The organism is Thermaurantiacus sp. (genome assembly GCF_053487655.1).
On sequence record NZ_JBRCLD010000022.1, the window covers coordinates 1 to 43,463 of the forward strand.

At 67.3% G+C, this 43,463-nt stretch carries 42 protein-coding genes and 1 tRNA gene; 23 read left to right on the top strand and 20 right to left on the bottom strand.

Going from position 1 to position 43,463, the window contains the following annotated elements; all coding sequences use genetic code 11:
• The 4 genes from ettA to ACWIQA_RS02315 all read left to right on the top strand — a co-directional run.
• Positions 1-1,627 (top strand): energy-dependent translational throttle protein EttA (gene ettA / locus ACWIQA_RS02300; protein ID WP_448581450.1); only part of this gene is annotated, 1,627 nt, incomplete at its 5' end.
• A 230-nt stretch (positions 1,628-1,857) separates the two neighbouring features.
• The gene (locus tag ACWIQA_RS02305) at positions 1,858-1,995 is read left to right on the top strand and encodes a hypothetical protein (protein ID WP_448581451.1); all 138 of its coding nucleotides are present in this window, start codon (positions 1,858-1,860) and stop codon (positions 1,993-1,995) included.
• The gene (locus ACWIQA_RS02310) at positions 1,980-2,321 is read left to right on the top strand and encodes a type II toxin-antitoxin system PemK/MazF family toxin (protein WP_448581452.1); all 342 of its coding nucleotides are present in this window, start codon (positions 1,980-1,982) and stop codon (positions 2,319-2,321) included. The genes ACWIQA_RS02305 and ACWIQA_RS02310 overlap by 16 nt, the downstream gene beginning before the upstream one ends.
• A gap of 98 nt (positions 2,322-2,419) precedes the next feature.
• Positions 2,420-3,514 carry a hypothetical protein gene (locus ACWIQA_RS02315; RefSeq protein ID WP_448581453.1) on the top strand — a complete coding sequence of 365 codons (1,095 nt, stop codon included), beginning with the start codon at positions 2,420-2,422 and terminating at the stop codon, positions 3,512-3,514.
• A gap of 6 nt (positions 3,515-3,520) precedes the next feature.
• Here the strand turns inward: ACWIQA_RS02315 and ACWIQA_RS02320 are convergent, their stop codons facing one another.
• The 3 genes from ACWIQA_RS02320 to ACWIQA_RS02330 form a co-directional block, all read right to left on the bottom strand.
• Positions 3,521-4,873: a hypothetical protein gene (locus ACWIQA_RS02320; protein WP_448581454.1), complete on the bottom strand. Its 1,353-nt coding sequence runs from the start codon at positions 4,871-4,873 to the stop codon at positions 3,521-3,523.
• Complete coding sequence (locus ACWIQA_RS02325) at positions 4,866-6,272, bottom strand: glycosyltransferase (RefSeq protein WP_448581455.1); 1,407 nt, start codon at positions 6,270-6,272, stop codon at positions 4,866-4,868. Before ACWIQA_RS02325 ends, ACWIQA_RS02320 begins: the two co-directional genes overlap by 8 nt.
• A 254-nt stretch (positions 6,273-6,526) precedes the next feature.
• A complete protein-coding gene (locus ACWIQA_RS02330) occupies positions 6,527-7,144 on the bottom strand; it encodes an acyl-homoserine-lactone synthase (RefSeq protein WP_448581456.1) in 618 nt (205 codons plus the stop codon).
• 126 nt (positions 7,145-7,270) lie between these two features.
• On the opposite strand from ACWIQA_RS02330, the gene thyA reads away from it, so the two are divergent.
• The 3 genes from thyA (at position 7,271) to ACWIQA_RS02345 (ending at position 9,826) form a co-directional block, all read left to right on the top strand.
• Positions 7,271-8,179 (top strand): thymidylate synthase, encoded by a 909-nt coding sequence (thyA, locus tag ACWIQA_RS02335; protein ID WP_448581457.1) that lies wholly within the window; start codon positions 7,271-7,273, stop codon positions 8,177-8,179.
• Positions 8,180-8,381: 202 nt separating this feature from the next.
• Positions 8,382-8,891 (top strand): dihydrofolate reductase, encoded by a 510-nt coding sequence (locus ACWIQA_RS02340; RefSeq protein WP_448581458.1) that lies wholly within the window; start codon positions 8,382-8,384, stop codon positions 8,889-8,891.
• 11 nt (positions 8,892-8,902) lie between these two features.
• Positions 8,903-9,826 carry a bifunctional riboflavin kinase/FAD synthetase gene (locus tag ACWIQA_RS02345; RefSeq protein WP_448581459.1) on the top strand — a complete coding sequence of 308 codons (924 nt, stop codon included), beginning with the start codon at positions 8,903-8,905 and terminating at the stop codon, positions 9,824-9,826.
• Between the two features lie 2 nt (positions 9,827-9,828).
• Here the strand turns inward: ACWIQA_RS02345 and ACWIQA_RS02350 are convergent, their stop codons facing one another.
• The 3 genes from ACWIQA_RS02350 to aroA form a co-directional block, all read right to left on the bottom strand.
• Complete coding sequence (locus tag ACWIQA_RS02350; protein WP_448581460.1) at positions 9,829-11,094, bottom strand: cytochrome P450; 1,266 nt, start codon at positions 11,092-11,094, stop codon at positions 9,829-9,831.
• 55 nt (positions 11,095-11,149) lie between these two features.
• On the bottom strand, positions 11,150-11,323 hold the full coding sequence (locus ACWIQA_RS02355) for a (2Fe-2S)-binding protein (RefSeq protein ID WP_448581461.1): 174 nt from the start codon (positions 11,321-11,323) through the stop codon (positions 11,150-11,152).
• A 105-nt stretch (positions 11,324-11,428) separates the two neighbouring features.
• The gene (gene aroA, locus ACWIQA_RS02360) at positions 11,429-12,784 is read right to left on the bottom strand and encodes a 3-phosphoshikimate 1-carboxyvinyltransferase (protein ID WP_448581462.1); all 1,356 of its coding nucleotides are present in this window, start codon (positions 12,782-12,784) and stop codon (positions 11,429-11,431) included.
• A 104-nt stretch (positions 12,785-12,888) separates the two neighbouring features.
• Between aroA and ACWIQA_RS02365 the strand changes: the two genes are divergently transcribed.
• Together ACWIQA_RS02365 and ACWIQA_RS02370 are read left to right on the top strand one after the other, a co-directional pair.
• Positions 12,889-13,215 (top strand): TIGR02300 family protein, encoded by a 327-nt coding sequence (locus ACWIQA_RS02365; RefSeq protein WP_448581463.1) that lies wholly within the window; start codon positions 12,889-12,891, stop codon positions 13,213-13,215.
• 209 nt (positions 13,216-13,424) lie between these two features.
• Positions 13,425-13,500: transfer RNA gene (locus ACWIQA_RS02370), tRNA-Ala, on the top strand.
• A 3-nt stretch (positions 13,501-13,503) separates the two neighbouring features.
• On the opposite strand, the gene ACWIQA_RS02375 is transcribed toward ACWIQA_RS02370, so the two are convergent.
• Positions 13,504-14,742 (bottom strand): serine hydrolase domain-containing protein, encoded by a 1,239-nt coding sequence (locus ACWIQA_RS02375; protein ID WP_448581464.1) that lies wholly within the window; start codon positions 14,740-14,742, stop codon positions 13,504-13,506.
• 117 nt (positions 14,743-14,859) lie between these two features.
• Here ACWIQA_RS02375 and ACWIQA_RS02380 point away from each other — a divergent pair, with 117 nt between their 5' ends.
• Positions 14,860-16,092 carry a cytochrome b/b6 domain-containing protein gene (locus tag ACWIQA_RS02380; RefSeq protein ID WP_448581465.1) on the top strand — a complete coding sequence of 411 codons (1,233 nt, stop codon included), beginning with the start codon at positions 14,860-14,862 and terminating at the stop codon, positions 16,090-16,092.
• 3 nt (positions 16,093-16,095) lie between these two features.
• Here the strand turns inward: ACWIQA_RS02380 and ACWIQA_RS02385 are convergent, their stop codons facing one another.
• From ACWIQA_RS02385 to ACWIQA_RS02395, 3 genes are read right to left on the bottom strand one after another with little or no spacing between them, the layout of a single operon-like run.
• Complete coding sequence (locus ACWIQA_RS02385) at positions 16,096-16,434, bottom strand: hypothetical protein (RefSeq protein ID WP_448581466.1); 339 nt, start codon at positions 16,432-16,434, stop codon at positions 16,096-16,098.
• Entirely contained in the window at positions 16,427-17,566 is a 1,140-nt protein-coding gene (locus tag ACWIQA_RS02390; RefSeq protein ID WP_448581467.1) for a methyltransferase domain-containing protein, read from the bottom strand. The genes ACWIQA_RS02385 and ACWIQA_RS02390 overlap by 8 nt, the downstream gene beginning before the upstream one ends.
• A 4-nt stretch (positions 17,567-17,570) precedes the next feature.
• Positions 17,571-18,947 carry an FAD-dependent oxidoreductase gene (locus ACWIQA_RS02395; RefSeq protein ID WP_448581468.1) on the bottom strand — a complete coding sequence of 459 codons (1,377 nt, stop codon included), beginning with the start codon at positions 18,945-18,947 and terminating at the stop codon, positions 17,571-17,573.
• A gap of 119 nt (positions 18,948-19,066) precedes the next feature.
• Here ACWIQA_RS02395 and ACWIQA_RS02400 point away from each other — a divergent pair, with 119 nt between their 5' ends.
• Together ACWIQA_RS02400 and ACWIQA_RS02405 are read left to right on the top strand one after the other, a co-directional pair.
• Entirely contained in the window at positions 19,067-20,299 is a 1,233-nt protein-coding gene (locus ACWIQA_RS02400) for an MFS transporter (RefSeq protein WP_448581469.1), read from the top strand.
• A gap of 4 nt (positions 20,300-20,303) precedes the next feature.
• Positions 20,304-21,452 (top strand): FAD-dependent monooxygenase, encoded by a 1,149-nt coding sequence (locus tag ACWIQA_RS02405; RefSeq protein WP_448581470.1) that lies wholly within the window; start codon positions 20,304-20,306, stop codon positions 21,450-21,452.
• Between the two features lie 120 nt (positions 21,453-21,572).
• Here the strand turns inward: ACWIQA_RS02405 and ACWIQA_RS02410 are convergent, their stop codons facing one another.
• The 5 genes from ACWIQA_RS02410 to ACWIQA_RS02430 all read right to left on the bottom strand — a co-directional run bounded on the left by ACWIQA_RS02410 (position 21,573) and on the right by ACWIQA_RS02430 (position 26,814).
• The gene (locus ACWIQA_RS02410) at positions 21,573-22,751 is read right to left on the bottom strand and encodes a serine hydrolase domain-containing protein (protein WP_448581471.1); all 1,179 of its coding nucleotides are present in this window, start codon (positions 22,749-22,751) and stop codon (positions 21,573-21,575) included.
• Positions 22,748-23,041, bottom strand: a complete 294-nt coding sequence (locus tag ACWIQA_RS02415) for a hypothetical protein (protein ID WP_448581472.1) — start codon at positions 23,039-23,041, stop codon at positions 22,748-22,750. Before ACWIQA_RS02415 ends, ACWIQA_RS02410 begins: the two co-directional genes overlap by 4 nt.
• Before the next feature lie 19 nt (positions 23,042-23,060).
• Complete coding sequence (locus ACWIQA_RS02420; RefSeq protein ID WP_448581473.1) at positions 23,061-24,110, bottom strand: class I SAM-dependent methyltransferase; 1,050 nt, start codon at positions 24,108-24,110, stop codon at positions 23,061-23,063.
• Positions 24,110-25,480, bottom strand: a complete 1,371-nt coding sequence (locus tag ACWIQA_RS02425; RefSeq protein WP_448581474.1) for an MFS transporter — start codon at positions 25,478-25,480, stop codon at positions 24,110-24,112. The genes ACWIQA_RS02420 and ACWIQA_RS02425 overlap by 1 nt, the downstream gene beginning before the upstream one ends.
• An 86-nt stretch (positions 25,481-25,566) precedes the next feature.
• Positions 25,567-26,814 (bottom strand): FAD-dependent oxidoreductase, encoded by a 1,248-nt coding sequence (locus tag ACWIQA_RS02430; protein WP_448581475.1) that lies wholly within the window; start codon positions 26,812-26,814, stop codon positions 25,567-25,569.
• A gap of 144 nt (positions 26,815-26,958) precedes the next feature.
• Between ACWIQA_RS02430 and ACWIQA_RS02435 the strand changes: the two genes are divergently transcribed.
• Genes ACWIQA_RS02435 through ACWIQA_RS02455 form a run of 5 tightly spaced genes read left to right on the top strand, consistent with a single transcriptional unit; the run spans position 26,959 to position 31,818 of the window.
• Positions 26,959-27,738, top strand: coding sequence for a maleate cis-trans isomerase family protein (locus ACWIQA_RS02435; RefSeq protein WP_448581476.1), 780 nt, complete (start codon positions 26,959-26,961; stop codon positions 27,736-27,738).
• Entirely contained in the window at positions 27,738-28,673 is a 936-nt protein-coding gene (locus ACWIQA_RS02440; protein WP_448581477.1) for a polysaccharide deacetylase, read from the top strand. The genes ACWIQA_RS02435 and ACWIQA_RS02440 overlap by 1 nt, the downstream gene beginning before the upstream one ends.
• Positions 28,670-29,881 (top strand): methyltransferase domain-containing protein, encoded by a 1,212-nt coding sequence (locus ACWIQA_RS02445; RefSeq protein WP_448581478.1) that lies wholly within the window; start codon positions 28,670-28,672, stop codon positions 29,879-29,881. Before ACWIQA_RS02440 ends, ACWIQA_RS02445 begins: the two co-directional genes overlap by 4 nt.
• A complete protein-coding gene (locus ACWIQA_RS02450; protein WP_448581479.1) occupies positions 29,878-30,246 on the top strand; it encodes a hypothetical protein in 369 nt (122 codons plus the stop codon). The genes ACWIQA_RS02445 and ACWIQA_RS02450 overlap by 4 nt, the downstream gene beginning before the upstream one ends.
• 3 nt (positions 30,247-30,249) lie before the next feature.
• Entirely contained in the window at positions 30,250-31,818 is a 1,569-nt protein-coding gene (locus ACWIQA_RS02455) for an FAD-binding oxidoreductase (RefSeq protein ID WP_448581480.1), read from the top strand.
• Positions 31,819-31,823: 5 nt separating this feature from the next.
• Here the strand turns inward: ACWIQA_RS02455 and ACWIQA_RS02460 are convergent, their stop codons facing one another.
• The 4 genes from ACWIQA_RS02460 to ACWIQA_RS02475 form a co-directional block, all read right to left on the bottom strand.
• On the bottom strand, positions 31,824-32,696 hold the full coding sequence (locus ACWIQA_RS02460; protein WP_448581481.1) for a serine aminopeptidase domain-containing protein: 873 nt from the start codon (positions 32,694-32,696) through the stop codon (positions 31,824-31,826).
• Complete coding sequence (locus tag ACWIQA_RS02465) at positions 32,693-33,283, bottom strand: PAP/fibrillin family protein (RefSeq protein ID WP_448581482.1); 591 nt, start codon at positions 33,281-33,283, stop codon at positions 32,693-32,695. The genes ACWIQA_RS02460 and ACWIQA_RS02465 overlap by 4 nt, the downstream gene beginning before the upstream one ends.
• Complete coding sequence (locus ACWIQA_RS02470; protein ID WP_448581483.1) at positions 33,283-35,784, bottom strand: TonB-dependent receptor; 2,502 nt, start codon at positions 35,782-35,784, stop codon at positions 33,283-33,285. The genes ACWIQA_RS02465 and ACWIQA_RS02470 overlap by 1 nt, the downstream gene beginning before the upstream one ends.
• Before the next feature lie 120 nt (positions 35,785-35,904).
• Positions 35,905-36,714 carry a helix-turn-helix domain-containing protein gene (locus ACWIQA_RS02475; RefSeq protein WP_448581484.1) on the bottom strand — a complete coding sequence of 270 codons (810 nt, stop codon included), beginning with the start codon at positions 36,712-36,714 and terminating at the stop codon, positions 35,905-35,907.
• Positions 36,715-36,788: 74 nt separating this feature from the next.
• Between ACWIQA_RS02475 and ACWIQA_RS02480 the strand changes: the two genes are divergently transcribed.
• Positions 36,789-37,826, top strand: coding sequence for a DUF1838 family protein (locus ACWIQA_RS02480; protein ID WP_448581485.1), 1,038 nt, complete (start codon positions 36,789-36,791; stop codon positions 37,824-37,826).
• A 96-nt stretch (positions 37,827-37,922) separates the two neighbouring features.
• Here ACWIQA_RS02480 and ACWIQA_RS02485 read toward each other — a convergent pair whose 3' ends face one another.
• The gene (locus tag ACWIQA_RS02485) at positions 37,923-38,699 is read right to left on the bottom strand and encodes an alpha/beta fold hydrolase (RefSeq protein ID WP_448581486.1); all 777 of its coding nucleotides are present in this window, start codon (positions 38,697-38,699) and stop codon (positions 37,923-37,925) included.
• A 118-nt stretch (positions 38,700-38,817) separates the two neighbouring features.
• Here ACWIQA_RS02485 and ACWIQA_RS02490 point away from each other — a divergent pair, with 118 nt between their 5' ends.
• The 5 genes from ACWIQA_RS02490 to ACWIQA_RS02510 all read left to right on the top strand — a co-directional run.
• On the top strand, positions 38,818-39,366 hold the full coding sequence (locus tag ACWIQA_RS02490) for a hypothetical protein (RefSeq protein ID WP_448581487.1): 549 nt from the start codon (positions 38,818-38,820) through the stop codon (positions 39,364-39,366).
• Positions 39,366-40,220, top strand: coding sequence for a phytanoyl-CoA dioxygenase family protein (locus tag ACWIQA_RS02495; protein ID WP_448581488.1), 855 nt, complete (start codon positions 39,366-39,368; stop codon positions 40,218-40,220). Before ACWIQA_RS02490 ends, ACWIQA_RS02495 begins: the two co-directional genes overlap by 1 nt.
• A 104-nt stretch (positions 40,221-40,324) precedes the next feature.
• A complete protein-coding gene (locus ACWIQA_RS02500; RefSeq protein ID WP_448581489.1) occupies positions 40,325-41,341 on the top strand; it encodes an NAD-dependent epimerase/dehydratase family protein in 1,017 nt (338 codons plus the stop codon).
• Between the two features lie 46 nt (positions 41,342-41,387).
• A complete protein-coding gene (locus ACWIQA_RS02505; RefSeq protein WP_448581490.1) occupies positions 41,388-42,893 on the top strand; it encodes a CoA-acylating methylmalonate-semialdehyde dehydrogenase in 1,506 nt (501 codons plus the stop codon).
• Between the two features lie 12 nt (positions 42,894-42,905).
• Positions 42,906-43,463, top strand: a 558-nt coding sequence (locus tag ACWIQA_RS02510) for an enoyl-CoA hydratase-related protein (RefSeq protein ID WP_448581491.1), incomplete at its 3' end; no start/stop codon positions are given.

Here is a 43,463-nt window from a genome sequence, read left to right on the forward strand (position 1 = left end):
GCCCAAGCCCATCCTCAACAACATCCACCTGCAATTCTATCCTGACGCCAAGATCGCCATCATCGGCCCCAACGGCTCGGGCAAATCGACCCTCATGAAGATCATGGCCGGGATCGACCGCGACTTCTCGGGCGAGGCCTGGGCGGCCGAAGGCGTGCGGGTCGGCTATCTCCCCCAGGAGCCCCAGCTCGACCCCGCCCGGACGGTGCGCGAGAATGTGATGGACGGAGTCCGCCCCGTCGCCGACATGCTCGAGCGCTTCAACGCCATCTCCGCCGAAATGGCGGACCCGAAGGATGATACGGACTTCGATGCGCTGATGGCGGAAATGGGTGAGCTTCAGGAGAAGATCGACGCGGTTGATGGCTGGACTCTCGACAACCAGCTCGAAATCGCCATGGATGCGCTCCGCTGCCCGCCCGCCGAAAGCCCGGTCACCAACCTCTCCGGCGGCGAGAAGCGCCGCGTCGCGCTCTGCCGGCTCTTGCTCGAGAAGCCCGACATCCTCCTCCTCGACGAGCCGACCAACCATCTCGACGCCGAGTCCGTCGCCTGGCTCGAAACCCATCTGAAGGAATATCGGGGCAACGTCATCCTCGTCACCCACGACCGCTATTTCCTCGACAATGTCGTCGGCTGGGTGCTCGAACTCTATTATGGCCAGGGCATCCCCTTCGAGGGCAACTATTCCGCCTGGCTCGAAGCCAAGGAACGGCGGATGAAACAGGAGGCGCGCGAAGAGGAGGCCCGTTCCAAAGCCATCGCCCGCGAGCTTGAGTGGATCCGCTCCAGCCCCAGGGCCCGCCAGGCCAAGTCCAAGGCCCGCATCACCGCCTTTGAGGAGCTTGTTGCCAAAGGGGAAGTGAAGCGCAGCAGCGAGCGCGAGATCCTGATCCGCGTCCCCGAACGGCTGGGAAGCGAAGTCATTGAGGCCATCAACATCTCCAAGGCCTATGACGACAGGCTCCTGTTCGAGAATCTCTCCTTCCGCCTGCCGCCGGGCGGGATCGTCGGCGTGATCGGCCCCAACGGTGCGGGGAAGACGACCCTCTTCCGCATGATCACCGGCCAGGAGAAGCCCGACTCGGGCACGATCACCATCGGCGAGACGGTCCACCTGGGCTATGTCGACCAGAGCCGGGACCATCTCGATCCCAACAAGACGGTGTGGGAGGAAATCTCCGACGGGAACGACCGCTTCACCTTCGGCAAGGTCGAAGTTGCGACGCGCGCCTATGTCGGCGCCTTCGGTTTCAGGGGGCCCGACCAGCAGAAGAAGGTCGGCCAGCTCTCAGGGGGCGAGCGCAACCGGGTCCACATGGCGAAGATGCTGAAGGAGGGCGGCAATGTCCTCCTCCTCGACGAGCCGACCAACGATCTCGATGTCGAGACGCTCCGAGCCCTTGAAGAAGCGCTTGAAAATTTCGCCGGCTGCGCGGTCGTCATCTCCCACGACCGCTTCTTCCTCGACCGGCTCGCAACCCATATCCTCGCCTTCGAGGGGAACTCCCATGTCGAATGGTTCGAAGGCAATTTCGAAATGTACGAAGCCGACAAGCGCCGGAGGCTGGGCGACGCCGCCGACCGGCCGCATCGTCTCCAGTACAAGAAGCTGACGCGCACATAGCCAAAGGCGCACGGCGCCAGCGCGCAGTCCCTGGCCGCCGAGACGGCGAAGGCTCGGCCGGCGGGGCAAGCCGCCGCCGCGGCTTTGCCGAAGCAGAGGCTTGAACCCGTCCGACGACGAGAGCCTCCGGCGGCCGGGGCCTGAGGCCCCGGACCCCCATCCCGTCATCCCGGCGCAAGCCGGGATCCCGAGCGGTCGTGTGCCCCGGCCAGTTATGCACCAGGCCCGCCGTGCCTGGTCCATCCGACCCCTGCGACCTGCACTTCCTCGCAGAAGCCCACCGCCAGGGCGAAGCAGTTGCCGCCAGCGCCACCGAGGCTGACGACCAGACCTTCGTCGACTCCATCACCGAGTGGCCGGCGCACTGAAGCGCGGCACGCTCGTCACGGTCGCCGGCGGCCGCGGCTCCGCCGGCAAACCCCGCCCCGCGGTCATCCTTCAGGATGATCGCTTCAGCGAAACCGCCTCAGTCACCATCGCCCTCCTCACTACCACCGAGGTGGACGCGCCCCTTCTGCGCCTGCCCCTCGGGCCGACGGCAGAAACCGGCCTTGCCACGCGGTCCTTCATCATGGTCGACAAGCTTGCCACAGTTGCCCACACCCGCCTCGGCCCGCCCATCGGCCAACTCCCACGGGAAACCCTCACCCGTCTTCGCCCCACCCTATTCGTATTCCTCGGCCTCACCGACTGATCGGACCGGGCCATCTCCCGCCGCCCAGCCGTCATCCTGCTGTCCAACCACTTGCCCGCTGCGGAAAAGTCCCGCAAGAAATGGCCCAGATGTCGAGAATGCACAGTCTGATCTCCCGTATCCGGACCGGGCTTCAAGCTGGCAGCTATCCCAACGAGGCTACGGTCTCGACGAGCATCGTGGTTCCGCTCCTTCGCGAACTCGGCTGGGATGACAGCGATCCCACGGCCGTGTGTCCGCAGTATACGACCGGTCGTGGCCGCGTGGACTATGCCCTGTTTCCGCGGCCGGGAAGTCCGGCCGTCTTCGTCGAGGTGAAGGCCGTCGGGCGCACCAGCGACGCCGACCTCCAGCTTTTCACCTACGCCTTCCACGAGGGCGCCCAGATCGCAGTCCTGACCGATGGCCGGATCTGGAGCTTCTACTTGCCGGGGCAGTTCGGGTCCTACGACGAGCGCAGGGTCTACCAGCTCGATCTTCTCGAGCGGGACGCAACGGAGGCCGAGCATCGCATCCATCGCTATCTCGCCAGGGACCGTGTGGTGACAGGCGTTGCGCTTGCCGACGCCCAAGCCGACTACCACGATCAGCGCAACCGTCGCGAGGCCGAACGCATCTTGCCCCGGGCCTGGTCGGAGCTCTTGGCGGAACCCGACCCGGACCTGGTCGAGATGCTGCGAAGTCGCGCGGAGGTCATGTCCGGGCACCGCCCGACGAAAGACGCCATCGAGGCATTTCTGCATGCCCAGGTTGGAAACGGTTCGCCAACGAAGCCGCCGAAACCGTTGCCCGCGTCCCTGGCACGCCCGGCGGCGGCACCGGCTGAGGCGTCCCCGCCTGACCGACCGGCAGGCGGCGCGAACCGCTGGAGATTGCGCGGCAGGTCAGGCAGCGCGCGGGACCAGGTCGAGGCCTGGGTCGGGCTCCTGACAGCGCTTTTCGAAACCTTTCCTGACCGTCAGGAGAATATGGCGGCTGCCGTCCGAACCCGGAGCCGCAACAATATCGCACGCGAGATCAAGGACATCTATCCCGCGAAACCGGAGATTGCGCTGCGTTCACACCGCCTGATCGTCCCCGGCTGGTATGTCGGGACACACGAGAGCAGCGTTACCAAGCTCCGGATCGCCAGGGCGGCAGCTGGTGCCTGCGGCCTCGCATGGGGCGATGAGGTCGATCTCGAACTCAGCTGACCTGCTTCAGAAATCGCTGATGATGGTCAACGCGAGTCCCGATCCGGGCTCGGCGTTGCCGGCGACCTTGACCCGGTAGTCGAGCTGGGCCGCGACCGGGGCGTTGCCGAAGCCCATCCGGAGGAGCGGGCCGAGATCGAACCGGTGCGAGGTGATAAAGCCCTGCTGGCCGCCAGCCCATGCGCCCGCACCCGCCTCGAGCCGGAAGCGATCGAGGGTGATGAGCGGCGTGGTCGCCTTGCCCTCGGCGCCGGCGTAGAAGTCCGTCTCCTCGAAGCCGATGAGGCCGCCCTCGCCATAGACGCTCAGGTCGACCGGCCGGCTGCGGACCTTGATCTTGACGGAAGTCCCCCCGGCAATCCGCGCCGACCAGTCGTCACGGCCGAACTGGCCAAGGCCAAAGCGCCGCTCGATGGCGGCATGCACGGGAAGCCTTGGGAACGGATCGACCCGGATGCCGATTGCGGCCTCGGTCGTCTCCGGGTCGATCTGGCCGCGCGCATCAGATCCAGTTGCAACCCTGGCAAAGGCCGTGATCCGCTGCTTCGCCAGCGGGTCGAGGGTCCAGCCGATATGGGCTCCGGTCTGGCTGCTTCCAAGGACGGGCGCGGCGGCAACCGCATCGCCTTGCGCGCCGTCGCGGGCGAGCGCGTAGAAGCCCAGCGAAAGCCGCCGCCGAAGCGCCTTCAGGTCGGCCGCCCAGGCCGAGGCCTGCGGTGCCTCCGGGTCGAGCGCGACGGCGCCGGCAAGCCGCTCGGCAGCGCCGCGGCGGTCGCCGGCCCGGAGCGCCTCATAGCCCGAGCTCGCCAGGCGGAAGGCCTCCTCGCGTTCCCTGGCCGCAGCCGGCGCCTTCGCCGGTTCGGCTGCGGCCGTTGCTGGCGGTGCGGCCGGCGCGGGCGAGGGGGGTGGCGCTCCCATGGGGGCAAGAGACCATGCCGTGTCGCTGTCCCGCGCTGCCGCCGGACGTCCGCTCTCGTGCACGATGCGGACGACCGTCTCGGGCGCTGCCGTTGCCCGGCCATGCGCCACCTGCCGCGGCTGCCCGCCCGGACCCCATCCCGCCGCGACCAGCCGCCCGACCGTTTCCGCTGCCACCTGCGAGGCCACCTCGGACGCAATGGCGGCCACGTCCTGGGGCGTGATGGCATTCGCCACGGTCCCGGCTGCGACCGGCGCGCCGCCAACTGCTGGCCCGGCTGCATCCCTCACTCCCAGAAGTGTGCGCAAGCGGGCTTCCTCGGCGTCACGGTCGGCGAGGAGGTCGGGGAGGCGCCCCGCTGCCCAGCCGAGTGCGAGGATTCCGACAATCTGGTAGAGGCGAAGCGCCTGGCCGCTGCGCGCGGGAACCTCCTCAGCCATTGGCCTGACCCAGCGAGCCCGGAAAGCGATGCGCTGTCTTGTCCCAACCGCGGCGCTGGCCCGAGAGCAGCTCCGCCCGATAGCTGTCCATGGCCTTGAGCGCCGCCAGCGCGTTTACCAGGTTGCCGACCGGCGCCCGCAGGATCGCGAGCATCGCCTGCACCGGCCCGGCAACGCGCCAGGTGAAGAGCGCGCGCAGCAACAGGCGCCAGGCAAGCACCAGCGCGAGCCCGGTCATCAGCCAGCGGAATGGGGAGCGCCACCCGCCTTCGCCTGCGAGTTCGGGGCCCAGTTCGGCTGGCGGAATTCCGGCCAGCGCCGCAAGGCCCCGCCACAGCAGCACCAGCGCAAGGACGGCATAGGTCGCGAGCGCCAGAACCGAGGTTGCCACCGTCTTGCGGTCCCGGAGCAGCATCCACCGCGCCTGGAGCCCGCCGCTCCAGCCAAGCCGGTCCCAGCCAGTGAGCGCGATTCCAAGAAGCCAGCGCGACTTCTGCCTGACTGCGGCCGGCAGGCTGTCGGGGAAATAGCTTCTGACTGCAACCAGCCTGCCCTCGACCCGGTGCCGGACCATGCAGGCGGAAAGGCCGAGGCGATGGATCCGGTAGCCGAGCTCATAATCTTCGGTGAGGCTGGTCGCGTTGAACGGCGTGCGATCGGGTCCCTCGAGAAGGGCCATGGCGGCGCGGTCGATCGCAGTACCCACGCCTGCGCTCGGCACTGGCGCCCGGAGCAGGGTGCGGACCATCATGTCGCGGGCGTGGGCGCTTGCGAATTCGTCGAGATAATGGCCACTGACAAGCGAGTCCCCGTGCCCCACGAGCGGGATGACCGGGAGCTGCACCATGGCGGCGCGCTGCAAGGCCCGCTCGAAGACGGCAAGCTCCTGCGGGTCCACCAGGTCCTCGGCATCATGGAGAACGATGGCGCGAAACCTGAGCCCAGTTGCTGCCTCAAAGTCGCAAGCCGCGCGCCAGAGATGGTTGAGACAGTCGGCCTTGGTGGTGGGGCCTGGGTGGGAGGTGGTGACAAGCGTGACCCGCGCATCCCCGGCGGCGACTGCGGCAACCGCGGCGGCCGTGTCGGGATCGTTGGGATAGACGCCGACGAAGACCCGGAAGTCTGGATGATTCAGCCTTGCAAGCGTTGCGCGGAGCATTGCTCCGATCACGCGCGATTCGTCCCACGCCGGCACCAGCAGGGCAAAGCGGCTGGGCGTTGCCGGCGCTGGTGGCAGGCCGGCAAGCTTCCCGCGGGCAAGCGCAATCGGTGTCAGCAGGTCAACGGCGATGTCATCGAGGGCGTTGAGGAGAATGAGGAGCCCGGATAGCCACAGGGACTCCCGGACCAGCACGGCAAGAAGGGCAAGGACGGGGAGCAGGAGCTCGAGGGGTGCCATCAGGCCCGGCGGCCAAGGCCTGGTGCCCGGGACAGCGCTGGCCACCGGGATCCATGCATCCGGCGCGCGCGCTGCGTCATCCGCTGCAGGCAGCGCTTTTCTCCCCTGTAGGGGTGGACGCTCCAGGACTGCCAGGGCGAAGGACACGGGGAGGGCCGTGCCCGTCCTGGGGGAACCAGCCCCGGAGCGTCCGGGGAACCGGATGGCTTCATGCAGCGCAGGGTCGGAAATCGCCGCATGAAACCAGCGGCCCCCTAGGCGTTGAGGTCGAGCCTCAAGACCTGATCGGGCAAGCCGAACTTGGCCCGGAAAAGGGTGAGTGTCTCTGGCTTCACATTGACCATGAGGGCGCCCAGCATCTGGCCGCCAATCTCCTTTGGCAGGCCAAGCGGCTCGACATCCCAACCAGTCGCAAGAAGCTGCGACAAATAGGCGGTGTGGGTCATCATGGTGTAGCGGCGGATCCCGACCGTCAGCGCATATTCGATGAGTGCAGTTGCCAAACGCTCGCGCACGGCATTGTGGGCCTCCCAGTCGGCCAGTTGCGGCGACGTGCACAGCCGGGTGATCTCGTAGACGTCGGGTCCGCGCGGCACTTCGCCCTCAACCAGCATCGGGAAGATGTCGCCGAGGATGTGCCGCCCGGTGGTCGGAAGCAGCCGGACGGAGCCGAGGTGCATACCCGTTTCCGGATCGGTGGCAGCGAGATAGATGGCCTGGTCGGTATCAAACTCGTCCATCTCATAGCGGCCGTGGACGACGGGCACTTTCCACTTCAGCCGGTCGACGAAGACCGTCTTGCGGTCGGCATGCATCGCCCATAGTGTGGCTGCATGGGCTTGCCGATTGCTGGCGTCGATAACCTGAACCATGCCGGCTTCTCCCCGCACGTGGCGAGGAAAACCTAGCGAGCAGCAGTCCGGCTGCGGAATATCCCCGATCGGGGGTGATGGCTGGCCCGGCTTGACCTGCAGCGCAGCCGAAGCCACCCGCAGGCCATGCGAGACGATCCCCCGCCCCATCCCGAAGCCGCCATCCAGGATCTCGTCCGCAAGGTATGGACCAGGGGCCGGGAGCGCCATGACCGCACTGGCACGGGCACGCGGGCGCTGTTCGGCACGATGCTGCGCTTCGACTTGTCCGACGGCACCGTCCCGCTGCTCACCACCAAGCGGGTCTTCTGGAAATCCGCGGTCCGGGAATTGCTGTGGTTCCTCTCGGGTGAGACCAGCATCCGCCCGCTCGTCGCCGAGGGCGTCCACATCTGGACCGACTGGCCGCTCGACCGCTACCGCCGCTTGACTGGCGAGGCCATCGACCGCGACACGTTCGAAGCCCGGATCCTCGCCGACCCCGACTTTGCAGCGCGCTGGGGTGACCTTGGCCCAGTCTATGGCAAGCAGTGGCGGCGCTGGCTCGGCCCCGACGGCCGCGAGCATGACCAGCTTTCCTCCCTCGTCGAGGGGCTCCGGACCAACCCGACAAGCCGGCGCCATATCTTCACGGGATGGAACGTGGCCGAGCTCGCCCAAATGGCGCTGCCGCCCTGCCACATGACCTACCAGTATTTCGTGGCCGAAGGCCAGCTCTCCGGAATCCTCTACCAGCGCAGCTGCGACCTTGGCCTTGGCTTTCCGTTCAACATCTTCGAAGCCGCGCTTCTGCTTCGCATGCTTGCCCAGCAGTGCGATCTTGCACCCCAGGAACTCGTCTGGGTGGGCGCAGACGTCCACCTCTACTTGAACCATGGCCATCTGGTGGAAGCCATCCTCGCCCGCGCGCCGCGCCCCTGGCCCAAGCTTCATCTCGCCCGGCGCCCGCCCGACCTTTTCTCCTACCGGCTCGAGGACGTCGTGGTGGAAGGCTATGCTCCGCATCCCTATGTCCCGGCTGCGGTTGCCGTCTGACTGCACCCTATCCCAAAGGCGAGCGATACTGCCCCCCACAGACATCCGAGGCCGGTGCGAACCAGGCCAGAGCGCAGCCCTGGCGCATGCGTCTTGCTCCTCAGCGCGCACCCCGGCTGCGACGGCGGCACTGGCCGTGCCGCCAGGGAGGCGTCCGGGCAGGGGCAGTTGCGCCTCTGCGCCCAAGCGCTACTCCTGCAGGATGCCTCAAGAAGAAATCATCCTCGTGGTGGCGGCGGCCGAGAATGGCGTCATCGGCCGTGCTGGCGTCATGCCCTGGCATCTTCCCCATGATCTCCGCCGGTTCAAGCGCATGACGACAGGCCACCCGGTCATCATGGGCCGGCGCACGTTCGAGGCGATCGGCCGGCCGCTCGCTGGTCGCCACAACATCGTCATGACCCGTGATCCCGCCTGGCGCGCGGAAGGCGTGACGGTCGCTGCCAACTTGGCCGAGGCGATCGCTGCTGCCGGGCGCGACCCACGGGCAGGGCGCATCTTCGTGATCGGCGGTGCGCAAGTCTATGCCGAGGCCTTGCCGCTTGCCACTGCGATCGAGCTTACGCGAGTCCATGCGCGCCCTGAAGGCGACACCTGGTTTCCAGGGCCAGACCCAGCCCACTGGGAGCGCAAGGCTGCCGAGCCTGGTGCTGGCGTCACCTTCGAGCGCTGGGAACGCCGGCCGCTTTCCCCTGCCGCCAGGCTCGGCTAACGCCACCGCGCATGCAGGTCATCCGGGACGGGGGGTCGGCGCCACCGCCCTTGCGCGGCGGTGCAGTTGCCATCGGCAATTTTGATGGCGTGCATCTTGGCCATCAGGCTGTCATTGGCGCGGCCGTGCGCTGGGCCCGCGCGCGCGGGGCACCCGCGCTTGTCGCGACTTTCGAGCCCCATCCGTCGCGCCATTTCCGCCCCGATGCGCCTCCGTTCCAGCTCACCAGCCTCGACCAGAAGCTCTGCCATTTTGCTGCCCTGGGAGTCGATGGCGCCCTTGTCATTCCCTTCAACGCGGCCTTGGCTTCGCTTTCGCCAGAGAGGTTCGTCGACGACTGGCTGGTCGGCAGGCTTGGCCCCGGTCACCTCGTCACGGGGGCGGACTTCAGCTTCGGCCACAAGCGCAGCGGCAGCACGGCAACACTTGCGGCACTGGGCGCTGCACGCGGCTTCTCAACCGAAGCCTTGGGCGCAGTCGAAGCCGAAGGCGCGCCAGTCTCCTCAACAAGGGTGCGCGCTGCACTTGCTCTTGGCGACACAGGCCTTGCCACCCGGCTCTTGACGAGGCCCTTTGCCATCGCTGGACCTGTCATCCATGGGGACAAGCGCGGACGGACCATTGGCGTGCCCACCGCCAACATGGAGGCCGGCGCCTATGTGCGCCCGCGCTATGGAGTCTATGCCGTGAGGGTCACGCTTCCCGATGGCAGCCGCGCTGCCGGTGTCGCCAATTTCGGGGTGCGGCCAATGTTCCAGCCCCCGCGCGAACTGCTCGAGACCTGGATCCTCGACTGGGAGGGGGATCTCTACGGCAAGCTGCTGGAAGTCGGCTTTGTCGCCTATCTGCGCGAGGAGCGGCATTTGGACGGGCTTGCAGCGCTCAAGGCGCAGATCGCCGAGGACGCTGCACGGGCCCGCCGTGCCCTTGCCTGAACCTATTCCGGACGCGTCAGCACGGGCAAGCGTGCAAGACCGCGGAATCCCGGCAGGCTGCGGTAGACCGGCGCGCTCTCCTCGAGCCTGAGGTCGGGAAAGACAGCGAACAGCTTCTGGAACACGATGCGGCCTTCAAGACGCGCAAGCGCTGCCCCGATGCAGCTGTGCGCCCCGCCGCCGAAGGCAACATGCGGTGCCGCACCCGCGACATGGCGGTCGAGCCGGAACTGGTCCGGGTCGGGGAAGACCTCGGGGTCGCGGTTGGCCGCGCGCAGCAGCGCGAAGATGGGCTGGCGCGCAGCGACAGGAACGCCGGCGATTGTCATTGGCGCAGGCGCGATCCGGACGGTGAAGTCAATCGGGCCTTCCATGCGGAGCGTCTCTTCGACAGCTGCGGTCGCAAGTGCCGGGTCCGCCTTCAGACGGGCGAGCTCTTCTTGATGCTCGAGCAAAAGCTTGACCCCCGAGGCGATGAGATCGGTCGTGGTCAGGTTGCCGCCGACGAGAAGCGCAGTCAGGTTGATCATGATCTCGCGGTCGGAAAGCGGTGCACCTTTGGCCTGTGCTTGGACCATGTCGGTTACGAGATCGTCGGCCGGTGCGCGCCGGCGCAATGCCATGAGTTCGGCGAGATGGGCATGGAGCGCATCCGTTGCAGCCAGGGCCTCGGCATCCTGCTCTGCCGAGCGCAGCGGATTGAGAGTCAAGATGATGCTCTCCGACCATTGGCGGAATTCCTCCTGCCGCTCGGGGGCAACACCCAGGATCCGGGCAATCGCATGGATGGGCACGGGAACGGCAAGCTCGCTCACGAGATCGAAGGCGTGGCGGTCGGCAAGCCCTGACAGCACGCGTTCCACCACGTCTTCCACCAGCGGCCGGGCCCGGAACACGCGGGCATGAAACGCCTTCTGGAGCGGAGCGCGGATCCGCAGATGGTCGGGCTGGTCAAGCATGAGGATGCTGGTACGCTCGCCCGCTGGCACTGTCGGGTCGACTGGGCGCAGCTCAGTGAAGCGGTAGAATAGGCTCTCGGGCGCGGCCCGCGAGGGATGCCGCCACAGATGGGGATCGTTCAACAGCCGGCGCGCGTCCGCGTGGCGGGCAAGGAGCACATGCCCGGTTACCGGGTCGGCATGAACGGGGCAACGCGCTCTGAGATCCGCAAGACGCGCTTCCGGGCAGGCGCTGTAGGCCGGATCGGCGGCCATGAGGTCGAGAAAGCCTGGCAGCGGCCGGCTGGAAGACGCATCCGCTTCTGTCATGGGGACAGCCAATAGCGCATGACGCGCTCTTTGCGAGAGCCGAGGCCGAAGATGTTCAGGCCGGCTGCGGCGCCGACTTGCGGACAAGGGCGCGTGCGACTGGAACGCACATCCCGCATTGCGGACGGCAGCCAAGCCGCTCATAGGCTTCCTTCTCGCAACGCACCCCCTCGCGCACCAGCGCTTCGATCTGGCTTTCCTTGAGGGCATTGCAGATGCAAAGATACAAGGTGGAAACCCTCCAAGCTGCCTTTGCGAATCCCTTGCAGCAAGCGCCTGCCAGTTGCAAGTGATTTGCACAACAAGAGCTGGTTGGTCTCTCAGGGGCTCCGGCTCAAGCGTCTACCGGTGTTCGCAGCTCCGCGCCAAGCTCTTGCATCATCTTGAGAAAGTCCGGGAAGCTGGTGGCGATCGGGCGGCGGTCGGCAATCACCAGCGGTGCCCGGCACCGGAGCGACAGCAGCGCGAAGCTCATGGCGATCCGATGGTCGAGCCGGGGGTCGATTCGTGCACCCCCCGCCGGGGCGGTGCCATCCGTCCCTTCGATGTCGAGCCCGTCGGCATGTTCCACCACCGGCACGCCAGCCGCGCGCAGCCCTTCTGCCATCACGGAAAGTCTGTCGCTTTCCTTCACGCGCAGCTCCTCAAGCCCCCGGAACCGGCTTTGCCCCCGGGCAAGGGACGCCGCCACGAACAGGGCGGGAAACTCGTCGATCATGGTTGGCGCCAGCGAAGGCGGAACTTCGATTCCTGTGAGTTCTGAGGCTTCGACGACGAGATCTGCGACGGGTTCGTTGCCCACGTTGCGGAAGTTCGCGCGCGCAATCCGCGCTCCCATTGCATCGAGCATGCGCAACAGCCCATCGCGAGTCGGATTGAGGCCGACGTTGCGGACCGTGACCCGGCTTCCTGGCACCAGCAGCGCTGCAACAATTGGAAAGGCAGCAGAAGACGGATCTCCCGGCACCACCAGGTTGTGCGGGCGCAATTCGGCAGGCCCATCGACCAACACCGCCCGGCTGCCGTCTGCCTGAGCTTCCATCCGGATGGCGGCTCCAAACAGGGCCAGCATCCGCTCGCTGTGGTCGCGCGTTGCAACCGGCTCGATGACAGTCGTGGTCCCGGCCGCATTCAGCCCGGCTAGCAGCACCGCACTTTTCACTTGCGCTGAGGCGATGGGAAGCCGGTAGGTGATGGGAAGCGCCGGGGCGAGGCCCCTGACGGTGAGCGGCAGCCGGTCGCCTGGTGCCATGCGGATCTCCGCGCCCATCATTTCAAGCGGAGTGGCCACTCGGCCCATCGGCCGGCGCGACAGCGATTTATCGCCGATGAAGGTGACAACCAGGTCATGGGCGGCAACAAGGCCCATCAGGAGGCGGGCCGAGGTGCCGCTGTTCCCCATGTCGAGTGCAGTTTCGGGCTGGAGCAGCCCGCCCACGCCCACGCCATCCACTTCCCAGCAGCCAGGACCCGTGCGGGTGATGCCTGCCCCCATATGGCGAAGTGCTGTGGCCGTTCGCAAAACATCTTCGCTCTCAAGGAGGCCCTCTGCCCGGCTGCGTCCGACGGCAAGCGCGCTCAATATGAGCGCGCGGTGCGAGATCGACTTGTCGCCTGGCACTGCGACGTCGCCAGCAAGCGGACCAGAGGCGACGAGGGCAAAGGGCTGCGGCTCGAGTTCTAGGGCCATGGCGGTCGGGCCTTGCACGGGCCGAAGCAGTGTGGCAAGGCGCGCGCCTTCGCTGGCTGGGCCAGTTGGGTCGCCGCGAGGTTTCGCCGCCCTGGAGACTGTTCGTGATCAAGCCGGAATGGGGCACCAAGCGCACTTGCCCCAAGTGTAGCACCCGCTTCTACGATCTCGGCCGCGATGAGCCCGTCGTGTGTGTCGAATGCGGCTACCAGTGGGTGCCAGAGCCGATCCTGAAGTCGAAGCAGGCGCTGCCGTTCGAAGTGGCCAAGACCGAGGCTGACGCCAAGCCTGGCGAGGCTGCCGGCAGCGAGGATGATCTCGATCTCGAAACGGTCGCTGACGAAGGCGAGGTCTCTGCTGACGATGAAATCGACATCGGTGACGATGATATCGGCGATGTCGCGGTCGACGACCAGGATGAGGAGCGCTGACCAGCTTCGCGCCCTAGGATTGAAGTCCAAGGTCGGGAACCGGTCACCGGTGACTTGACGCGTGTCTATCCTGAAGCGCGTTGGAGCACGCGCCGGCAGGCTGGCTGTTCGATGGCGCCAGGTGTGCGCTCGTCTTGGGGGTGCTTGCAGCAGGCCGGGCTTTGGATTAGGGCAGCGCCCTCCCGCGCCCCAGGCGGGAGGAAGGTGACGGGGCCGTAGCTCAGCTGGGAGAGCGCTACAATGGCATTGTAGAGGTCAGGGGTTCGATCCCCCTCGGCTCCACCATCCTTACTTCTGCGCTACGAGCTGCGCCTGGCCCGGCCCGAGCCCCCGCAAAATCCGGTTGAGAAACAGGGCATTGTCCCATTCGGGCTGCTTCGGCGGCGGTCCGCCCATGCGCAGCACCACGAGATCCGCTGAGGGCACAATATAGACGACCTGGTTGGCATTGCCGTCGAACAGGAAGGTGTCGGCGGCAAGATAGGGCTCGGAATGGAGCACCTTGGGTGCTGGCCGCTTCGGGTTGGCGAAGCCGCGCCGCTCGACATAGGGGCCGGCGACCCACACACCGAGGCCATAGTGCGGGTTCTCGCGCGTCGCCTGCCGCATCTCGGCGACATAGCCTGCCGGCAGCAGCCGGCGGCCGCCAGCCATTCCGTCGTCCTTGAGGAGCAGCGCAAGGCGCACCCAGGTTTCGGCGGGAAGCAGGATGCAGCAGCCCGAATGCGCGAGCCCGCCGGCCCGGCTCACCCAGACCTTGCCACCTGCAGCACCGATGGGTGCCAGCACCTCGCGCCCGATGAAATCAGCATAGCGCCTGCCCGAAGCCCGCTCGATGACCAGCGCCACCAGCTCGGATGTCACATTGCTGTATTCATAAATGCTTCCCGGCGGATCGGTCAGCGGATAGTCCTCGACGATGATCCGCTCATGCGCAGGGTGGAGATAGGCGCGCGACCAGGGATCGCCCGGCTCGGGCGAGAAGCCCTGCGCCAGCAGCCCCGAGCGCATGTCGAGCAGGTGGCGGACCTTGATTGCCGCCTTCGGTGTTCCCTTCCATTCGGGGATGAAGTCGGCGACGGGCTGGTCGAGCGAGGCGATGTGCCCGAGCGCGATGGCACGGCCCACGGCAATGGCGGTCAGCGGCTTGGCGAGCGAGCGCGAGACGAGCAGCGTCTCCCGCGTGGCTCCGCCGAAATAGCTCGCCTCAACCAGCGCCCCCCGGCGCCACACCAGGAAGGCCGACGAGTTCGCCGCCGCGGCCACTTCCCGCGCCTCGGCCAGCGCCCCGGCGTCGAGTCCGCGCGAGGCAGGTTGCGCAACCGGAAGCGGCTTCGCTGCCCTCGCCCCCGGCACGACCTCCATGGGCTCGTAACTCGCTGCCTCGCCGGATGGGTTCGCCATCATCGCCCGGTGCCGCGCGAGATAGATCCGCTCCGCCTCCTCGGGCGCGATCGGCGGATAGGCGGGTGCCGCGGCGATCCCGAACGCCGCCGTGGCGAGGAGGAGAAGCTGTCGGCCAGGCATCGAAGACAGGGTAGGGCGAGCGCGGGGCGCGATGACCGGGCAGGCGAATTTGTCCGCGATGCGGAGAACGGCCGCACCCCTCCGTCGCTTCGCGCTGGCGCTCCCTAGAGCCCGACCATGCTGTCGCGTCGCTGGTCCGGCTATTCCCGCACCGGAACACTCGCCGGCTGGCTGCTCGCCCTTCTCTACCTTGTCCACGCCGGCCTCACCACCGCGCTCGCCCGGACCGACCGGGCGCTCCCGCTGCGCGAGGAGCTTCGCGGCTGGCATTATGTGGTCGGCACCCTCCTCTTCGTGACCGCCCTTGTCCGCCTCCGGGCCTGGCTTTCCGAGCGGCCGGCCCCACCGCCGGGCCTTCCCGCCTCCGCCTTCGCCTGGGGCCGCGCGCTCGCCTTCGTCGCATTTCTTCTCATGCTGTTCGCGCCGCTCCTGGGGCTCCTCTATGCCTGGTCGGACGATCTTCCCGTCCATCTCGGGCCGGTCACCTTGCCCGCCCTCGTCGGCCGCGACCGGGCGCTGTGGCAGGCGACCGGCTATTTCCACTCCGGCCTCGGCTTCATGCTGGTGGTATTGAACCTCGCCACCCTGCTCACCGCCGCGCTCACCTCGCTCCGCTTCCGCCACGGCCTCCTCTCCGCCTTTCCACCCGGCCATGGCGCCTTCGCCTTCCTCGGCTTCTCCTCGACCGTCTACGCATTTGCCACCTTCCGCTCGCCCGAGCCGGGGCCGGTGGCGGTCGCCGTCTTCTGGGCACTTGCCGCCGGCTGGGCCCTGCTGGCCTGGGCGGTCCATCGCAACCGGCCCCCCGTTCCGCGCAGCCGAACTGTCTCGCCGTTCGCGCGCGGACTTGCCGCCGCGGGTGCCGTCGCGCTCCTTAGCTTCGGCGCCTGGGGGCCCTATGGCATGTTCCGCGTCACGCCCTTTGCTGCACCCGCGGATGTCGCTGCCGTCGACGGTGTCGAATGGCATACAAAGCCCGCTGTCACAGAGCTTGCGATCCGCCCTGCTGATGATTTCGAGCGCCAGGTCGAAGCCGAGACCTTCAAATGGTGCACCTTCTGCCACAACATGCAGCCCGGTGGCGGCCAGCACAAGGTCGGCCCCAATCTCTACAACATCATGGGCCAGCGCGCCGGAACCGTGCCCGGCTTCGGCTATTCGGATGCCATGCGAAGGGCGCGCGAGAGTGGCCTCGTCTGGACCGAGGAAACGCTCGCTGCCTATATCGCCGACCCGCAAGCCTGGATGCCGGGAACCTCGATGATTGTCTCCTCCGGGCCCATTCCCGACCCGAAGGTCCAGGCAGCAGTCGTCAATCTCTTGAAGCGCGCCACTGCGCCTGCCGACTAGCGCTCAGAGCTCGCCGCGCTCAATCCGGCCGATCGTTTCCCAATAGTCCCCTGGCTCCTCGCCTTCGAGCTCGACTTCAAGTGCCGCGAACACGCGTGCGATGAGGGCCTCGCGCCGCGCCTCGCGCCGCTCGCGCTCGGCAAGGTCGGGCACATGGGCATCGACCGCCCCATGCCCCACGCCCGAAAGCGTCTCGAGCGTCGCCACCCGGTCCGCCAGGACCGAGACTTCCGAGGTGAGCGCCACCAGCATCGCCAGCAGCCGGTCGATGGCGGGCTCGTCGTGGAAGCGCGGCCGCGCGCCCTTCACCCGCCGCGGGAAGGGTGGCAGGGGCTCAGTCATCGCGGAACGCCAGCAGCGCAAGGAAGCCCCGCGCGCCCGCCTTCGGGTCATCGGCGGCATTGTTCTGGCTCTGGCGGACGACGTCGGCACGCAAGGTTGCAAGCTCCACCCTGCCGAACCCGGCGGCCCGCGCTTCGGCCTCAAGGTCAAGGTGGCGATAGCGCCGCCAGAAGGGCTCGTTGTTATAGTGGGTCTCATTTTCCTGAAGGAAGGTGGCCCAGGGGTCGTCGTCGAACCGGGGCTGGTCGACATGGAGCATCACCCCGCCGGGGGCGAGCAACCGCCGGCTTTCGGCGAGAATGGCCGGCAGGCCCCGGAGCGACGTCTCGTGCAGCATGATGGACGAGGTCACGAGGTCGAAATGGCCGTCCGGAAAAGGGGTCCGCTCAGCATTGGCCTGGACGAAGTGGACGGCGACGTCGAGCGATTCGGCCCGCACATGGGCGTGGCGCAACAGCGCCGCCCCCACATCGATTCCGGTCACTTCGGCCGCGGGGAAGGCGGAAGCCCAGGGAAGCGTCGCATGGCCCACGCCACAGCCCATGTCGAGGATGCGGCGCGGCGCGAACTCCGGAAGCCGCGCCATGAGGAACCTGGCCGCGAGCTGGCCGACGGCGTCATTCAGCCCGCCCATCAGCCCCGACATGTAGAGATAGACGCCCCGGTCATAGACTGCGCCGGCGCCGGTGTCGCCCTCGCCGCGGTCAGCAAGATAGCCGCCGGGCATGCAGTGGATGTCGATCGCGCCCACATAGGCTGGCGCCTGCACTTCAGGATCGAGCCGGAGCGACCCCTTCGGCGCCCCCGGCATCGGGACGCGCCCCAGCCGCCCGGCCGGCGGAATGACCGCCTCCCAGATCATCTCCTGCGACGCGCGCCGGGCCGAGAGGTAGAAGCGATACCAGGGGTCGGCATCCATTGCTGCGCGGATGTCGGCTGGGGACTGCGGCCGCCGGCCGTGGCGCTTCTCGAAGGCCCCGGCCGCGCGGCGGTCGAAGATGGTCCGCGTTCCCGGCATCCAGGTCGAGGTCACGCGGTTTCGGAGCGTGAAGGCGAAGTCGGCCCGGGCCCGGTCGTCATGATCCCCCATCGCGAGCCCGGCGTGGGCCTCCTGCTCGGCAATGCGCTTCATCCCGTCACCTCGTCTGTTGGCCAGCCAGCCGTGCTGCTGCCACGCCGGCAAGCCGCCCCAGCCCCGTTGCTGCAAGGAGGCCGTTGCCGGCAATGTAGCCCGAAGCACCGGGCCCGGACAGCCCGCGCGCGGTGCCGCCGGCTGCGAACAGGTTGGGAAGCGGGCGGCCATCGCGGCGCAGCACCCGGGCCTCTGCGTCGACCACCATTCCGCCCTGGGTGTGGAACAGGGCGCCGGTGACCCGCGCGGCATGGAAGGGCGGCGCCAGCACCGGCCGCGAGGCGAACCGCCGGCCGAAGGGGCAGGGCGCGCCGCTCCGGGTGAGCCTTTCCACTTCGGTGAGCGTGGCCGCCAATGCCGCTTCCGGAAGCCCGGTGCGTCTGGCAAGTTCCGCGACACTCTCCGCGCTCACGATGGCACCAGCGGCAATTGCATCGCGGGTATCGTCGAACTGGTCGAGCACGGCCTGGATCCGCCCATCCCAGATGCTCCACGCCACTCGGCCCGGTTGGGCGTTCACGGCCGCTGCGGCTTCCGAATAGCCACGGGATTCGTCATGAAACCTGAGGCCGTCGCGGTTTACCTGCACACCGCCCTCGGTCATGCTCGGCCAGAGGATGGGCACCGCATGGCCTGCTGCCAGCCCGCCATGGCCCTGGTAGCTGTCCATGTCGGCGAGCGCCGCGGCGAGACGCTCGGCGAGCGGCAGCCAGTCGCCTCGGCAGCCGGGGTGGCTGTGCAAGGCTGCCCCCGCCATCTCGGGGAGATAACGCGCCACGAGGTCCGCTGCACTGGCAAAGCCGCCCATGGCCAGGACCAGCGCGCCGCAGCCGACCAGTTCATGTGCACCATCGGGCCGCTCGAGAATGGCCGCCGTCACTCGCCCGTCCGCCCCGGCCTCGACCTCGGCGAGCCGGGCCCGAGTGACGATCGCAACATTCGCTCGTTCCACCGCGCGCGCCAGCGCTGCGACCAATTCGGAACCGGTGCGGTTGGGCGTTCCCATCATCCGCATCACCGAGTGGCCGGGATAGGTGAAGCCGGTCACCAGCGACAGCGGCACATGATGGCGCTGCAGCCAGGCGACCGTCGCCGCCGATTCCCGGGCGAGCCGGCCGACGATGGTGGTATCAGTGCGGCCGCCGCTTTTGGCCAGAATGTCCCGGGCGAGAAGATCGGGCGTATCGACGATGCCGAGCGCTTCCTGCTCGGGCGTGCCGGCAGCCGGAATAAGTCCGGTCGACATGGCGGTCGTGCCAGCGAGCCGGGAGTCCCGCTCCACCAGGAGCACGCTTGCACCGGCATCGGCGGCGGCGAGCGCGGCAACCAGGCCGGCAGCGCCCCCGCCTGCGACCAGCACATCGACCTCTGCCGTTTCCACGCCCGCGCCTTGCCCGCGTGACGCGGCGAGCGGCGCGGCGGCCGTGCGCGATTGTCCGCCACGCGGAGGAATGGCCCGCGCCCTTGCCCCGGGGTCGCAAGCGATGGCCAGAAGCAGCAATGCGCGATTCTGCAGGCAGGCGCGAATTTGAGCTTGGATGGCAGGCTGTGCTCGCAGGCCTTGTCGGTGTCATGTTCGGGATCTCGGCGCTTCCCTTCTACACGCTGGGCCTGTTCGTCCGCCCCCTCTCCGAGACTTTCGGCTGGTCGCGCGAGGCGATCCAGTGGGGCTTCACCATGCAGATGCTGGGCATGCTCGCAGTCGCCTGGGGCTATGGTCTGCTTACCGATCGGTGGGGCGCGCGCAGGGTCGCGCTCCTGTCGCAGGTGGGCCTCGGCCTCGGCTTCCTCGCCGTCGCCGCCGTGCAAACCCTGCCGCAATGGTATGCGGCCTGGTTCCTTGTCGCCCTCCTCGGCGCTGGCACTTCGCCCATTACCTGGACCCGGGGGGTCACCGGCTGGTTCGATGCCGCGCGCGGCACCGCGCTTGGCCTGATGCTTGCTGGCACCGGCATCACTGCCGTCCTTGCACCACCGCTGGTGACAGCGATCATCGCCGAACATGGCTGGCGTGCCGGCTACCTTGCCATTGGCGCCAGCGTGCTCCTCGTTGCCTTGCCGCTGGTTGCCCTCTTTTTCCGCGACGCGCCCGCCGCCACCCCGACCCTCGCCAGCGGCGCCCTGCCCGGACTTTCGCGGCGGGAAGCCTTCGCCTCGCGCGGCTTCTGGGTAATGCTCCTCGTCTTCTTTCTCGTCACCTTCGCGGTCTCGGGCATCATCCCGACTCTCGTCCCCCTCCTCGTCGATCGCGGCTTCGCGCCCAGGGATGCCGCCCTTTTCGCAAGTCTCGTCGGCGCTGCCGTAATCATGGGGCGGATTGTCGCTGGCATCCTCCTCGACCGCTTTTGGGCACCCGCTGTTGCTGCCATCTTCCTGCTGCTTCCCGCCGGCTCCTGCCTTCTTTTGGCGCTCGGCAGCATCATCAGCCCGGCCGTCATTGCGCTCGCCGTCATTCTCGTGGGTCTTGCGGCCGGCGCCGAGTTCGACATCGTCGCCTATATGGTCAGCCGCTATTTTGGCATGGCCCACTATGGCCTCGTCTATTCGCAGCTGATGATGGGCATGCTGGTGGGCGGCGGCTTCGGTCCGCCGCTGTTCGGCCGGGTGTTCGACCAGACCGGAAGCTACACGCCCATCCTGCTCGCGGCCTCCCTCATCTTCTTTCTCGCCCCTTTGCTTCTGCTCACGCTGGGGCGCTATCCCCGCTTCGCTGCGGAGCGAGCCGCGGCCTGACCGGATGCAGGTCGCCATCATCGGTGCAGGGCTCGGCGGGCTCACCGCCGCTCTCGCACTTGCCCGCATGAGGCTTGCGGTCACCGTCTTCGAGCAGGCCGAAGCGCTCGGCGAAGTGGGTGCGGGGATCACCATCAGCCCCAATGCCGGCCGTGTGCTCGATCATCTCGGCCTTGGCGAGTCCATCCGGGAGCGCGGCGTTCTCCCCGGCACCCAGCATATCCGCGATCTCGCAACCGGCCTGACCCTCCGCACCCTTGCCCGCGATGCCGACCTCGAGGCCCGCCATGGCGCGCCCTACCGCCACCTCCACCGCGCCGATCTCCATGCGCTTCTTGCCGGCGCGGTCGAGGAAGCGGCACCGGGAAGCATCCGCCTCGGCCACCGCCTGGCCGATATCACGCCCGACGGCCGGATGCGCTTCACCGGCGGCGCCGAAGCGCGCGCCGATGTTGTGGTCGGTGCCGATGGAGTCCGCTCGACCGTGCGGGACTGCCTCTATCCGACCGAGCCTCCCCTCTTCACTGGCCAGGTCGCCTGGCGCGGGCTCGTGCCGACCGACGCGCTTCCCGCCGAGGTCGCAGCCGAGCCTCCGGGCATCTTCATAGGCCCCGGCCGCTTGGTGCTGCGCTACCCGGTGCGCGGTGGCGCGCTCACCAACTATGCCATCTTTGTCGAGACCGCGGAATGGCAGGAGGAGAGCTGGTCCACTCCCTCTACCCGCGCCGAGCTCCTCGCCCACCTCGGAGCCGCCTGTGCCAGTGTCCGCCTTCTCGTCGAAGCCACGCCGCCGGCCTGGCTCTTCAAATGGGCGCTGTTCGCCCGCGAGCCGCTGCCATCCTGGTCTGTCGGGCGCGTCACCCTGCTTGGCGACGCCGCCCATGCCATGCTCCCGTTCATGGGCCAGGGTGCAGCGACAGCGATCGAAGACGCCATGGTGCTCGCCCGCGCCCTTGCCGCCCATCCGCCAGATGAAGCGCTCGCCCGCTACGAGGCCGCGCGGCGCGAGCGAACAGCGATGGTCCAGCTCCAGTCCCGCCTGCTTGGCCTTCGCTTCCAGGGGAAGGACCCGGAAGTCCTCGGCCGCGGCCCGCTCATGAACGAGGAGGAACTCGGCCTGTTCGCCTATGATCCTGTGACAGTTGCCATCTGATACCAAGGTTCGTTGACGATGACTCATCGTCAACAAACGTTCGGCCTGCCGGCCGGCACGTGAGGAGCGCTTGCGCGTCCCGGTGACCGCAACCGGTCCCCGGGACGCGGTAAGAGCCGTTCAGGACGTCCCGCGCAGGATCAGGTTGACGAGGGCGCTGTCATCCCAGTCGGGCGCGGGCCGGCCGACGCGCACGATGGTCATCCTGGCTGACGGAATCACATAGACTCGCTGCCCGCCGGCGCCGTCGAGGAAGACCACATCGTCGCGCAAGAAGGGCTCCGCGGCCGGCACGGCGAGCGCAATGGTCGCCGAATAGCGCCTGATGGGGGCATGCGGGCTGCCGCGCCAGACTTGCATCCCGAAGTTGGGGTTGGTGGGGGAGGGCTTGAGCATTGCCCGCACGTGGGCGGCTGGCACCAGCTGCCGGCCGCCGACCCGGCCGTCGCGGCGGATCAGCTCGCCGAGCATCAGCCAGTCCATCGGCCGGGCCTGGAGGCAGCAGAAATAGTGCGGCGAGCCGCCAGCGCGGTCGAGGAAGAGCTCGGCGTCCGCTCCCCCCATCGGCTTCCAGATGCGCCGCGACAGATAGTCGGCAAACCGCACACCCCCGAGCACAGCTGCAAGCGCTTCGCCGGCAAGCTGGCTGTCAAAGTTGGAATAGGCAAAGCGCGTGCCCGGCGGCACTGCCTGCGGCACTTCAAGTGCGACGGCGCGAATGTTGGGCGCGAACATGATCCGCATCGTCGGCGAAGAGAGCGACGGCGGCCCCGGGGGCGGTGGCGGGAAGGCGAGGCCTGAGTGCATGTGGAGGAGCTGGCGGATGGTGACGGCGCCGCGCGGGTCGTCCCGCCATTCGGCCAAGTGGCGGCTGACCGGGTCATCGAGCCTGATCCGCCCCTCGGCAATTGCCGGACCAAAGGCGAGCGCCGTCACCGCCTTCATCATCGAAGCCGTCGAGAAGCGGCTGTCGCGGCCAAAGCCGTTCCAGTAGCGCTCGAACACCAGCCTGCCATCGCGCGCAACCAGGAGCGCGTGCGTTTCCCGCGCCTCGGCCCAGGCGGCTGCTGCTTCGAGAGCAGATGCGCGGATCCCTGCAGCCTCGGGAGCCCGGGTGGGAAGTGGCCTCCCGCGCCCGCCTGCCACGCGCTCGGCTGGCCGATAGGCATGGACGGCTTCAACGCCATGCGCAAGCGGAAGCGCCTTCGCCCGCGCAGCGATGATGGCGGCTTCGTCGGCCGATGGCTGCGCCAGCGCCGGTGCGGCGAACAGCAGGGCGGCGGCGAGCCATATGGTCATGTCGGCTGCTCTGGCGCGAGCGTTGCAATGAGGGCGCGGGCAAAGGCGTCGCGATCGGCAGCAAGCCGCTCGGCCAGCGCCCCTTCCGGCTGGAAATCGCGGATGGCCTCGAAGACGGCGATGCCGCGGCTCTCCAGCACCGCTTCCAGCACGGCGAGGCGATCGCGCGTCACCCACAGCTCGCGGGCCAAGAGCAGCAGGGCCTTGCCGAGATGGTCGAGCTGGCCCGGGTGCAGCGACGGCGACGACGTGGCCGCGCGCGAGGCAGCGCCGGGGTCGGTCTCTGTCATGCCCGCCAAGTCGTTCCGGTCACTGCGGCTTCACCCCCACAGTCACCCAGGGGTAGGGCGCCCCACCCGGCCCACCTTCGGAGACCTCGACAAAGCCGGCATCGCGCGCGGCTTGGGCCTGGTCGAGCGTCGCCGATTCCCGCCACCAAGGCTCACCGCCGCGTTTTGCCAGCCAGTCAGCCCGCCACGCCGCCATGCGGTCATGCACCCGATAGGGGGTCACGTCTGCCATCAGCACCATCCCGCCCGGCCGGGCGAGGCGGAACGCCTCGCGCCACACGGCCCGGCAGGCTTCTGCTGGAAGCTCATGGAGCAGGATGTAGGAGGTAACGAGGTCAAAGCTCGCATCCGCAAGCCCTGTTGCTTCGGCCGCCGCCTGCACCAGCTGCCACGGCCAGCCATTGGCATTCGCCACGCGGAGCGCCTGGCGGAGCATGGGGAGCGACAGCTCCACCCCCGTGATCCGGGCCTCTGGGAAGCTTCGCTGAAGCGCGACCGTGTAATGGCCCGACGAGGTGCCGAGCTCGCAGATGTCCCGGACCGGCCGTCCCTCGGGCAGCAGGGCGAGCACCGAGGCGCGCTGGGCGAAGATGTCGCCCGGGAAGGTGCGGGCGACATAGTGGCGGTGGATGAGCTCGCCGTGGATGAAGCCCATCTCGGGGTGGCCATTCCAGCCACCAGTGGTGCGATGGAACCACACACCGTCCCAATAGGCCGGCGGCACCAGTTCTGGCGCTTCCACAAGCGTTGCCGGCCCTCGCGTTTCCAGCGCCCGCATCCGGGGCTCGAGCACATCCGCCGATTCGGTGAAGGCGGCCACTGCCGATCGGCCATGCTCCACGCTTGCGAATTCCCCAACCAGCGCTGCGGTTGCAAACGCATCCGAGCGGGCAAGCGCCGCCTCGACCATGGCATGGCGAGCGTCGAGATCCTCAGGCAGAGTCGCTGCCGAAACTCCGGCGGCGGCAAGCTCGGCCTGCCAGCGCGGCGCAAGCCCTGCGCTTGCCTGTGCCAGCGACACGAGAAAGTCCATCTCGGCGCGCCCCTTCTGCCGAAGCAGGAATTCCATCAGGCCAGCTCCTTGGCGTGCTCGTCGATCCGGTAGAAGAGAAGCGGCACAGTGCTCAAGGCATAGAGCAGCGCCGGAAGCACCGCAGCGCCCAGATAGACTCCGGTCACTGCCACTTCGGTCTGGGCGACCCCCGTCTTTGCCGCCTGCGGGTCAAAGCCGAAGCCGGAGAGGATGAGCCCGATCAAGAGTGGCCCGAGTGCCATCGCCGATTTCTCAACCAGGCTATAGGCCCCGGCATAGAGGCCCTCGCGGCGGATTCCCGACCGCCTGCAGTCCCAGTCGATCGCGTCGGGCAGGATGGATTGCCCCATCAGCAGCACGCCGCCCGTCAAGATCCCGCCGGCCGCACCGCGCAAGTGGATGAGGAGCGCCGGCTCGCCGGGCACGGCAAGGAGGAAGGAGAGCTTGACCAGCGCATAGCCGAGACAGGCGGCGATGAAGAGGTCGCGCTTGCGGAAACGCCGGCCGAGCCGGACCCACAGCGGCATGCTGGCGAGCATCGCAACCGTCGTGATGGCGACATAGATGCCGACCACCCCTTCCGGGACTCCGAGCACCTGGACGATGAAGAAAAGGATCGACGCTTGCATGGCAGCAAGCCCCACCAGCTGCAGTGTCTTGGCGAGGAGCAGCATTACGAACGGGCGGTTCCGCAGCACCACCAGAAGGCTCTCCCGGTCGCCGCCGGGTGCGGGAGCGGTTGCGCGGGCGCGGGCTGAGGCCGCGAAGGCCGTGAGCATGGCAGAAAGGACGATCGCCCCCAGCATTGCCCCCGTCACTGCCCAGGCCTCGCGGTCGCCGCCGAGGCTTGCAGCCACCTTCGGCGCGAACCCGACGAGGGCGCCACCAAGGGCAACGAAGGCAACCCGGAAGGAGAGCAGCGCTGTCCGCTCTTGCGGCGAGGAGGTCATCTCGGCTGGCATGGCGAGATAGGGCACGTTGAAGAGGGTGTAGCCGAGCGCCAGCACGAGGAGGCCAGAGACCAGCCAGGCCGAAAGCGCCAGCCCCTCGAGCGCCGGCGGCATGAAGAGGAGCAGGAATGCCAGCGCTGAGACCAGGCCGCCCAGGAAGAGGAAGGGCCGCCGCCGGCCCCAGCGGGTGGCAGCCGTGTCCGAAATCCGGCCCATGAGGGGCGCGATCACGGCATCGAACAGCTTGGCACCGAAGAGAAGAGCTCCAGCCAGCGCCGGGTTCATGCCAAGCACGCTCGTCATGAAGAAGAGGAGGAGGATGGAGGTGGTGGAAAGGATGACGACCGTCCCGATCGAGCCGGCCGACCAGCCGAGCCTCAGCCCGAGCGGGATCCGGTCGGAAGCCGCGTTGCTGTCATTCGTCGTGGCCGGAACGGGAAGCGCCGCCGTCGTCATCGCCTTCCAATCTCTCCCTCCAGCGCTCGGATTTCCGGACGCGCGGACGTTATGTCCGCATAGCGGAGACTCCCACTGCTTTTGGATCAGGCGATTGCCGCAGCGTCCTCAAGACTTGCGAACATCGCCTGGCGATGCAGGTAGGCGCGCCGCTTGTCCGGGTCGCGCAGCACACCTGCCATTTCCGCAAAGACCGACCGGCGGGCCTCCTCGCTCGCTTCGATCATCGCCTTGTTCTTCTTGGTCTGCTCCTGGATGAAGCTTCGCGTGACAGCGCGGCGCTGGCGGCCGAAGCGGGGGAGCAGCGTGGCGGCGTCTGCCCCTTCCTGAAGAATGGCAACCAACTTCTCAGCCAGGTTCATGGCATCATGGATGCCTGAATTCATGCCCAGCCCGCCGAGCGGGTTATTGAGATGCGCGGCGTCGCCCACCAGAAGCACCCGGCCGTGGTCGAACCGCGCAGCAACCCGCTGGTGCACGCGGTAGATGGTGCGGTGCCTTGTCTCAACTTCGGGGTTGCCGATCAGCCGGTCGAACACCCGCGCTCGGGTCGAGTCGGACAAGAGCTCAGAATCTGGCATGTCCTCGTCGGCTGCAACCAGCACGCGCCAGAGGGAGGGCACCCGCAGCAGCACATGCCACCATTCGGGATCGGAGATGTAGTTCACATAAGCGAGTGCGGGAAAATGGGCCTCAAGCGGCCATTCGGTCGAGAGCGTCAGGAACTTCTCCGGGTAGGTGAAACCCTCGAATGGCACATCGAGCCATTTGCGGATGAGGCTGTTGGCGCCATCGGCTGCCACCAGGTAGCGCGCTCGCACTTCCTCGATTTCCGTCGGCGCCTCGAGGTGAACCGTCACTCCATCCGCGTCTTGGGCAAAATGCACCACGCGCCGGGCAAAGCGCACTTGTGCTCCCAGCCGCTCGGTTGCCAGACGGGAGAGCTTCCACTGCTCGCACTGGAGCCGGAACGGATAGGGGGTGATATCGGCAAGCTCAGAGAGATCGAACGCCAGCACATCGCCGGTCGCCCGAACCCGGTACTGGTAGACTGGCGCCTTCAGCCCCTGCGCGAGAAGCGGCGCCAGCAGGTCGAGCGAATCGAGCATCTCGAGCGTCGGCGGGTGGAAAGTGCTGGCGCGCAGATCCTCCTGGCACTCGGCGCTGGCTTCCACGAGCAGCACCGAGACGCCGGCGCGCGCCAGCGCGGTCGCGGCCACCGCTCCCACCGGCCCGGCGCCGGCCACGACCACATCGACATCAGCCGATGGCCGCGCGCGCCGGGCCGCCGGGGTCTCGACCGGAGTCTCGGTTGCGTGGTTGCCAGCCGCCATCCTGCCTCAGCTTGCCGTTTCCATCGCGCGGCCATCGCGCCCGAAGCCGCACCAGGACCCCAGCCGATCGGCTTTTCTCCGCTTGGCGAAGAATCTGCGTCCGTCGGCGGCAAAGCGCGTGTCTGCTGCCGCAGGAGAGGCCCCATGTTGCACGAGGCATCGAAGATTGCCCCTACAAGCCGAGACTCGCTCGGCTGGCGCAAGCTCTTCGCTGTCGTTGCACCTTCTACCAACACCAGCGTCCAGCCCGAGTATGACGGCATGCGCCCGCCGGGTGTCACCAACCATTTCGCCCGCATTGCGATTCCCGACACCCGCGTGACTGATGACGCGAGCTTCATGGCTATGCTCGAGAATATCCGTCGAGCGACCATGGAGGCAGTCGATGTGGCCTTGTCGATGGAGCCTGACGACCTCATCATGGGGATGTCGGCCGAGACTTTTTGGGATGGTGCCGAAGGTGCAGAGAAGATGCACCGCAGCCTCAAGGCACGCACCGGGCGCCAGGTCGTGATGGGAAGCCAGGCGGTCAACGCCGCGCTCCAGGCCTATGGTGGCATCCGGCGGATTGCCGTCATTACGCCTTACATGCCCGTCGGCGACGCCCAGGTCCGCCGCTATTTCGAGGATTGCGGCTATGAGGTGGTCACACTCGAGGGCCTGAAATGCGCTTCGCCCCGGCTTATTGCCCACGTGACGGAGCAAGAGCTGAAGCGCGCAGTCGAGCGGGTCAACAGCCCGGATGTTGATGCCATCGTCCAATGCGGCACCAACCTTGCATTTGCTCGCGTTGCTGCGCTCGCCGAATTCTGGCTTGAAAAACCGGTCATCGCCATCAACACGGCAACCTACTGGTGGGCGCTGCGCTCGAACGGCATTGCCGACCGGATGCAAGGCCACGGCCGCCTGTTGGCCGAATTCTGATGCACTACGCCTATGTGCCCATGCCCGAGCGGCCGCAGCTCATCTGGCCGCAGGGCAAGCGGGTTGCACTCATCCTTACCTTCAACCTCGAGACTTGGGATCTCGTCAAGGACACGGACCGCGCCTATTATGCGGGCGGTCCGCCCATTCTTCCTGATGCCCTGCCCGGCCGGGTGCCGGATTTCCCCAATTACAGCTGGCGGGAATATGGTCAGCGCGTTGGCATCTGGCGGCTCATCGAGCTGTTTGACGAACTCGGCGTGCGCGCCAGCTGCACGGCGAACGCTGTCACCTTTGAGCGCCGCAAGGCCATGACCGATGCTGTCCTTGCCCGCGGCTGGGAGCTTCTTGCCCACAACTGGGAGCAGGGCGAGCTTTTGACTGACCTTGCCTGTGATCCAGAGGCCGAGCGCGCCGTCATCCAAAAGACGCTTGCAACCTACGCCCGCCATGTCGGCCGGCCGGCCGCAGGCTGGCTCTCCTCGTCGCTGCGCGGCACGCTTGCCACACCCGCCATTCTTGCCGAAGCTGGCTGCCTCTTCTGGTGTGACATCATGAACGATGATCAGCCCTATATCATCGCAACACCAGCGGGCCCGATATGCTCGCTTCCCTATTCGAACGAGATCAACGATTTCACCCTGCTCACCCGGCGCGGCCACACGACCGATGAATTCCGCGACATCTTGGTCGAGGAGCTGGAGACGCTTTACCGCGAAGGGGCGGCCCAGGCGCGGATCATGAATGTGGGCCTGCACCCTCATGTCTCAGGCCGGGCCTATCGCATCCGGGCCTTGCGGGAATTCCTCGAATTTGCACGATCACTGGAAGGCGTGTGGTGGCCAACGCGTGAGGAACTCGCGCGCTGGTATATGGAAAGCGACGAGGCTGCCGCCCACCGCGCCGCGATGGCGCCCAAGGAGGATCTGCAATGAGCGTCGAGATGGTCAACATCTTCCAGCAGGCGGAGCATCCGCTCCTGCCGCGGCCAACCCATGACGAGCGCGCCCGCCAGGAGTTCGCCAAGGCCATGAAGGGGTTTGTGCAGCAGGGTCTGCTTCCGGGCCTTGCAGGCGTGTTCAAGGGCCGGGCGGCACAGGCCTTCGCGCGTGACCATGGCCGCCCACCTGCTGACCGTCACGATATCCGCCGCGCCATGGTCGCTGACCCCTATTTCCAGCACTATGCGGCAGCCAACCGGATTGCCCAGGAGCTGCTGTGGGACAGTGTGATTGACTCCATCGCGCGCGAATTGCCCGCGCTCAACGCCCGCGCTGCCGAACTCTCCGCCAAGGCGAAGGCCCCGCTTGAGACGGACCCGGGCTTCGATACGCCGCGCTATGTGACGGCAATCGATATCCACTGCATGCCAGGCGGCTATGCTGGCGAAGTCGCCCCTGGCGACATCTCAACTGGCGCCCTCTACGACCGCGGTGTCTATCTCTACGCCATGGGCTATATGGGCCCCTTGAACGACGACATGGGCCGCTCGGTTGTCAACTGGCTCAAGCGCAATTTGCCCGAATTCAAACCTGCCCGCATCCTCGACATGGGCTGCACGGTCGGCCACTCGACGCTTCCTTACAAGGAGGGCTTCCCTGAGGCCGAAGTGACGGGCATCGACGTGGCCGCCCCGCAGGTCCGCTATGCCCACGCCCGCGCCGCCGGCCTCGGGCTCGAGGTCGGCTTCCTCCAGCGGAACGCCGAGGCGACCGGCTTTCCCGACGCCCATTTCGACTTGGTCGTGAGCCACATCCTCCTGCATGAGACGAGTGGCAAGGCGATGCCGGCCATCTTCCGCGAATGTTTCCGCATCCTGAAACCCGGCGGCATCATGATCCACGCCGATCTTCCGCCTTTCGACCGGATGGACCCTTTCGCCCAGTTCATCCTCGACAACGAGACCTGGTACAACAATGAGCCCTTCTGGGGCGCCATGCGCGAGCTCGACCAGATCGCACTTGCCAAGGCCGCTGGCTTTCCCGAGCCCAGATTCGCGACTGCGCCCATGGCCGTCATGGAATTCGCGGCGCAATCCGCCGACTATGCGGAAGCTGGCGCGCTTGCCGAGCGCGAGTTCACCGCCGGCGAATATGCGCCTGGCGGCGGCTGGGAAATCCTGTTCGCAAGGAAGCCCGCATGAATGCCCCCCACGCCCCCGCTCCCGCCGCCCCCATCCGCGACGCGAAAGGCAAGCGGCCGCACTTCTACGAGCTGCCGGGCCTCGACCAGGCGATGAGCATGATCCTCGTGCTTGCGTCCGAATTCGCTGCCCTTCGCGAGCGCATGGACACGCTCGAGCACATCCTCAAAGCCAACGGCATCGACGCAAGCGCTGCTATTGAGGCCTATCAGCCGACGACCGAAGTCCTGACCGAGCGCGAGCGCTGGCGCCAGGCCTTCCTCGCCCGGCTCTATTATCTTGCCCGCAAGGATGCCGCCGACGCTGCCCGCGGGGACACCGAAGCGCGCTACCGCGACACCATCGAGACCATCGCGAAAGGCTAGCCCATGGCCACTGCTGCCCCGCGCGACGCAACGTCTGCCTTCCTTGACCGCCTTGCTGCAATCGTGGGCCAGGCGAATGTCCTCACGCGCGAGGAGGACCGGCGCTTTTACGCAACCGATGTGCTGCGCGCAGCCGAAGTGCCGGTCGCCGTCGTCCGCCCTGGCTCGGTTGAGGAACTGGCCGCCATTGTCGCAGCCGCACATGCAGCGCAAGCGCCCGTTGTCGTGCGCGGTGGTGGCGCCTCCTATACGGATGGCTACACCCACGCCCGCCCGGGGGGCATCACTATCGATCCCTCGCGTCTCAAGGCCATCGCTGTTGATGCCACCAACGCGGTTGTGACCGTCGAGGCCGGAGTGACGTGGGCAGAGCTGCGTGACGCTCTCCTGCCCCATGGCTTGCGCACGCCCTTCTTCGGCCCCTTCTCCGGCCTTGCGGCAACCGTTGCCGGCTCGATGAGCCAGCACAGCATCTCGCACGGCACGGGCATCTGGGGCGTCTCGGCCGAGAGCCTCGTCGGCTTCGACCTCGTCACTGGCACTGGCGAGCTCTTGTCGACTGGCACCTCCTTCTTCCGCTTCTACGGCCCCGATCTTGCTGGCCTCTTCACCGGAGACTGTGGCGCGCTTGGCGTCAAGGCGCGGGTCAGGCTCAAGCTCATCCGCCGCCGCGAGGCGTTCGAGGCGCTCTCCTTCAACTTCACCGGCTTCGAGGCGATGCACGCTGCGATGCGGGCGATCGCAATTGAAGCGCTTGATGATGAGAATTTCGGCCTTGATGCAACGCTTCAGCAGGGCCAGATCGGCCGGCAGAAGGGGGTGGCCGCCAAGGCCGAAATCGCCGGCCAGGTGCTGAAGGGCCAGGGCTCGCTCGGGGCTGGGGTGAAGGCCTTGGCGAAGATGGCGATCTCTGGCGAGCGCGACCTCAGGCGCGCGACCTTCGCCGTCCACTATCTCGCCGACGGCGTCTCACCAGCCGAAGCGCGCGACCGGGCCGCTCGGATCCGCGAGCTTGCCCTTGCCGAGGGCGCCGAGGAGATCCCCAATACCGTCCCGACGGTCGTCCGCTCCATGCCCTTTGCGCCCTTGACCAACACGCTTGGGCCGAAGGGCGAGCGCTGGGTCCCGTTCCACGCGCTCTTGGCCCATGACCGTGTCGCTGGCTTCCACGCCGCGCTTGAAGCCTATCTCGCTGCCCAGGAGGAGGTGATGGCGGCCCATTCGATTGTCTCGGGCCGCATGTTCATGGCGGTCGGCCCCAATGCCTTCGTCTATGAGCCCACCTTCTACTGGCCTGATGCGCGCTCCATCTATCACGAGCGAGTGGTCCCTGCCGACCATCTCGCAACGCTTGCGCGCTACCCCGAGAACCCGGCCGCGCGTGCGCAAGCGATGCGCATGAAGGCCGAGATCATCGCGCTTATGGAAGCGCATGGGGCCGGCCACTTCCAGATCGGCCGAGTCTATCCCTGGCTTGCCTCGCGCGATGGACCGAGCGTCCGCCTGGTCCGCGCCATCAAGGCGGCACTTGATCCAGCTGGCATCTTGAACCCTGGCGCGCTCGGGCTCTGACCGGCTCAGCGCACGATGAGGGTCACATCGCCCGGCTGTTCTGGTGGCGGCCGGCCCTCGAGGAAAGCGAGGCTTGCAGCAACGGCGGCCTGGAACAGCGCGGCCTGGGCCTCGTCGCGGTGACGCTCGGGCCGGCCGATCATGTTGCCGAAATAATGGTCCACGTCCTTCCCCACCCAAAGCCAGCGCGGACTGACCCGGGCCGCCTCGAAGCTCGCGGCATGCGCCTCCCAGGTCGGCGCAACCGGCGGCACCACGTCGGCCGTCCCGGTCTGGACGAACAGCGGCACCGCAAGCTTCGACCAGCCGGCCGCATCGATGAAGCTCGGAAGCGGACCGGGGGGCGAGAAGGCCAGCACGCACACAACACCCGGCATCGGCAGCGGCCCGCCGTCGCCGTCCCACAGCACGCCGGCACCGCCAAGCGCCTGCGCGACGAGCGCACCATAGCTGTGCCCGGCTGCCACCAGCTCCCGTCCCGGCACGACGGACTGGAGATGCCGCGCGGCGACCCGCATGTCGGCAAGCCGCGCCCGCCAGCCGGCACGCGCTGCGGCATAATCTATCGCGCCCGCGCCCTGCGCCGGCTCGCGGTGGGTGACCGCGGCGACCACATGGCCCTCGGCGGCCCAAGCCGCGGTCAGCTCGTCATATTTCCGCGCCTCGGCATTGGCCCCGTGGGAGAAGAGGATCGCGCGCGACTCCGGGCTGAGTGCTGCTGGCTGCCACAGCCGGATCGCCACACCCTCCACTTCCAGGTCCTGAACGCGGATTTCGGGCGGCAGCGGCGGCAGCCCGGCCGGGGGCAACCGCTGCGCAGCGGCCGGCGCTGCCAGTCCAGCAAGGCCGATGAGAAGTGCGCGGCGCGAAAGTCTCACGTGTCGCGCGCCCAGCGCGCAGGCGCCCGGTCGGTGAGCGTCAGCACATAGAGGCTGCCGAAGCTTCCGCGGTTCAGCCGGAAGTCGGAATCGAGATAGACCACATCTGAAAACAGCGGCGGGATCTTCGCATTATCAATTACCACTCGAGGATGCCCAGTTGCCTGGGCATGGGTGAAGACCACGTCCATGCGCACGTCTGTCACTGCGCGGAACTGCCCCAGCGTCACTGCCTCGCCGGCTCCTCCGTCTGCGCCTTCGTAGCTGACGACATTGTCATAAAGGCCAGTCTCTGGGTCCACTTCCTGGAACAGCGTGTGTACACATATGGGCTCGGCCGGAAGCAGGTTGAAGCTGAGCCTTGCGAGCGTTGCCTCGCGCTCAAGCCCGAAGGACGACCAGATGAGCCGCCACCGTCCCCTCAGCAGGTCGGCGGCGCGGGCAGGTGCCGGGGTCGGGTTCAGCGCCTCGAGCGCGGTGGCAAGCTCGGCGATGCGAGCAACGCGCTTGCCGCCCGCAGCAAAGCCCGAGTCGGTGGCCGCGCCAAGCTCGGCAAGCTCGGCCTTGAGCGCTGCTGCATCCGCCATCAGAAGCTGATTGCCCCTGTGAGGCCAAAGGTCCGCCGCTCGCCAAAGGTTGGCACATAGGAGGCCGACAGCGCTCCGTTGGTGCCGATCAGGAACAGCGCGGTCGAAACATATTCCTTGTCGAGCAGGTTGCGGGCCCAGAAGGTCAGCTCGAAAGGGCCGAAGTCGGCGCCGATTTGGCCATTCATGAGAAGCCGGGAGGGTGCAAAGGCAAGGTTCGCCTCGTCCATATATTGCTTGCCCTTGAAGGTGCCGTCGAGCGCGATGAACAGGTCGAGCCCGTCGCGCAGCACGAAATCATAGCGTGCACCAGCGGCCGCATCCCAGCGCGGCACACGTTCGAGCCGGTTGCCGCCGATCGGAAGCACGGCCGTCGGCGTGCCGGGAACCGTCTGGCAGACCACACCGTCGCAATTGCCCGAGGCGCCGAAGCGCTGTGACGTGGTGCCGTCCTTGTAGGTGGAGTTGTTGTAGGCGGCGTTGCCAAAGAAGCGCAGCGCCTCTGTCGCCTGCCAGGCGAGTTCGGCCTCGAAACCCCACACCTTCGCCCCGCCGTCGACATTGCCGATGGTCGACGGCACGATCGCAAAGAAGGAGGGCGCGGTGCCATTGGCCTGGAGCCGGACCACGCTCGTCTGCAGCGCGTTCCAGTCCGTGAAGAAGGCGGCCACATTGGCGGTGAGCGGGCCGAACCGGTTCTTCGAGCCGATCTCGTAGGTCCAGTTGGTCTCGCTGTCGAAGGTGCGCTGGGGAACGAACGGCACATTGCCGTTGATGCCGCCCGCCTTCACGCCGCGTGCGACCGAGGCATAGATGTTGTTAATTTCGGTCAGGCTGTAGGTGCCAGTGAAGCGCGGCGCGAAATAGGTGATCGACTGGCTGAACCGCGGCGGCGCGAAGGCCTGGACAGCCGGATTGGTCGGCTCGCGCGTGAGGAAGTCGGTTGCCGACTGGTCCTCGATTGAAAGCCGCCCCTCGACCGTCAAGGCGAACCGCTCCACTGGCTTCGCCTCGGCAAAATAATAGAGGGCAAGGATATTCTCCTTGCGCTCGAGATAGCCGGTGCGCTGGAACAGCGCCGAGGGGAAGGGGAGGCCAGGGCCGATGGGGAAAAGATAGACAGCGGGATCGGCTGCAACCAGGCTGTTGGTGGGGGCGTTCGATGTCGCGTTGGAGGCGACGTCCGTCGTGCGGCTGTAGTGAAAGCCGACAAAGCCGCTCCAGCGGTCATTGCCACGCAACAGGAAGCGCAGATCATGCGCCGTGCCGGAGAAGGAGGAGTCGGTTCCGGATTCGTCGAAGATCGTGCCGAGGTTGAAAGGAGGGAAGGGCACTGTTACCGGGCGCAGCGGATTGGGGCTTGGCGAGCCGCGGCCAAAGACAGAGCCGCTCGCATAGCCGAACAGATACTCAACTCCGACCGGCCCGTCAGGTTCCCATGTCGCCCGCACGGTCAGAAACTCGCTCGGACCCCTCAGGCCGAAGGCACGCGGGTCGATGACGACTCCGGGCGGGCGAAGCGTATCGGCCGGGGCGACGACCGGCGTTGCTGGAAATTCGCCCACCCACAGCCGGTTCTGGACTGTAAACGGCGGCGTGAGCCCGGGCCGCGGGCTCGCGTTCAAGGTGTTGAACGGATAAAGGATGGTCTGGGTGCCAACCGTATAGGACGGCACCGTCTCCTCGTCGCGCTCGGTGCGGATATAGCTTGCCTCGATCCTGACCGTCTCGGTCGCCTGCGCGGTCACCCGGCCCTGGATCATCCAGTTGCGGTAGCCCCCGATGTTGCCGCGCGTGTTCGCTCCTTCCGCATCGGCCAAAGGATGGGCATTCTCCCAAGTGCCATCGAAGCTCGACCATGCCCCGGCGACCGACATTGCCACGCGGTCGCGCACGATCGGCACGGAAACGAATCCCCGGCCCTCATAGCGCGCATGGTTGCCGATGGTGCCCCCCACGCGCCCAGTCGGGGAAGCAAGGTCCGGTGCCTGGGTGGCCATGGCCACGGCACCAGCAAAAGCGTTGCGGCCGTAGAGGGCCGACTGCGGCCCCTTGATGACCTCGATGCGCGAAAGCTCGAGCAGCCGCTGGTCGACGAGGTAGGGCCGCTGCAGATAGACGCCGTCAAGAAAATAGGCGACATTGGTGACGGGGCTGTCCACCCGCAGGTTGGTCTGGCCGCGGATGACCGTCTGCGGCACCAACGGTTGCAGCGTCTCGAACGAATAGCCCGGCACGATTGCAGCGACATCGCGCAGCGAGAACATGCCCTGGCGGCGGATCTCGTCGCCCGTCACAACCGAGATTGCGATCGGGACATCCTGCAGCCGCTCCTCGTCGCGGCGCGCCGTGACCAAGATGTCGTCCTCGATCGCTGCATCGGCCACACTCCCAGCTGAAGCAGGCGCTGCAAGCGCGCTCGCTGCTACACCTGTGAGTGCGAGGACGAGAAGCGGCCGACGCACCGGCTCGGAAGAGAAAATGGCATGCCTACGTCCCATGACGAATCCCCTTGCAAGCGATTTGTGCGCGCTTTGTTTTGGCCCCTGAAATGCGGGAGGAAGACTTGGCGCACGCCACCAGCTTGACAAAGTCTCCGCAGGGTGGAGAGATGGCGGGTCTTAGTCGAGGGCTGCTGAGAGCCGGGCGGCGGCATCGACCAGGGCCTCGGCGTAGCGCGCTTCCGCCTCGCGCATTGGCATGGCGGAGGAGAAGAAGATAAGGCTCATCGCGCCTGCTACCCGTCCGCCCTGGAACAGGGGTGCGGCAAGCGAAGAGGTTTTGCCGGGTGTTGCCGTGTAGGCGTTGCGCGCCTGCGTCGCATAGCCCTTGGCGCGGATCCGCTGGAGGAGGCCGCCATCGGCCAGCATCAGGCGCGCCATCCGCTCAGCGGGGCCATCGCCTTGCGCCAGGCCCGCCTTCACAGTTGCCAGATCCTCAGGATCCGCGAAGGCAAGCCAGGCCTTGCCCGATGCACATTCCGAGAGCGGCAAGGTGAAGCCTGGCGCATAGTTGTGGAAGGTAAGGGTTGTGAGCTGGTGGGTCGAATCCTGCACCATCATCATGCCCCCCACTCGGGTCGAGACCGAGACCGGCCAGAGGAACCGCCGCGTCAGCTCGACGATGATCGGCCGCGCGGCGGCGACCAGCGCATCGGCCTCGCGGTAGCCCGAGGCGAGCGTGCGCACCAGCGCCGTTGGCCGGTAGCGCTTGCGCGCTGGCTCGCGCTCCACCATCCCCTCGGCAATCAGCGTGTCGACAATTCGGACGGCAGTCGGATAGGGAATGCCGGCGCCCCGGCTGATCTGCATCATGGTCACCGAGCCCCCTCGGTTGATGACCTGCAGCACTTGGAGGCCACGCGCCAGTGCCCGGACATTGCCGTCGCGCTCCACCCCAAGATGACCCGGCGCGGGTTCGTTATCCGTCATGTGGACAGTTTGCCGCTGGCTTCCCCCATGTCAAAGCCTTTCCCGGGAAGGACGCGGGACGAAGGAGATGGACCATGTTCGAGCGACGTGAATTGCTGATGGCTTCGGCTGCGCTTGCGGCCGGCGCTGGCCTTGCCCATGCCCGGCCGGCCGCTGCCGTCGGCCGGCCCGACCGCACGCCAGAAGCGCTTCGCGGCCGCTTCCTTGACCTTACCACCCCGCGCGGCAACATGGAGGCGTGGGCGCGTCTTCTTGGCAACACTGACATGAAGAGCACCAAATATGGCTGGGCGCGCGGCATCGTCCAGGGCGTGCGGCCAGGCGAGGCGGTGCGCGATCTCGTCGGCTTCACCATGCTCTCAACCGCCCGGCTCCTCCCCCATGAGAGCGGCATTGGCTACCGTAAGGTGTTGCGCGAGATCGGCCTCTATACCGACCTAGAGACCGGCGAGGTGCTGGACGAGTGGACCAACCCCTATCTCAACGAGAAGGTGCGCGTCGTCCATATCATGAACGACCCTTTCAACCACACCATCACCGAATATCGCCCGCAGCCGCCCTCCTACGGCGGGCTCAACACCAAGGCGCCGCCGCCCCAGCCGCTCCAGCTCGACTGGACTCGCCACGGCGACCGGCTCCATCTCTTCAACCACATCAACCTCTTCTACCCTTCGGCGCTGCAGCCGGCGAAATGGCCACGCGAGAGCGGCCAGCCTTTCGCCCAAGTGACCGAGGTCTTCCTCTACCAGATCGCCTGGCCGGAAATGCAGGACCGGCGGCGCACCAGCGTCACCTACCATGGCACCTGGGCGCGGACGACGCCCTGGCTTCCCTGGATGCTGATGGGCCCCACGCCCGGCCACTGCCAGTATCATACCTTCATGGGGGCAGTGGATTCGCTCGACCAGATCGACCGCAAGACGGTCGACTGGGTCGCCAAACACCAGCCCAAATATCTCGAGGCACCGGCCACCTGGGAGGAACCCTCGCTCTCCAGCCTCGAATGGTATGCCCGCCAGCAGACCCCAGCGCCGGTTCCGCCCGGCCAGCCGGTGCCGCGCGCGCCTGATCCTGAGCTTCCCGCCTGGTTCCGCGCTGCGCCCAGGGCCTGACACCGCGTCCCGGAGACCGGAACCGAGCACCCGGACGCGCAAGCGCTCCTCACGCGCCGGCCGGTAGGCCGAACGCCTGTTGGCGATGAGTCATCGTCAACGGGCCGTGGGACCAGCGAGATAGCCGAGGAAGGCGCGGATCGGTGTTGCAAATTCGCCCGCGCGGGCCGGGTCGTGCAGCGGGTGGGTTCCGGGCCAGCAGTGCCGGGCTGCGTCGGGCCGGAGTGCCAGCGTCGCCATGAAGCTCGCGGCCTGGCTGTCGGCTTCGGCGCCCAGCACCAGAAGCGGCATGCCGACCTGCGCGAGCAGCGGCGCGGGCTCCCAGCCGGCCATGACGGGTGCTGAGGAGATGAACCCGGTCTCGAGCATGGCCTTGAGCGCGGCAAAGGGGTCGCCGGCGCCATATTCGCGCAGCAGCCCCTCCACCCGCGCTACCACTTCGCCGAGCGTCGAAGGCGCGGGCGCCCGGCCGATGGCGGCGAAGGCGGCCCGGAGCTCGGGCGTTGGGAAGGGGAGGCCATCGAGCATCAGCCGCCCGACCCTGGCCGGGTGGCGGGCGCCAAGCTCGAGCGCCACGGCCGCGCCGACATGGGCGCCATAGACGGCGGCCGCTTCCACGCCGAGTTCGTCCAGCATGGCGGCAAGCGGGTCGGCCCAGTCGGCAACCGTCCACGGCTCGCCGCGCGGGTCGGAGCCGCCATAGCCGTAAAGGTCGGGCGCCAGCAGCCGCACGCCGGGAAAGGCGGGGCCGAGATGGGCGAACATCGCACCCGAAAGCGGGGTCATGTGGAGGAGCAGCAGCACCGGCCCCTCGCCGTCGCTGTCACGCAAGTGAAGCTGGCCGGGGGCGAGGTCGAGATAGCGCTTGCGCATCTCTTTCCCCTCGTCCGGCCCGTGTCCTGGCCGAACCCGCTCCGCGCCTCTCGCCGCAGGGCGGAGACCCGCCCCTCTGCTTGCAGCCGCGGCCAACCCGGCACCGCAGCTTTGCTCCGTGCTTGAGCGATTCGCCCTGTTGAACCTCGCCTTCCTCGCGGTTGCCGCCGCCATCCTGCTGTGGGCGCGCGTGCGCACCCTCCCCGGCCCGGCCTTTCCCGGCCCGCGTCCGGTCGGGCCGCTGTTCAAGGCCTGGCTCGTCGTCATCTGGCTGGTCGGCATGGCGCTCCCGCTTGCGGCGCTCGCCATCGAAGGTTTCGCGGGCGGCCATGCGGCCACCCGCGCGGTGCTCGGCTGGTATATCGCCACCTTCCTGGCCCAGGTCGCCTTCGAGATCTTCGTCTGGAGGCGCTGGCGCTCGCCGGTCTGGGTGATCGTGCCCTGCCTCTTCCTTCCCTGGCGCCTGTTCCAGGTCGCGCTCGGCCTGATGCTCCTCGACGGGCCACCCCTCACCCTCATGACGCTCTGGGCGCTGCTCCTGCTCTGGGTCATCAATGTCGGGGTGCATTATTCCAACATCCCCAACACGCTGCGCTGGGATGCCCACCCGCGTGACGCCGATTTCGCAGCCCTCAGCCACCCCAACCCGTTCCGCAAGGGTGGCTGATGGCAGCGGTCGAGCCCCGCCATGTCGCCCAATATGCAGCGGAAGGCTGCACAAGGGTCGAGGGCGCCTTCTCGACCCTATGGGTCGAACGGCTGCTCGCCGCAGTCGATCGCTGCCATGAAGCGCTGGCAAGGGGCGAGCCGCTGCCCCCGGTCGGCTCGGTCGGGCCGCGCAACCCGCCCTCGCTCCACCGGACCGGCAAGGGCGGAGTCCAGCTCCGGAACTGCATGGCCGCCGACCGCGCCTTCCTCGACTGGATGCGCGAGAGCCCGGCGGCCGAAGTCGTCGGCCGGCTGACCGGCGCTGCCCATGTCCGCTTCTGGATGGATGCGACCTTCGTGAAGGAAGGGAGCGACCCCGAGACGGCGACCCCCTGGCACAATGATGTCTGCACCTTCCCCTTCACTGGTGAGCAACAGCCGAGCCTCTGGGTCGCACTTACCGACGTCGATGAAGACAACGCCCCGCTGCTCACGCTTGCCGGCTCGAACCGGGACCCGTTTCGCTACCACTCGCCGCTGTCGCGCCAGGATGTGGCGCTTCCCGGCTATCGCCCCTGGGCTGAGCTTCTCGCCCGGGTCGAGGCCCCCGATGCCGACATCCGAGTCTGGCCGGCCCGCGCCGGGGACTGCCTCCTCATCCACCCGAGGACCATTCATGGAAGCCGCGCCCAGGCGCCGGGCCGGACGGACAGGCGCGTGGCCTTCACCACCCGCTGGCTTGGCTCCGACGTCGTCTGGGCGCCAGATGCGCTCTCGGTGACGGTCGCCGGCCTTTCCGACCATCCCGCCATGCAGGTCGGCGCACCCCCGCCGGACTCGCTCTTTCCCATCGTCTGGCGCGCGCCTGCCTGACCTTTCGGCTGCAGCTTGGCCGCTGGGGCCTTGGCGCCAATCGGCCTTGCCATTGCCTTTCGCTGGATGTGCGCCCAAGGCCTTCGAAAACTCTAGGAGCGCGGATGACGGTTCTGGTGACAGGCGCGGCCGGTTTCATCGGATTTCACGTGGCGCGCGCGCTTCTTGCCCGCGGCGAAGCGGTGATTGGCCTCGACGCTTTCACGCCTTACTACGATGTGGGCCTGAAGCGTGCGCGCGCAGCCGAACTTGCGCGCCAGGCCCGCTTCCATCTCGTCGAGGCCGACTTCGCCTTGCCCGGAGCCCTTGCCCCGCTTGCAGCTTTGGGCATCGCGCGCATCGTCCATCTCGGTGCCCAGCCCGGTGTCCGCCACTCGATCGAAAACCCGCAAGCCTATCTCCATTCCAACCTCGCCGGCCACCTGGCGCTGCTTGAATTCGCGCGCCACACGCCAGGCCTCGTCCACATGGTCTATGCCTCCTCCTCGTCGGTCTATGGCGCCAACCAGCGCCTCCCCTTTGCCGTCGAGGACCGCACGGACCATCCCGTCTCGCTCTATGCGGCAACCAAGCGCGCCGACGAGCTGATGAGCGAGACCTATGCCCATCTCTACCGCATTCCCCTCACAGGCTTGCGTTTCTTCACCGTCTACGGGCCCTGGGGCCGGCCTGATATGGCCGTGTGGAGCTTCACTGAGGCCCTCTATGCTGGGCGCCCGATCCGCCTCTTTGCGGGCGGCAACTTGCTGCGCGACTTCACCTTCATCGACGATATCGTTGCCGGAATCCTTGCCGTGCTCGACCGCCCGCCCGCCGATGACGGCGCCCTGAAGCCCGGCGGCTCGAGAAGCCCGCACGCGCTCTACAACATCGGCAACAACCGGCCCGAGCGCGTGCGGGATCTTCTTGCCCTGCTTGAGGCAGAGACGGGCCTTGCTGCTTACGTTGAGACCCTGCCGATGCAACCCGGCGACATGGAGGCAACGTTTGCAGACATAAGCGCTCTTGAACGGGCCACTGGCTTTCGCCCGGCAACACCGCTTGCGGAAGGGATTGCGTCCTGGGTTGCCTGGTATCGCGACGTCTGGCGGACCCGGCAGTCCAGCAAAGGGACAGGTTGAACCGGCGCCAGGCCCGGAGCTAGGGCCGTCCCGCAAGGAGACGGCGATGCGGGTTATCCCACATGTACTGGCGCTTGGGGCGGAAGGCCTGCCCGAGGCCCCCCTTGGCGATGTGTTTGACCCCAATTCGGGCGAAGTGCAGGCGAAAGTGCCGCTTGCGGGTGCTGCCGTCCTCGACCGCGCCGTCGAGGCTGCACGCGCAGCGCAGCCGGCCTGGGCTGCAACCAATCCCCAGCGCCGGGCGCGCGTGCTGTTCCAGTTCAAGGTGCTGGTCGAGCGCGAAATGGATTCGCTTGCCCGGCTGCTTGCGTCTGAACATGGCAAGACCATCCCCGATGCGCGCGGCGACATCCAGCGCGGCCTCGAGGTGGTCGAGTTCGCCTGCGGCATTCCGCATGCCCAGAAGGGCGAATATACGCAAGGCGCCGGGCCTGGAATCGATGTCTATTCCATGCGGGTTCCGCTCGGCATCGGGGCTGGCATCACCCCCTTCAACTTCCCTGCCATGATCCCGATGTGGATGTTTGCAATCGCCATTGCCTGCGGCAACGCCTTCATCCTGAAACCCTCGGAACGCGACCCTTCCGTTCCGGTTCGGCTTGCCGAACTGATGCGCGAAGCCGGTGCACCGCCGGGCATTCTCCAGGTCGTCCACGGCGGGCCGGAGATGGTGAATGCCATCCTCGACCATCCGGCCATCGCTGCCGTCAGCTTCGTGGGCTCATCCGATATCGCCCAGCATGTCTATGCCCGCGGCACTGCAGCAGGAAAGCGCGTGCAGGCGATGGGCGGGGCCAAGAACCATGGCATCGTCCTCCCCGATGCCGACATGGACCAGGTGGTGAACGACCTTGTCGGCGCCGCCTTCGGCTCGGCGGGTGAGCGTTGCATGGCGCTTCCCGTCGTCGTTCCCGTCGGCGAGGCCACGGCCGACGAGTTGCGGCGCCGCCTCGTCCCCCGGATCGAGGCGCTGAAGGTCGGCCGCTCCGACGATCCCGCCGCCGACTATGGCCCGGTTGTCACCGCCCAGCACCGCGAGCGGATCAGGGGCTGGATCGCACGCGGTGTCGAAGAAGGTGCCGAGCTCGTCGTCGACGGCCGCAACCTCACCCTGCAGGGCCATGAGAAGGGCTTCTTCATCGGCCCGTCGCTGTTCGACCATGTCCGCCCCGAGATGGAAAGCTACAGGCAGGAGATCTTCGGCCCGGTGCTCCAGATCGTCCGCGCCCGCGACTTCGAGGAGGCGCTCGCGCTCCCCAGCCGCCACCAATATGGCAATGGCGTTGCCCTCTATACCCGCAACGGCCATGCCGCACGCGAGTTCGCGGCTCGCGTCAATGTTGGCATGGTCGGGATCAATGTGCCGATCCCGGTGCCCGTTGCCTATCACACCTTCGGCGGCTGGAAGCGCTCGGCCTTCGGCGACCACAACCAGCACGGCCCCGAAGGCGTGCGCTTCTGGACCAAGGTCAAGACGGTCACGCAGCGCTGGCCTGATGGCAGCGCCGGCAGCGCAGGCGCTGATGTCTTTGTCATTCCGACCATGGCCTAAAGGGGGCATTTCATGAGCTATGAGACCATCCTCGTCGACCGTGAGGGGCCGATCCAGATCATCACCCTCAATCGCCCAAAGGCCCTCAATGCCCTCAACAGCCAGGTGCTGGGCGAGCTCATTCGCGCATTTGAGCGCTTCGATGCCGACCCCGAACTCCGCTGCGCCATCCTCACTGGCAATGACAAGGCCTTCGCCGCCGGTGCCGACATCAAGGAAATGGCGCCGCAGACGGTCGGCGACATGTTCGGCGGCAATTATTTCGCCGGCTATGATCGCGTGACCGCCACGCGCAAGCCCTGGATCGCAGCTGTTGCCGGCTATGCGCTCGGCGGCGGTTGCGAGCTTGCCATGATGGCCGACATCATCATCGCAGCAGATTCAGCAAAGTTCGGCCAGCCGGAGATCAAGCTCGGGGTGACGCCGGGAATGGGCGGCTCGCAGCGCATGGCGCGCGCCATCGGAAAAGCCAAGACGATGGAAATGTGTCTCACCGGCCGCATGATGGACGCCGAGGAAGCCGAGCGCTGTGGCCTTGTCGCCCGGGTGGTGCCGGCCGCCGAGCTGATG

Excerpts from the sequence above, each read along its gene's own strand:
- ACWIQA_RS02500 (WP_448581489.1), top strand. The coding sequence starts at position 40,325 with ATGACGGTTCTGGTGACAGGCGCGGCCGGTTTCATCGGATTTCACGTG.
- ACWIQA_RS02415 (WP_448581472.1), bottom strand. The coding sequence starts at position 23,041 with ATGACAGAGACCGACCCCGGCGCTGCCTCGCGCGCGGCCACGTCGTCG.
- aroA (WP_448581462.1), bottom strand. The coding sequence starts at position 12,784 with ATGGCCCTAGAACTCGAGCCGCAGCCCTTTGCCCTCGTCGCCTCTGGT.
- ACWIQA_RS02340 (WP_448581458.1), top strand. The coding sequence starts at position 8,382 with ATGCCTCAAGAAGAAATCATCCTCGTGGTGGCGGCGGCCGAGAATGGC.
- ACWIQA_RS02425 (WP_448581474.1), bottom strand. The coding sequence starts at position 25,480 with ATGACGACGGCGGCGCTTCCCGTTCCGGCCACGACGAATGACAGCAAC.
- ACWIQA_RS02440 (WP_448581477.1), top strand. The coding sequence starts at position 27,738 with ATGCACTACGCCTATGTGCCCATGCCCGAGCGGCCGCAGCTCATCTGG.
- ACWIQA_RS02470 (WP_448581483.1), bottom strand. The coding sequence starts at position 35,784 with ATGGGACGTAGGCATGCCATTTTCTCTTCCGAGCCGGTGCGTCGGCCG.
- ACWIQA_RS02410 (WP_448581471.1), bottom strand. The coding sequence starts at position 22,751 with ATGACCATATGGCTCGCCGCCGCCCTGCTGTTCGCCGCACCGGCGCTG.
- ACWIQA_RS02495 (WP_448581488.1), top strand. The coding sequence starts at position 39,366 with ATGGCAGCGGTCGAGCCCCGCCATGTCGCCCAATATGCAGCGGAAGGC.
- ACWIQA_RS02475 (WP_448581484.1), bottom strand. The coding sequence starts at position 36,714 with ATGACGGATAACGAACCCGCGCCGGGTCATCTTGGGGTGGAGCGCGAC.
- ACWIQA_RS02480 (WP_448581485.1), top strand. The coding sequence starts at position 36,789 with ATGTTCGAGCGACGTGAATTGCTGATGGCTTCGGCTGCGCTTGCGGCC.
- ACWIQA_RS02325 (WP_448581455.1), bottom strand. The coding sequence starts at position 6,272 with ATGGCACCCCTCGAGCTCCTGCTCCCCGTCCTTGCCCTTCTTGCCGTG.
- thyA (WP_448581457.1), top strand. The coding sequence starts at position 7,271 with ATGCGAGACGATCCCCCGCCCCATCCCGAAGCCGCCATCCAGGATCTC.
- ACWIQA_RS02345 (WP_448581459.1), top strand. The coding sequence starts at position 8,903 with ATGCAGGTCATCCGGGACGGGGGGTCGGCGCCACCGCCCTTGCGCGGC.
- ACWIQA_RS02400 (WP_448581469.1), top strand. The coding sequence starts at position 19,067 with ATGCGCGATTCTGCAGGCAGGCGCGAATTTGAGCTTGGATGGCAGGCT.
- ACWIQA_RS02450 (WP_448581479.1), top strand. The coding sequence starts at position 29,878 with ATGAATGCCCCCCACGCCCCCGCTCCCGCCGCCCCCATCCGCGACGCG.
- ACWIQA_RS02405 (WP_448581470.1), top strand. The coding sequence starts at position 20,304 with ATGCAGGTCGCCATCATCGGTGCAGGGCTCGGCGGGCTCACCGCCGCT.
- ACWIQA_RS02380 (WP_448581465.1), top strand. The coding sequence starts at position 14,860 with ATGCTGTCGCGTCGCTGGTCCGGCTATTCCCGCACCGGAACACTCGCC.
- ACWIQA_RS02385 (WP_448581466.1), bottom strand. The coding sequence starts at position 16,434 with ATGACTGAGCCCCTGCCACCCTTCCCGCGGCGGGTGAAGGGCGCGCGG.
- ACWIQA_RS02430 (WP_448581475.1), bottom strand. The coding sequence starts at position 26,814 with ATGGCGGCTGGCAACCACGCAACCGAGACTCCGGTCGAGACCCCGGCG.
- ACWIQA_RS02420 (WP_448581473.1), bottom strand. The coding sequence starts at position 24,110 with ATGGAATTCCTGCTTCGGCAGAAGGGGCGCGCCGAGATGGACTTTCTC.
- ACWIQA_RS02465 (WP_448581482.1), bottom strand. The coding sequence starts at position 33,283 with ATGGCGGATGCAGCAGCGCTCAAGGCCGAGCTTGCCGAGCTTGGCGCG.
- ACWIQA_RS02455 (WP_448581480.1), top strand. The coding sequence starts at position 30,250 with ATGGCCACTGCTGCCCCGCGCGACGCAACGTCTGCCTTCCTTGACCGC.
- ACWIQA_RS02320 (WP_448581454.1), bottom strand. The coding sequence starts at position 4,873 with ATGGCTGAGGAGGTTCCCGCGCGCAGCGGCCAGGCGCTTCGCCTCTAC.
- ACWIQA_RS02350 (WP_448581460.1), bottom strand. The coding sequence starts at position 11,094 with ATGACAGAAGCGGATGCGTCTTCCAGCCGGCCGCTGCCAGGCTTTCTC.
- ACWIQA_RS02505 (WP_448581490.1), top strand. The coding sequence starts at position 41,388 with ATGCGGGTTATCCCACATGTACTGGCGCTTGGGGCGGAAGGCCTGCCC.
- ACWIQA_RS02330 (WP_448581456.1), bottom strand. The coding sequence starts at position 7,144 with ATGGTTCAGGTTATCGACGCCAGCAATCGGCAAGCCCATGCAGCCACA.
- ACWIQA_RS02445 (WP_448581478.1), top strand. The coding sequence starts at position 28,670 with ATGAGCGTCGAGATGGTCAACATCTTCCAGCAGGCGGAGCATCCGCTC.
- ACWIQA_RS02315 (WP_448581453.1), top strand. The coding sequence starts at position 2,420 with ATGCACAGTCTGATCTCCCGTATCCGGACCGGGCTTCAAGCTGGCAGC.
- ACWIQA_RS02485 (WP_448581486.1), bottom strand. The coding sequence starts at position 38,699 with ATGCGCAAGCGCTATCTCGACCTCGCCCCCGGCCAGCTTCACTTGCGT.
- ACWIQA_RS02375 (WP_448581464.1), bottom strand. The coding sequence starts at position 14,742 with ATGCCTGGCCGACAGCTTCTCCTCCTCGCCACGGCGGCGTTCGGGATC.
- ACWIQA_RS02390 (WP_448581467.1), bottom strand. The coding sequence starts at position 17,566 with ATGAAGCGCATTGCCGAGCAGGAGGCCCACGCCGGGCTCGCGATGGGG.
- ACWIQA_RS02435 (WP_448581476.1), top strand. The coding sequence starts at position 26,959 with ATGTTGCACGAGGCATCGAAGATTGCCCCTACAAGCCGAGACTCGCTC.